The organism is Streptomyces sp. NRRL B-1347, assembly GCF_000720325.1.
Classification (GTDB): domain Bacteria; phylum Actinomycetota; class Actinomycetes; order Streptomycetales; family Streptomycetaceae; genus Streptomyces.
The window spans coordinates 57672-115056 of the sequence record NZ_JOJM01000013.1; the positions used below are offsets into that span (position 1 = coordinate 57672).

The 57385-nt window shown below is 73.4% G+C and carries 48 protein-coding genes (2 of these 48 only partly in view); 24 read left to right on the top strand and 24 right to left on the bottom strand.

Annotation, left to right across the window (positions count from 1 at the left end):
- On the bottom strand, nucleotides 1-89 hold the 5' end (the start) of the coding sequence (locus tag IG74_RS0114175) for an FGGY-family carbohydrate kinase (RefSeq protein WP_030675431.1). 1414 nt of this gene lie to the left of the window's left edge; 89 of the gene's 1503 nt are visible here — the first part of the coding sequence; it begins with the start codon at nucleotides 87-89; its stop codon lies off the left edge, out of view.
- A 5-nt stretch (nucleotides 90-94) separates the two neighbouring features.
- Complete coding sequence (locus tag IG74_RS0114180; RefSeq protein ID WP_030675433.1) at nucleotides 95-1429, bottom strand: MFS transporter; 1335 nt, start codon at nucleotides 1427-1429, stop codon at nucleotides 95-97.
- 220 nt (nucleotides 1430-1649) lie between these two features.
- Here IG74_RS0114180 and IG74_RS0114185 point away from each other — a divergent pair, with 220 nt between their 5' ends.
- From IG74_RS0114185 to IG74_RS0114205, 5 genes are all read left to right on the top strand, one after another.
- Nucleotides 1650-2423 (top strand): DeoR/GlpR family DNA-binding transcription regulator, encoded by a 774-nt coding sequence (locus IG74_RS0114185; RefSeq protein ID WP_030675435.1) that lies wholly within the window; start codon nucleotides 1650-1652, stop codon nucleotides 2421-2423.
- An 82-nt stretch (nucleotides 2424-2505) separates the two neighbouring features.
- Complete coding sequence (locus tag IG74_RS0114190) at nucleotides 2506-2916, top strand: TOBE domain-containing protein (protein ID WP_030675437.1); 411 nt, start codon at nucleotides 2506-2508, stop codon at nucleotides 2914-2916.
- Nucleotides 2917-3274: 358 nt separating this feature from the next.
- Complete coding sequence (locus IG74_RS0114195; protein ID WP_030675438.1) at nucleotides 3275-3670, top strand: TOBE domain-containing protein; 396 nt, start codon at nucleotides 3275-3277, stop codon at nucleotides 3668-3670.
- Nucleotides 3671-3768: 98 nt separating this feature from the next.
- Nucleotides 3769-4575 (top strand): molybdate ABC transporter substrate-binding protein, encoded by an 807-nt coding sequence (modA, locus tag IG74_RS0114200; RefSeq protein ID WP_030675440.1) that lies wholly within the window; start codon nucleotides 3769-3771, stop codon nucleotides 4573-4575.
- Between the two features lie 27 nt (nucleotides 4576-4602).
- On the top strand, nucleotides 4603-6573 hold the full coding sequence (locus IG74_RS0114205) for an ABC transporter permease (protein ID WP_030675442.1): 1971 nt from the start codon (nucleotides 4603-4605) through the stop codon (nucleotides 6571-6573).
- A 17-nt stretch (nucleotides 6574-6590) separates the two neighbouring features.
- Here the strand turns inward: IG74_RS0114205 and IG74_RS0114210 are convergent, their stop codons facing one another.
- The 11 genes from IG74_RS0114210 to IG74_RS0114260 all read right to left on the bottom strand — a co-directional run bounded on the left by IG74_RS0114210 (nucleotide 6591) and on the right by IG74_RS0114260 (nucleotide 17978).
- Nucleotides 6591-7262 carry an ABC transporter ATP-binding protein gene (locus IG74_RS0114210; RefSeq protein WP_030675447.1) on the bottom strand — a complete coding sequence of 224 codons (672 nt, stop codon included), beginning with the start codon at nucleotides 7260-7262 and terminating at the stop codon, nucleotides 6591-6593.
- Nucleotides 7255-8166 (bottom strand): ABC transporter ATP-binding protein, encoded by a 912-nt coding sequence (locus IG74_RS0114215; RefSeq protein WP_051854905.1) that lies wholly within the window; start codon nucleotides 8164-8166, stop codon nucleotides 7255-7257. The genes IG74_RS0114210 and IG74_RS0114215 overlap by 8 nt, the downstream gene beginning before the upstream one ends.
- 56 nt (nucleotides 8167-8222) lie before the next feature.
- Nucleotides 8223-9104 (bottom strand): ABC transporter permease, encoded by an 882-nt coding sequence (locus IG74_RS0114220; protein ID WP_030675452.1) that lies wholly within the window; start codon nucleotides 9102-9104, stop codon nucleotides 8223-8225.
- A complete protein-coding gene (locus tag IG74_RS0114225) occupies nucleotides 9097-10062 on the bottom strand; it encodes an ABC transporter permease (RefSeq protein ID WP_030675455.1) in 966 nt (321 codons plus the stop codon). The genes IG74_RS0114220 and IG74_RS0114225 overlap by 8 nt, the downstream gene beginning before the upstream one ends.
- Nucleotides 10063-10118: 56 nt before the next feature.
- Nucleotides 10119-11714 carry an ABC transporter substrate-binding protein gene (locus IG74_RS0114230; protein WP_030675458.1) on the bottom strand — a complete coding sequence of 532 codons (1596 nt, stop codon included), beginning with the start codon at nucleotides 11712-11714 and terminating at the stop codon, nucleotides 10119-10121.
- A 113-nt stretch (nucleotides 11715-11827) separates the two neighbouring features.
- Nucleotides 11828-12931 carry an acyl-CoA dehydrogenase family protein gene (locus IG74_RS0114235; protein ID WP_030675461.1) on the bottom strand — a complete coding sequence of 368 codons (1104 nt, stop codon included), beginning with the start codon at nucleotides 12929-12931 and terminating at the stop codon, nucleotides 11828-11830.
- Nucleotides 12928-14109, bottom strand: coding sequence for an acyl-CoA dehydrogenase family protein (locus tag IG74_RS0114240; RefSeq protein WP_030675464.1), 1182 nt, complete (start codon nucleotides 14107-14109; stop codon nucleotides 12928-12930). Before IG74_RS0114240 ends, IG74_RS0114235 begins: the two co-directional genes overlap by 4 nt.
- Entirely contained in the window at nucleotides 14106-15083 is a 978-nt protein-coding gene (locus IG74_RS0114245; protein ID WP_030675467.1) for an NADPH:quinone oxidoreductase family protein, read from the bottom strand. Before IG74_RS0114245 ends, IG74_RS0114240 begins: the two co-directional genes overlap by 4 nt.
- Before the next feature lie 75 nt (nucleotides 15084-15158).
- Nucleotides 15159-15785, bottom strand: coding sequence for a helix-turn-helix domain-containing protein (locus IG74_RS0114250; protein WP_030675469.1), 627 nt, complete (start codon nucleotides 15783-15785; stop codon nucleotides 15159-15161).
- Nucleotides 15786-15851: 66 nt separating this feature from the next.
- On the bottom strand, nucleotides 15852-16613 hold the full coding sequence (locus tag IG74_RS0114255; RefSeq protein ID WP_030675471.1) for a PIG-L deacetylase family protein: 762 nt from the start codon (nucleotides 16611-16613) through the stop codon (nucleotides 15852-15854).
- 63 nt (nucleotides 16614-16676) lie between these two features.
- A complete protein-coding gene (locus IG74_RS0114260) occupies nucleotides 16677-17978 on the bottom strand; it encodes an alpha/beta fold hydrolase (RefSeq protein ID WP_030675473.1) in 1302 nt (433 codons plus the stop codon).
- 162 nt (nucleotides 17979-18140) lie between these two features.
- Here IG74_RS0114260 and IG74_RS0114265 point away from each other — a divergent pair, with 162 nt between their 5' ends.
- From IG74_RS0114265 to IG74_RS0114280, 4 genes are read left to right on the top strand one after another with little or no spacing between them, the layout of a single operon-like run.
- Nucleotides 18141-18896, top strand: a complete 756-nt coding sequence (locus IG74_RS0114265; RefSeq protein ID WP_030675475.1) for a (Fe-S)-binding protein — start codon at nucleotides 18141-18143, stop codon at nucleotides 18894-18896.
- Nucleotides 18893-20368: a lactate utilization protein B gene (locus IG74_RS0114270; RefSeq protein WP_030675478.1), complete on the top strand. Its 1476-nt coding sequence runs from the start codon at nucleotides 18893-18895 to the stop codon at nucleotides 20366-20368. Before IG74_RS0114265 ends, IG74_RS0114270 begins: the two co-directional genes overlap by 4 nt.
- Nucleotides 20365-21024 (top strand): LutC/YkgG family protein, encoded by a 660-nt coding sequence (locus IG74_RS0114275; protein ID WP_030675481.1) that lies wholly within the window; start codon nucleotides 20365-20367, stop codon nucleotides 21022-21024. The genes IG74_RS0114270 and IG74_RS0114275 overlap by 4 nt, the downstream gene beginning before the upstream one ends.
- Before the next feature lie 22 nt (nucleotides 21025-21046).
- Entirely contained in the window at nucleotides 21047-22210 is a 1164-nt protein-coding gene (locus IG74_RS0114280) for an ABC transporter ATP-binding protein (protein WP_030675484.1), read from the top strand.
- Between the two features lie 129 nt (nucleotides 22211-22339).
- Here IG74_RS0114280 and IG74_RS0114285 read toward each other — a convergent pair whose 3' ends face one another.
- The 3 genes from IG74_RS0114285 to IG74_RS0114295 form a co-directional block, all read right to left on the bottom strand.
- On the bottom strand, nucleotides 22340-23260 hold the full coding sequence (locus IG74_RS0114285; RefSeq protein WP_037825372.1) for an ABC transporter substrate-binding protein: 921 nt from the start codon (nucleotides 23258-23260) through the stop codon (nucleotides 22340-22342).
- Between the two features lie 107 nt (nucleotides 23261-23367).
- A complete protein-coding gene (locus tag IG74_RS0114290) occupies nucleotides 23368-24054 on the bottom strand; it encodes an ABC transporter permease (RefSeq protein WP_030675491.1) in 687 nt (228 codons plus the stop codon).
- A complete protein-coding gene (locus IG74_RS0114295) occupies nucleotides 24051-24728 on the bottom strand; it encodes an ABC transporter permease (protein ID WP_030675494.1) in 678 nt (225 codons plus the stop codon). The genes IG74_RS0114290 and IG74_RS0114295 overlap by 4 nt, the downstream gene beginning before the upstream one ends.
- A gap of 124 nt (nucleotides 24729-24852) precedes the next feature.
- On the opposite strand from IG74_RS0114295, the gene IG74_RS0114300 reads away from it, so the two are divergent.
- The 8 genes from IG74_RS0114300 (at nucleotide 24853) to IG74_RS0114335 (ending at nucleotide 36554) form a co-directional block, all read left to right on the top strand.
- A complete protein-coding gene (locus IG74_RS0114300) occupies nucleotides 24853-25869 on the top strand; it encodes a peptidyl-alpha-hydroxyglycine alpha-amidating lyase family protein (protein WP_030675497.1) in 1017 nt (338 codons plus the stop codon).
- 283 nt (nucleotides 25870-26152) lie between these two features.
- Nucleotides 26153-27661 carry a glycoside hydrolase family 3 protein gene (locus tag IG74_RS0114305; protein ID WP_030675499.1) on the top strand — a complete coding sequence of 503 codons (1509 nt, stop codon included), beginning with the start codon at nucleotides 26153-26155 and terminating at the stop codon, nucleotides 27659-27661.
- A gap of 501 nt (nucleotides 27662-28162) precedes the next feature.
- Nucleotides 28163-29194: a phytanoyl-CoA dioxygenase family protein gene (locus IG74_RS0114310; RefSeq protein ID WP_030675501.1), complete on the top strand. Its 1032-nt coding sequence runs from the start codon at nucleotides 28163-28165 to the stop codon at nucleotides 29192-29194.
- Nucleotides 29195-29208: 14 nt separating this feature from the next.
- A complete protein-coding gene (locus IG74_RS0114315; protein WP_030675506.1) occupies nucleotides 29209-30540 on the top strand; it encodes a DUF6271 family protein in 1332 nt (443 codons plus the stop codon).
- 19 nt (nucleotides 30541-30559) lie between these two features.
- Nucleotides 30560-31780, top strand: coding sequence for a type III PLP-dependent enzyme (locus IG74_RS0114320; RefSeq protein ID WP_037825333.1), 1221 nt, complete (start codon nucleotides 30560-30562; stop codon nucleotides 31778-31780).
- The gene (locus IG74_RS0114325; protein ID WP_051854887.1) at nucleotides 31777-32322 is read left to right on the top strand and encodes a GNAT family N-acetyltransferase; all 546 of its coding nucleotides are present in this window, start codon (nucleotides 31777-31779) and stop codon (nucleotides 32320-32322) included. The genes IG74_RS0114320 and IG74_RS0114325 overlap by 4 nt, the downstream gene beginning before the upstream one ends.
- Nucleotides 32323-32327: 5 nt before the next feature.
- The gene (locus tag IG74_RS0114330) at nucleotides 32328-33596 is read left to right on the top strand and encodes an MFS transporter (RefSeq protein WP_078868782.1); all 1269 of its coding nucleotides are present in this window, start codon (nucleotides 32328-32330) and stop codon (nucleotides 33594-33596) included.
- Nucleotides 33597-33761: 165 nt separating this feature from the next.
- Nucleotides 33762-36554, top strand: coding sequence for a hypothetical protein (locus IG74_RS0114335; RefSeq protein ID WP_030675518.1), 2793 nt, complete (start codon nucleotides 33762-33764; stop codon nucleotides 36552-36554).
- Nucleotides 36555-36622: 68 nt separating this feature from the next.
- On the opposite strand, the gene IG74_RS0114340 is transcribed toward IG74_RS0114335, so the two are convergent.
- A complete protein-coding gene (locus IG74_RS0114340; RefSeq protein ID WP_051854888.1) occupies nucleotides 36623-37165 on the bottom strand; it encodes a hypothetical protein in 543 nt (180 codons plus the stop codon).
- Nucleotides 37166-37355: 190 nt separating this feature from the next.
- Here IG74_RS0114340 and IG74_RS49360 point away from each other — a divergent pair, with 190 nt between their 5' ends.
- Nucleotides 37356-37946, top strand: coding sequence for a nucleotide triphosphate diphosphatase NUDT15 (locus tag IG74_RS49360; RefSeq protein WP_234334334.1), 591 nt, complete (start codon nucleotides 37356-37358; stop codon nucleotides 37944-37946).
- Between the two features lie 190 nt (nucleotides 37947-38136).
- Here IG74_RS49360 and IG74_RS0114350 read toward each other — a convergent pair whose 3' ends face one another.
- Entirely contained in the window at nucleotides 38137-39582 is a 1446-nt protein-coding gene (locus IG74_RS0114350) for a glyceraldehyde-3-phosphate dehydrogenase (protein WP_030675527.1), read from the bottom strand.
- Between the two features lie 333 nt (nucleotides 39583-39915).
- Here IG74_RS0114350 and IG74_RS0114355 point away from each other — a divergent pair, with 333 nt between their 5' ends.
- Nucleotides 39916-41793 carry a reprolysin-like metallopeptidase gene (locus IG74_RS0114355; protein WP_030675530.1) on the top strand — a complete coding sequence of 626 codons (1878 nt, stop codon included), beginning with the start codon at nucleotides 39916-39918 and terminating at the stop codon, nucleotides 41791-41793.
- Nucleotides 41794-41878: 85 nt separating this feature from the next.
- Here the strand turns inward: IG74_RS0114355 and IG74_RS0114360 are convergent, their stop codons facing one another.
- Together IG74_RS0114360 and IG74_RS0114365 are read right to left on the bottom strand one after the other, a co-directional pair.
- A complete protein-coding gene (locus tag IG74_RS0114360) occupies nucleotides 41879-42274 on the bottom strand; it encodes a VOC family protein (RefSeq protein WP_051854906.1) in 396 nt (131 codons plus the stop codon).
- Nucleotides 42275-42335: 61 nt separating this feature from the next.
- The gene (locus tag IG74_RS0114365) at nucleotides 42336-43346 is read right to left on the bottom strand and encodes an EamA family transporter (RefSeq protein ID WP_030675535.1); all 1011 of its coding nucleotides are present in this window, start codon (nucleotides 43344-43346) and stop codon (nucleotides 42336-42338) included.
- A 69-nt stretch (nucleotides 43347-43415) separates the two neighbouring features.
- Here IG74_RS0114365 and IG74_RS0114370 point away from each other — a divergent pair, with 69 nt between their 5' ends.
- A complete protein-coding gene (locus tag IG74_RS0114370; protein WP_078868773.1) occupies nucleotides 43416-44333 on the top strand; it encodes a LysR family transcriptional regulator in 918 nt (305 codons plus the stop codon).
- A gap of 138 nt (nucleotides 44334-44471) precedes the next feature.
- Complete coding sequence (locus tag IG74_RS0114375; protein ID WP_030675543.1) at nucleotides 44472-45443, top strand: NADP-dependent oxidoreductase; 972 nt, start codon at nucleotides 44472-44474, stop codon at nucleotides 45441-45443.
- A gap of 23 nt (nucleotides 45444-45466) precedes the next feature.
- Here IG74_RS0114375 and IG74_RS0114380 read toward each other — a convergent pair whose 3' ends face one another.
- Complete coding sequence (locus IG74_RS0114380) at nucleotides 45467-45880, bottom strand: Fur family transcriptional regulator (protein ID WP_030675546.1); 414 nt, start codon at nucleotides 45878-45880, stop codon at nucleotides 45467-45469.
- 294 nt (nucleotides 45881-46174) lie between these two features.
- On the opposite strand from IG74_RS0114380, the gene katG reads away from it, so the two are divergent.
- Entirely contained in the window at nucleotides 46175-48397 is a 2223-nt protein-coding gene (gene katG / locus IG74_RS0114385) for a catalase/peroxidase HPI (protein ID WP_030675548.1), read from the top strand.
- On the opposite strand, the gene IG74_RS0114390 is transcribed toward katG, so the two are convergent.
- A complete protein-coding gene (locus tag IG74_RS0114390) occupies nucleotides 48394-50232 on the bottom strand; it encodes a carbamoyltransferase (protein ID WP_051854890.1) in 1839 nt (612 codons plus the stop codon). The genes katG and IG74_RS0114390 overlap by 4 nt on opposite strands.
- 204 nt (nucleotides 50233-50436) lie before the next feature.
- Between IG74_RS0114390 and IG74_RS0114395 the strand changes: the two genes are divergently transcribed.
- A complete protein-coding gene (locus IG74_RS0114395) occupies nucleotides 50437-51597 on the top strand; it encodes an ATP-grasp domain-containing protein (protein ID WP_030675555.1) in 1161 nt (386 codons plus the stop codon).
- A gap of 66 nt (nucleotides 51598-51663) precedes the next feature.
- On the opposite strand, the gene IG74_RS0114400 is transcribed toward IG74_RS0114395, so the two are convergent.
- The gene (locus tag IG74_RS0114400; protein WP_030675559.1) at nucleotides 51664-52707 is read right to left on the bottom strand and encodes a glycoside hydrolase family 5 protein; all 1044 of its coding nucleotides are present in this window, start codon (nucleotides 52705-52707) and stop codon (nucleotides 51664-51666) included.
- Nucleotides 52708-52982: 275 nt separating this feature from the next.
- On the opposite strand from IG74_RS0114400, the gene IG74_RS47930 reads away from it, so the two are divergent.
- Complete coding sequence (locus IG74_RS47930; RefSeq protein ID WP_051854891.1) at nucleotides 52983-54566, top strand: serine/threonine-protein kinase; 1584 nt, start codon at nucleotides 52983-52985, stop codon at nucleotides 54564-54566.
- Between the two features lie 33 nt (nucleotides 54567-54599).
- Here the strand turns inward: IG74_RS47930 and IG74_RS0114415 are convergent, their stop codons facing one another.
- Nucleotides 54600-57385: the 3' portion of a CHAT domain-containing protein gene (locus IG74_RS0114415; RefSeq protein WP_078868775.1), read on the bottom strand. The gene runs 535 nt beyond the window's last position; the window shows 2786 of its 3321 coding nt (coding positions 536-3321); its start codon lies off the right edge, out of view; its stop codon occupies nucleotides 54600-54602.

Sequence of the window (57385 nt, forward strand, 5' to 3'; positions counted from 1 at the left end):
AGCCGCGACACGGCGAGTTCGCCGCCCTGGCCGTCGAAGACCACCGACTTGATCATGGTGGTGCCGACGTCGATCGCGAGGACGGACATGGTCTTCACAGTCCCTTCGTGGCGGGTGCGGCGGCGGTGCGGGGCGGTTCGGGGTGCGCCGCCGCCGGGTCCCCGTCGGCGGCGGTCTTCAGGGTGAGCGTGAGGAGCGCGCTCACGGCGTGCAGTCCCGCGAAGATCCAGACGACGCCGACGACGCCGACGGGCCCCCGGAACAGGCTGACGACCAGCGGCCCGACGAACGTGGACGCCCCGGCGCCAAGGTTCAGGGCGGCCATGGCCTGCCCCTTGTGGGCGGGCGCGATCGCGGTCATCAGGGCGGACAGCGGGACGTAGCCGGAGAGCGTGGCGCCGTACAGGACGGCGGCGAGGACGCACAGGCCGTAGCGGTCGCCCGCGCCCGCCGGGACGTAGTACAGGAGCAGCGTCGACGCGGTGCAGCCGAGGCCGCCGCACCACGCGACCGTCGCGCGCCAGCCGGCCTTGTCCCCGACGACGCCGAACAGCAGGTTCGTGACGATGTTCGTGGCGAACATGATGGCGAGCAGTCTGAGCCACTGGGCGTCGGAAAGCCCGACCTCGTCCGTGAACCACGCCGGAAGCATCACCAGAAAGCCGAACTGCGAAGCCGTGTTGAGCATCCGCACGACGGCGCCCGCGCCCACCCTCGGCTCGCGCACCAGGATCGTCAGGCTGCCGGCGAGGCCCGCGAGCGGGCTCTCCCCCGTGGGCGCGAGCCGGGCCGAGCCGGTGCGCTCGCGGACCAGCAGGAGCGGGAGCAGTCCGCCGGCGACGACGACGCCGAGCGCCGCCCACAGCGTGCCCCGCTCGCCGATGTGCGGGACGAGCAGACTGGCGGTGAGCGAGCCGAGCGTCGGCAGGCCCGCGGAGAACGCCGACCAGAACCAGCCCATGGCGCTGCCCATCTGCCGCGGCGGCGCGACGGCGGCGATCCACACCAGGAAGGCGTACGCGAACAGCGGATAGGCGAGCCCGCGCAGGCCGTAGCCGACGAGCAGCAGCACGAAGGACTCGCTGGGCACGGCGACGGCGAGGAAGAACACGTGCGTGACCACGAACGCGAGCAGGCCGAGCCACATCACGCGGCGCGGCCCCCACAGGTCGGACAGCGCCCCGGACAGCCAGGCCGCGACGGCGCCGGTGACGCCGTACACGGTGAAGACCATCGCGACCTGCGCCTCGGGGATGCCGAGGTCTTCCAGGTACGGGGACAGGAACCCGGCCTCGACGCCGACTCCGGTCATGAAGACCAGCAGGCCGAGATAGCCCCAGGAGAGGGGCCGCGGGATGCCGAGGCGTGTGAAGAGCGAACGCGGCTCGGCGGTGCCGCCCGGGGCGGGCGGCACGGGGGTGTTCGTCATCGAAGCTCCCCGGGGACGGCGGAAGGGAACGGAAGGGGGTGCGGGGGGGGGGCGGGCTGCGCGCTGGAGTGAGCAAACAACTGGCCGAAAAGGCACGTCAAACGTCTGGGAAATCCTCACGCGGGCCGGGTCGCGCACCATGTGACGAGGACGGCCCGCGGGCCGGGCCGAGCTGGGCCGCCGGGGCGGACGACGTGTGAAGTGCATGAGAACATCACTCATGGACATCACACGTGAAGAGCGGCAGGGCCAGGTGCGGGAGCGGGTGGTCGCGGGCGGCTTCGTGCGGGCCGCGGACCTGGCCGACGCCTTCGGCGTGAGCCTGATGACGATCCACCGCGACCTGGACTTCCTCCAGGCGCAGGGCTGGCTGCGCAAGGTGCGCGGCGGGGCGACCGCGCTGCCGTCGGCGCAGTTCCACGGCAGCGTCGCCGAGCGCATGTCGACGATGGCCGCGACGAAGCAGCGCCTGGCCCGCGCGGCCGCGGGCCTGCTGGTGCCGGGGCAGACCGTGCTGCTCGACGACAGCACGACGTGTCTGCACCTGACGCGCGAGTTCGCCGGGCGCACGCCCCTGACGGTCCTCACGAACTCCCTGCCCGCGATCACCGCGCTCGCCAAGGAGCCGGGCGTCTCCCTGATCGCGCTCGGCGGCAGCTACTTCCCGGCGTACGACGCCTTCATGGGGCTGCACACCGCCGACAGCGTGGCGGCGTTCCGGGCGGACCTGCTCTTCATGTCGACGACCGCCGTGACGCGCGGCCGCTGCTACCACACCTCGCCCGAGACGGTGCAGGTAAAGCGGGCGATGATGACGGCGGCGACGCGGCGCGTACTGCTCGCGGACCACACGAAGTTCACCCGCGACGGCCTGTACGCGCTCGCGCCGCTCACGGACTTCGACGTGGTGGTCGTCGACGAGGGGGTGGCGCGCGAGGAGGTGCGGGCGATGCGGGGCAAGGGGGTCGAGGTGCTGGTGGTGGAGAAGGCCTGACCGCCACGCGGCCTGACCTCCGCCCGGCTCGACCGCCACCCGGCCCGGCCGGAGCCCGGCGCGGTCCGGCTAGGGTGCGGGGATGCCCACGTTCACCATCGGCCAGGCGGCGCGGCTGCTCGGCGTGAGTCCGGAGACCGTCCGGCGGTGGGCCGACGGCGACCAGCTCCTGCTGGAGCGGGACGGCTCCGGCAACCGGCGGATCGACGGGGTGAGCCTGGCCGCCTTCGCGAAGGAGCGGGCGCGAGGCCTCCACCCGGCCCCCGACGAGCCGCTGACCTCGGTGCGGAACTCCTTCGCGGGCATCGTCACGGCGGTGCGGACCGATGACGTGATCGCCCAGGTGGAGATCCAGTCGGGCCCGCACCGGGTGGTGTCGGTGGTCAGCCGCGAGGCCGTCGAGGAACTGGGGATCGAGATCGGGGTCACGGTCACAGCCCGGGTGAAGGCGACCGAGGTGTACGTCGACCGGCCGCGCCGGCACGGGGCGTAGCAGCCCTCGGCGGCAGCACCGCGCGGCGCCCGCGCTCTCGGCCTCGTACGGAACGGCATCCGCCGCCGCGCGCGGGCCGATCCCGGTGGGCCGTGTCAGCTGCCGGACGGCCCGGGCCGGGGAGCGCGTCAGCGCGGACGTGGTGCGGGGGTCGCCACCGCCTGCCGCGGTCCGCCGGCGCGCCGCGCGCGGAAGCCCACGTCTCCGCGCCGCTCCCGACGCGGCCCCAGGGGGCCGGATCCGGCCCTGCGGCCTGCCGGTCGGCGGTCTTGGATCTTTCTCCAGTCACCTGGCATCTGCCATGTGGAATGGCCTCAAAGTCTGTAAATGCCAGATGAAGGCGGCTATCTTTTCGCACATGCAGTCCTACACAATCGGCCAGGCGGCACGCCTGCTCGGCGTCAGCCCCGACACCGCGCGCCGCTGGGCGGACGCGGGCCGGGTCGCGACCCACCGCGACCAGAGCGGGCGCCGCCTCATCGACGGCCGGGACCTGGCCGCCTTCTCCATCGAGGTCGCCCAGGGCGGCGTCGGCGAAGAGGAGGGCTCGTACACCTCGGCCCGCAACGCCTTCCCCGGCATCGTCACCGCCGTCACCCTCGGCGACGTCGCCGCCCAGGTCGAGATCCAGGCCGGGCCCCACCGGCTCGTCTCCCTGCTCACCCGCGAAGCCGTCGAGGAGCTCGGTCTTGAGGTCGGCATGCAGGCCACCGCCCGCGTGAAGTCGACCAGCGTGCACATCGACCGCGCCTGAGCACCTGCCCCCAGCGGCACCGCCCGTCCTCGGTCACCGCGTCCTTCCGCTCTCCCGGGCGGCCCCCGGGCCACCCGCAGCCAGAGGAGTCCCACCGCATGTCCACCGTGATCACCAAGCGGCGTGCCGCCGCCGCGCTCGTCACCGCCGCCCTGCTCCTGCCGCTGGCGGCGTGCGGCAACGACGACGGCGACGGCGGCAAGGCCGACAAGAGCAACAAGAAGGACGGCGGCTCACAGCAGGCCGACCTCACCGTGCTCGCCGCCGCCTCGCTCACCGACGTGTTCAAGACGGCGGGCGCCGCGTACGAGAAGGCGCACCCGGGCACGAAGGTCACCTTCTCCTTCGAGGGCTCGCAGGAGCTGGCCGCCAAGGTCCGCCAGGGCGCCCCGGCCGACGCGCTCGTCACGGCCGACACCAAGACGATGGACGGGCTGCGGGCCGACACCGGCACGCCGACCGTGATCGCCAAGAACCGCCTGGTCATCGCCACCGGCAAGGGCAACCCTAAGGACGTCAAGCAGCTCAAGGACCTCGCCAAGGGCGATCTGAAGGTGGTCCTGGCCGCGCCCGAGGTGCCGGTCGGCCGCTACAGCGAGCAGATCCTGGACGCGCAGAAGGTCTCCGTGAAGCCGGTCTCCCAGGAGCCCAACGTGCGGGCCGTCCTGTCCAAGGTCGAGCTGGGCGAGGCCGACGCGGGACTCGTCTACAAGACGGATGTCCGGGCCGCGGACGGCAAGGCCGAGGGCGTCGACATCCCCGACGGCCAGAACGCCATCGCCGCGTACCCGGCCGCCACCCTCAAGACGTCGAAGCACGCCGACGCCGCGGCCGCGTTCGTGAAGTGGCTGAGCTCCGCCGAGGCACAGAAGATCCTGCGGGACGCGGGCTTCCAGAAGCCGTAACCCCCGCACCGACCTGGGAACTTCCCCATGAGATCACTCCGTGGCCGCGGCGGCCCGGCCGCCCGCGGCACCGGCGCGCGCCCCCCGCTCACCCTGGCCGTGCCCGCCGTCCTCGCCGTCGCGTTCCTGCTCCTGCCGCTCGTCGGCATCCTCAGCAGGACCTCCTGGGGCGACCTCGGCACGCATCTGAGCAGCCCCGGAGTGACCGAGGCGCTCAAGCTCTCGCTGTACGTGTCCTTCTGGGCGCTCGGCCTGTCCCTGGTCCTCGGGGTGCCGCTGGCCTGGCTGCTCGCCCGCGTCCCGTTCCCCGGCAAGGCGCTGGTCCGCTCGCTCGTGCTGCTGCCCATGGTGCTTCCGCCCACCGTCGGCGGGGTCGCGCTGCTGCTCGGCTTCGGGCGGCGCGGGGTGCTCGGGCCGTGGCTTGAGGACACCTTCGGGATCGTCCTGCCGTTCCACACGTCGGGGGCGGTGGTGGCCGCCACGTTCGTGGCCATGCCGTTCCTGGTCATCAGCCTCGAAGGCGCCCTCGCGGGCATGCGCCTGTCGTACGAGGAGACCGCGGCCTCCCTCGGCGCCTCGCCGGTGCGGGTGTTCTTCACCGTCACCCTGCCGATGGTCGCGCCCGGGCTCGCCGCCGGGGCCGCGCTCACCTGGGCGCGGGCGCTCGGCGAGTTCGGCGCGACCATCACCTTCGCCGGGAACCTGCCGGGCACCACGCAGACCCTGCCGCTCCAGGTCTATCTGCTGCTCCAGGACCAGCCCGAGGCCGCGACCTCGGTGTCCCTGCTGCTGCTCGTCATCGCCATGGCCGTACTCATCGCGCTGCGCGGACGCTGGACCGGCGGTACGACCGACCGCGCGGCGCGCCCCCGCGGCGGTGCCGGAGAGCGGGCCGCGCCGCAGGGCGACGGGCCCGCGCACCCGCCGGAGGCCGCGGCCCCGGCCGGGGCCGCGCGGGAGCGCTGGCCCCTGCACGCGGACGTCACCGGCTTCAACCGGCTGACCCTGGACGCCGACCCCGGCACCACCATCGCCGTCGTCGGGCCGAACGGCGCGGGCAAGACCACGCTGCTGCGCGCCCTGCTCGGGCTCACCCCGCGCGCCCACGCCCGGCTGCGCCTCGGCGACACGGACGTCACCGCGCTGCCGCCGCACCGGCGCGGCGTCGCCTGGGTGCCCCAGGACGGCGCGCTCTTCCCGCACTTGAGCGCCCTGTCCAACACCGCGTACGGCCTGCGCGCGCAGGGGGTGCCGCGCGCCGAGGCCCGCCGCGGGGCCCGGCTCTGGCTGGACCGGCTCGGCGTCGGGCACCTCGCGCACCGCAGGCCCGCGCAGCTCTCCGGGGGCCAGGCCCAGCGCGTCGCCCTCGCCCGGGCCCTGGCGCCGCACCCGCGGCTGCTGCTCCTCGACGAGCCGCTGGCCGCCCTGGACCAGACGACCCGGGCGCAGGTGCGCCACACCCTGCGCACCCATCTGGCGGGCTTCGGCGGGGTCTGTCTGATCGTCACCCACGATCCGGTCGAGGCCGTCTCGCTGGCCGACCGGGTCCTCGTCCTGGAGGACGGCAGGGCCCTGCAGGACGCCCCGCCCGCCGAGGTCACCCGGCGCCCCCGCTCCCCCTGGGTGGCGCGCATGCTGGGGCGCAACGCCCTCGCGGGAACGGGCGCGGGGGACGGCACGCTGCTGCTCGCCGACGGCGGGCGCCTGGTGGCCGCCGATCCGCCGGACGAGGGCGCGCGGGCGCTCGCGATCATCGCGCCCGAGGCGGTGTCGCTGCACCTGGAGCACCCCGAGGGCAGCCCGCGCAACGTCTGGCACGGCACGGTCCGGGAGATCACCGCGGTCGGCAGCAGGCTGCGGGTCCTGGTCACCGGGGAGAAGGCGCCGGACCTCGTCGCCGAGATCACCCCGCAGGCGGCGGCCGAACTGGGCCTCGCCGACGGCACGTCCGTCTACACGAGCGTGAAGGCCACCGAGGTCACCCTGGTCACGGTCTGACGCCCGGGATGGTCCGGCTACGCGGGCGCGGGGCCGCCGGTCAGCTCGTCCCAGTGCACCGTCCGGTCGCACCACCGCTCCATGAGCACCTTGTCGTGCCCCACGGCCAGGAGCCCGGCCCCGGACCCGTCCCGGTACTCCTCCACGGCGGCGACCAGGGCGGCCGTGGTGGACGCGTCGAGCATCGCCGTCATCTCGTCGCAGATCAGCCAGCGCGGCCGCAGGACCAGGGCGCGGGCCAGACAGGCGCGCTGGAGCTGGCCGTCGCTGACCTCGTGCGGGCGGCGGCCGAGCAGATCGGCGCCCAGGCCGACGGTGCGGGCGAGCTCCGTGACGCGCTCCGCGGCCTCGGCGGCGCGCCCGGTGGCCCGCAGGGGCTCGGCGATCAGCTGGGTGAGGGTCAGGCGCGGGTCGGCGGAGAGCCGGGGCTGCTGGAAGACCACGCCGAACGCGGTGCGCTGGGCGCGCGGTGCCCGGTGCCGCCAGCCGCGCGCCGCCTCGCCGTCGATGACGACGTGGCCCGCGTCCGGCCGGTGCAGCAGGGCCGCGACCCGGGCGAGCGTCGACTTGCCGCAGCCGCTGGGGCCGAGCAGACCCACGGACTCGCCGGGCGCGATGGTGAGGCTGACGTCCCGTACGACGGGCTCGCGGCGGTCGTATCCGGCGGTCAGGGAGCGCAGTTCAAGCACGGGGCGCCTCCAGCGCGGCGGTGACCGGGTGGTGGCAGGCGACGCCGGACGTCAGCGCGGGCTGCGTCCCGCAGGTCTCGTCCGCCCCGGCGCAGCGGGCCGCGAAGGCGCAGCCCTCCGGGAGCGCGGACAGCTCGGGCGGCATGCCGGGGATCGGGGTGAACTCCCGCTCGGGCAGGGCGTCCAGGAGGCCGCGCGCGTACGGGTGGCGCGGCCCGGGCGCGCCGAAGAAGTCCTCGGCGGCGGCGATCTCGACGACGCGGCTGGCGTACATGACGGCGACGCGGTCGGCGATGCGCCGGGCGGCGGCCAGGTCGTGGGTGATCAGGAGCAGCGCGCGGTCGTCGCCGACGTGGCGGCGCAGCTCGTCGACGGTGCGGTCGACGAGCTCGCGGTCCAGGCCCGTGGTGGGTTCGTCGGCCAGGAGCAGCGGCGCGTCGCCGATCAGGGCGAGCGCGGTGGCGGCGCGCTGGGCGAGGCCGCCGGACAGCTGGTGCGGGTAGCGGTCGAGGTGGCCGACGGGGAAGGAGGCGCGCTCGGCCGCCGCCTCCGCGGCCGCGCGCAGCGCGGGGCGGCGCACGCCGGTCAGCTCCCGCAGGGTCTCCTCCAGCTGGGAGCGCACGGTGCGTACGGGCGTCAGGTGCGCGGCGGGGCTCTGCGGCACGAGGCCGACGCGGCGGCCGCGCACGGTGCGGGCGAGGGTGCGTTCGTCGGCGGTGAGCAGGTCGAGCCCGCCGAGCAGCGCGGACCCGGCGGTCTCGGCGTTGCCCGGCAGGAGGCCGAGCAGCGCGGAGGCGAGCACGGACTTGCCGCAGCCGCTCTCGCCGACGAGGGCGAGGCACTCGCCCGGCGCGAGGTCGAAGCGGGCGTCGGTGACGGCGGCCACGTGGGCGCCGCCGCGCATGCGGAAGCGCACGGACAGGCCGCGGACGGACAGGACGGGGCTCGCGGCGGGCGCGGTCACAGCATCAGCTCCGATCGGCGGCGCGGATTGATCCGCTCGCGCCAGGCGCCCGCGAGGCCCGCGATCGCCAGGGTGGGCACGATGATGAACAGGCCGGGGAAGAGCGTGGGCCACCAGTCGCCCGCGAGCAGCGAGCTGCGGGCGCCCTGCACGAGGGTGCCGAGGCTCGCCTGGTGCGTGGGCAGGCCGAGGCCGAGGAAGGAGAGCGCGGACTCGTGCCAGATGGCGTGCGGCACCATCAGGACGGCGGCGAGCCCGGCCTGCGGCAGGACGCCGGGCAGCAGGTGGCGCACGGTGACGCGCCAGCGCGACGCGCCGCCGGAGATGGCCGCGTCGACGTAGGGCCGGGAGCGGAGCGACAGGACCTCGGCGCGCACGATGCGGGCGGTGGACAGCCAGTGGGTGAGCCCCACGGAGATCACCACAGGCCAGACGCCGGGCCGGAACATCGCCACGATGAAGATGCCGAGCAGCAGGTGCGGGACCGAGGCGAAGACGTCGACGAGGCGCATCACGATCCGGTCCACCCAGCCGCCGCAGGCGGCGGCGAGCGCGCCCACCGCGGTGCCGACGACGGTGGCCGCCACGGCGGCGACGACGCCGACGAGCAGCGAGACGCGCAGCCCGTACACGCACCGCACCAGCAGGTCGCGGCCCACGTCGTCGGTGCCGAAGGGGTGGGCGATGGAGGGCGGCAGGAGCTTGTCGGCGAGGTGCACGGCCTGTTCGTCGAGGTCGACGAGCGGCGGCACGACGAGGACGGCGAGCACGACGGCCGCGACGATCGCGGCGGAGCTCCACACCCGCCACGCGCGCGTGGCGGCCGACGAGGTGCGTGCGGCGCGCGCGGAGGCGGGGCGCCAGGTGGTGTCAGCCATCGAATCCCACCCTCGGGTCGGCGAGCCCGTACAGCAGGTCCGCGAGGAGGTTGCCGAGCAGCACGGCGGCCGTCGCGAGCGCGGTGAGCGCGGCGAGCAGCGGGAAGTCCACGGAGGTGGCGGCGCCCACGGTGGCCGCGGCGATGCCGGGCCAGCTGAAGACGGTCTCCACGAGCAGCGCGCCGGTGATGAGTTCGGGCACGCGGGAGCCGACGAGGGTGAGCACCGGCAGCATGCCGGAGCGGAAGGCGTGCTTCAGGAGCACGGTGCGCTCGGCCAGGCCGCGGGCGCGGGCGCCGCGCACCGGGTCGTCGCCGAGCGCGTCCCCGACGCCCTGGCGCACGTACAGGACGAACCACGGCAGCTGCGAGATCGCGAGGACGGTGGCGGGCAGGATCAGATGGCTGGTGACCTGGTCGAACGTCACCGTCGTGCTGGCGGTGTCGGTGAGGCCGCCCGCGGGCAGCGCGTCGAGCTTCAGGGCGAAGAGCCACATCGCGAGGAGGCCGAGCCAGAACGGCGGTGCGGCCTCCAGGGTGTAGGCGAGCGAGGTGATGCCCCGGTCGAGCCAGCCGCCGGGGCGGCGCGCGGCGAGCACGCCGAGGGCCGAGCCGAGCAGGATCGCGAGGACGAAGGCGGTGGCGGCGAGGAGCACCGACCAGCCGATGCGCTCGCCGATGGCGTCGGCGACGGGCTGGCGCAGGGTGCTGGAGTCGCCGAGGTCGCCCGTCAGGGCCGAGGTGAGCCAGTCCCACCAGCGGCCGACGAGCGGCTCGTCGACGCCGAGGTTGGCGCGCAGCTGGTCGAGGTTCTCCTGGGACGCGGTGAGTCCGGCCGTGCCCGCGTACGCCTTGACGGGGTCGAAGGGCGAGGCCTCGGCGACGGCGAAGACGCCGAAGGTCACGACGAGCAGGACCGGGACGGCGAACACGGCCCGTCGGGCGACGAGCCGTGCCATGGGCCCCCAGGGGACCCGGCGGGTCCCCCGGGCGCGCCGCTTGTCGGGCGCGGAGGTCACTTCTCGGGCTGCCAGTCCTCGACGTTCCACCACGGGCCCGAGGCCAGGCCGTGGTCGTGCGGCTCGACCTGCGTGGACAGGTCGCCGAAGGACTTGTCCACCACGTACAGGTGGTCGATGTGCGTGAGGAAGGTGTAGCCGGGGTCCTTCACCAGTTCGCGCTGGATCGTGTCGTACGCGGCCGCGCGCTCGGCGCGGTCGCCGCTCTTGCGGGCGTCCTCCAGAGCCTTGTCGACCTTGGGGTTGTCGTAGTGCGCCATGTTGTTGAAGCCGTCACCGGCGAGCGAGGACTTCAGGAGCGTGTACTGGTCGAAGTCCGGGTCGGCCGGGGAGCCGCCGCCCGCGAGGACGGCGTCCTTGGCCATGCGCGGCTCGATGACCTCCCAGGTGCCGGACTGCACCTCGACCTTGATGCCGAGCTTCTTGGCGTCGGAGGCGTAGGCGAGCGCGTGGTCCTGGCGGAGCTTGTCGCCGGTGAGGTACCAGAGCGGGAAGGAGGCCTGGACGCCGTCCTTCTCGCGGATGCCGCCCTTGCCGGGCTTCCAGCCCGCCTCGTCGAGGATCTTCTTGGCCTTGGCGGCGTCGAACTTCCGCTCGGTGCCCTTGGTGAACCAGGGGCTGTCCGTCGGGACGGGGCCGTAGGCCTCCTTGCCCGCGCCTTCGAGGATGGAGTCGACCATGGCCTTGCGGTCGACGCCGATGTCGAGGGCGCGCCGCACGGCGGTGTCGCCCGCGACCTCGTTGCCGGTCGGCAGGGTCACGACGCGGTAGTCGAAGGTCTTGGCGGCGTACGTCTTCTTGGCGCCGTCGGACTCGAAGGTCTCGGCGAGGTTCGGCGGCAGGATGGCGCCGTCGAGGTCGCCGGTGCGCAGCCGGGTGGCGCGCACGTCGTCGTCCTTGATGATCGCCATGGTGAAGTTCTTGATCTTCGGTGCGCCGCCCCAGTAGCCGGGGTTGGCCTTGAAGACGATCTTCTCGCCCTTGGACCACTTCACCAGCTCGTAGGGGCCGGTACCGATCGGCTTGGTGGAGAAGTCGCCCTTGTTGACGTCCTGCTTGCCCGCGATGTGCTCGGGCGCGATGGGCAGGACGGTGCGCTCGGCGAACGGCGCGTAGGGGTACTTGAGGTGGAAGACGACGGCGTCGTCCCCCTTGGCCTCGACGCTCTTGAGGGCGTCGAGCTCGGTCTTGGAGGCGTTGTTCGTCTTCTTGTCGAGGATCGTCTCGTACGTGAAGACGACGTCCTTGGCCGAGAAGGGCTTGCCGTCGCTGAACTTGACGCCCTTGCGCAGCTCGTAGGTGTAGGTCTTGCCGTCGGCGCTGACCTTCGGGAGCTTCGCCGCGAGCGCGGGCTTCAGCTTCATCCCGGCGTCGTGCGTGAGCAGGCCGTCGAAGATCTTGGAGTTGCCGTCCTTGCCGTAGCCGAGGAGCGGGCTGAGGGTCTCGGGCTCGTAGGCGATGCCGACGACCGCGGAGTCCTTGGCGCCGTCCGCACCCTTGCCGTCGTCCGGCGACGAACAGGCCGACGCGGCGACCGCCAGTGCGGCGGTCGCCGCGACCGCGCCCGTGGTCCGTATGGATCGGGCCCTCATGCTCTCCACACCCCTACTGAAGATCAATCCTTCTTGCGAACAGCTCGCAATTATGCCTCAAGTAATGGGTGTGTAAGGCACGGGTCCCCTACGGCTTTTGGACTACGCGCAGGTCAGGGCGCCGGCAGGGCGAGCAGGTCGGCCAGGGCCTCCTTGTGCCGCCCCGCCGTGCCGAGGGCGATGGAGTCGGCCTTGGCGCGTTTGAGGGCGAGGTGGACGGGGTGTTCCCAGGTCATGCCGATGCCGCCGTGCAGTTGCAGGGCCTCCTCGGCGGCGCGCACGGCGACGGGGGACGCGTAGGCCTGGGCGACGGCCGTCGCGAGGTCCGGCTCGTCGCTGCCGGTGGCGAGGGCGTCGGCGGCGTGCCGGGCCGCGGCGCGGGTGTTCACGACGTCGAGCCAGACCTGGGCGAGACGGTGCTTGAGCGCCTGGAAGGAGCCGACGGGGCGGTTGAACTGGTGGCGCTCCTTGGTGTGGCGCACGGTCTCCGTCAGGCACCACTCGGCGAGGCCGAGCTGCTCCGATGCGAGCAGCCCCGCCCCGGCGCGCAGGCCGCGGCGCACCGCCGCTTCCGCGTCGGCGGTGAGCAGGCGCGCGGGGGCCGCGTCGAGGGTGACGGTGGCCAGCGGGCGGGTGCGGTCGAGGCAGGTCAGGGCGGTGACGGTGACGCCGCCGCGGCCGGTGTCGACGGCGAAGAGGCCGCTGTCGGACGGAACGAGCAGGACGTCGGCCACGGCCGCGTCCGCGACGCCGGGCACCTTGCCGTGCAGGACGCCGTCGGCGTACCGGGCCAGCGGATGCGCGGCCGCGGGGGCGGTGGCGAACGGCACGGCGAGCGCGCCGACCGTGCGGCCCGACGCCAGGGCGGCGAGCAGGTCCGCGGACTCGTCCCCGCAGCCGAGCAGGGTGTCGGTGGCGATGACGGCGCTGGTCAGATACGGCACGGGCGCCACCGCGCGGCCGAGCTCCTCCAGGACGACGGCGGCCTCTCGGTGCGTGCCGCCCTGGCCGCCCCGCTCCTCGGGCACCAGGAGACCGGCGAGGCCCATGCCGTCGGTGAGGGCCTTCCACAGCGCGCGGTCGTGCGGCTGGTCCGACTCCGTGCGGGCGAGGACGGCGGCCGGGCCGCAGTGGTCGGCGAGGAGGGCGCGCACCGCGGAGCGGACCGCCTCCTCTTCCTCCGTGTAGAGCAGGTCGGAGGAGTTCGGTGCGGTCATCGGGCCAGGTCCTTCCAGGCGACGTCCTTGTCGGTGCGCGGTTCCGGCGGCAGGCCGAGGACGCGCTCGGCGACGATGTTCAGCAGGACCTCGCTCGTGCCGCCCTCGATGCTGTTGCCCTTGGCGCGCAGATAGCGGTAGCCCGCATCGCGCCCGAAGAAGTCGACCGCCTCGGGGCGCCGCATCGTCCAGTCGTCGTACAGCAGCCCTTCCTGGCCGAGGAGTTCGACCTCCAGGGCGCTGATGGCCTGGTTGAGGCGGGCGAAGCCGAGCTTCGTGCCGGAGCCCTCGGGGCCCGGCTGGCCCGCCACGAGCTGCTGGCGCAGGCGCTCGCCGGTGAGCCGGGCCACCTCGGCCTCCACCCAGAGGGTGAGCAGGCGCTGGTGCAGGTCGTGGGTGCGCAGCTCGGGGCGCTCGCGCCAGGTGCGCGCGAGGGGCTCGATCATGCCGCCCTCGCGCGGCAGGCGTGAGCCGCCGATGGACACGCGCTCGTTCATGAGCGTGGTCTGCGCGACCCGCCAGCCGTCGCCGACCTCGCCGATCCGGTGGCCGTCGGGGATGCGGACGCCGGTGAGGAAGACCTCGTTGAACTCGGCCTCGCCGGTGATCTGCCGCAGCGGCCGCACCTCGACGCCCGGGTCGGTCAGGTCGCAGACGAAGTACGTGATGCCGCGGTGCTTGGGCACGTCCGGGTCGGTGCGGGCGATGAGGATGGCCCAGCGAGCCAGGTGCGCGCTGGACGTCCACACCTTCTGCCCGGTCACCACCCAGGTGTCGCCCTCGCGCACCGCGCGGGTGCCGAGCGCCGCGAGGTCGGAGCCCGCGCCGGGCTCGCTGAACAGCTGGCACCACACCTCGTCGCCGACCCACAGGGGCCTGAGGAAGCGGCGCTTCTGCTCCTCGGTGCCGAAGCCGAGGATCGTCGGCGCGGCCATGCCGAGGCCGATGCCGATGCGGCGCGGGTCGTTGTCGGGGGCGCCCGCGGCCTCCAGTTCGGCGTCCACGACGGCCTGGAGGGTGCGGGGCGCGCCAAGCCCGCCGAGGCCCTCGGGGTAGTGCACCCAGGCGAGTCCGGCGTCGTAGCGGGCCTTCAGGAAGGCGCCTCGCTCCGTCGTTCCCGGCGGGTGCGCGGCAAGGAACTCCCTTGTGCGGCTGCGCAGTTCGGCGGCGTCGGTCATGCGGCCGCTCCGTCCCCGAGCCCGGGCAGCACGACGACGCGCCCGGTGGTGGCCCCGTCGGCGACGCGCTGCACGGCCGCCGCCGCGCCGGCCAGTGGCACCCGTTCGCTCACCAGCGGCTTGACCGCGCCCGTGGCGGCGAGGGCGGTCAGCTGCTCGTGGCAGTCGAGGACGGCCCGCGGGTCCTTCGTGGCGTACAGGCCCCAGTGCAGGCCGACGATCGAGTAGTTCTTCACCAGGGCGTGGTTGAGGGCGGGCGCCGGGATGGTGCCGCTCGCGAAGCCGACGACGAGGAGGCGGCCCTCGAAGGCCACGCACTTGGCGGACTGGGTGTACGCGGCGCCGCCCACGGGGTCGTAGACCACGTCGGCGCCGCGCCCGCCGGTGGCGTCCTTCACGGCCGCGACGACGTCGTCCGCGCGCCGGTCCACGACCGCGTCGCAGCCGAGTTCGCGGGCGACCGCGGCCTTCTCGGCGCCGCCGACGACACCGATGACGCGGGCGCCCGCGGCCTTGCCGAGCTGCACGGCCGCGCTGCCGACGCCGCCCGCGGCCGCGTGCACCAGGAGCGTCTCGCCGGCCTGGAGGCGGGCGCGCCGGTGCAGGCCGAACCAGCCCGTCTGGTAGCCGATGTGCAGCGCGGCGGCCTCGGCGTCGTCGAGCGCGTCCGGGGCGGGCAGCAGGGCGGCGGCGTCCGCGACGGCGTACTCGGCGAAGCCGCCGTACGGCAGCACGGGGTTGGCGATGACGCGCCGCCCGTCCGCCGTCTCGCCGCAGACCTCCACGCCGGGCGTGAACGGCAGCGGCGGGGTGATCTGGTACTGGCCGCGGCACAGCAGCGCGTCCGGGAAGTTGACGTTCGCCGCGCGGACCCTGATCAGGACCTGGCCGTCGCCGGGCACCGGCGTCTCCACCTCTTCGAGCCGCATCACCTCGCCCGGCTCGCCGTTGCGGGGTACGTGCCATGCGTGCATGCGGGGCCTCCACGAGGGCGTCGGTGGACCGTGCCCCCGCATACTAAGCGGTCGCTTGCCCCGAAGGGAACAGGGTCAGTCCTCCCCCTCCGACCGCTTCCTGGGCTTGGCCCGTACGTGCATGCGCTCGCCCTGCGGCCCGAACAGGCTCAGGAACTCGGCGGGGCCCTCGCCGGTGGAGCCGAACCAGTGCGGCACCCGGGTGTCGAACTCGGCCGCCTCCCCCGCGGTGAGCACCACGTCGTGCTCGCCGAGCACCAGGCGGAGGCGGCCGGACAGGACGTACAGCCACTCGTAGCCCTCGTGCGTCCGCGGGTCGGGTTCGGCCGTGCGCTGCGGCTCGATGACCTTGTACGCCTGGAGTCCGCCGGGCTGCCGGGTCAGCGGCACCATCGTGCGGCCGTGCCGCACGATCGGCTTGGCGCGGACGCGGGGGTCGCCGACGGGCGGGGCGCCGACCAGCTCGTCGAGGGGCACCTGGTGGGCGCGGGCGATGGGCAGCAGCAGTTCCAGGCTCGGCTTGCGGCCGCCCGACTCCAGGCGGGAGAGGGTGCTGACGGAGATGCCGGTCGCGGCGGAGAGCCCGGCGAGCGTGGCGCCGCGCTCCTTGCGGATCTTGCGGAGACGGGGGCCGACGGCGGTGAGGACCTGGTCCGTCGCGCCGTCGTCCCCCTCATGGGTGTGACTCTCTTCGCGTGCCATGCGCCCATTGCAGAATCGGCAACGCGCGGTGTCAAACCCGCAACCACAGGACCCCGCGCGCGGACGTCAGCGGGCGAAGACCTGGAACGCCACCGCGGGGACGCCGCCGAAGCGCGGCGCGAGCTGCTCGGCGATGCCGCCGAGGAACGAGCGGCAGTACTTCTCCGGGTCCTCGGCGGTCAACGCCTCCAGGTAGGCGCGGTGTTCGAGCAGCGAGCGGACGGAGCGCTCCAGGCCGGGGCGCGCGTCCACGGCGTGCGTGGGCCGGTCGGTGCCGGCCACGGCGACCCAGCGCACCCCGTTCCACGGCTCCAGGCCCTGCTCGATCAGCTCGGGGAAGATCCAGCGGTTGCCCGCGTCGGCGGCCGCGTCCAGGGTGGCGCGGCCGACGGCGACGTGGTCCGGGGTGTTCCAGGCGACGCCGCCCCACGTGTCCTGGTGGTTGAGCGTGATGACAAGGTCGGGCCGGTGCTTGCGGATCGCGGCGGCGATGTCGCGGCGCAGCGCCGTGCCGTACTCGATCACGCCGTCCTTGTGGTCGAGGAACTCGACGGTGTCCACCCCGACGACGGCGGCGCTCGCGCGCTGCTCCCGCTCCCGCAGCGGCGCGGCTTCGGCGGGCGCGAGGGTGTCGATGCCCGCCTCGCCCCGGGTCGCGAGGAGGTAGGCCACCTCGCGCCCGGCGTCCGTCCAGGAGGCGATGGCGCCCGCGCAGCCGTACTCCAGGTCGTCGGGGTGGGCGACGACGGCGAGGGCCCGCTGCCAGTCGTCGGGCATCGGGGCCAGCTGGTCGGGCGCGGTCGTCCCGGTGTTCTGCGGCTCGGTCATGCGCGCAGCTTATCCAGCGTCAAATCCGGGCGCCCACCAGGCCGGACGTTGTCCCGCGCCCGGTCAGATCTCGCCCCGCACCAGGTCGAGCAGCCGGTCGAGGACCCGGTCACCGCCGGCGCGCAGCCCGTCGTGCTCGTACTCGTCGGTGACCCAGGTGCGCAGGCCGCCGATCGTGCGGGCGGTGCGCAAGGAGTCGGCCGTGTCGACGTAGAGGTCGTCGTGGTAGACGGCCGCGGCCACCGGCACCTCGTTCGCGGCGAGGCGCTCGGCGTCGTACAGCGGGGCCCAGTCGGCGCGTTCGGCGAGCAGCTCTGCGGTCTCGCGCAGCGGGCGGAGCGCCGGGTCGCAGTCGAACATCCAGCGCTGCACGGCCTCCCCGGTGAACAGGACCGGCTCGCCCCCGGCGAGGCTCTTGCCCGCGTCGAACGCGGGGAACTCGCCGCGCACCCGCTCGGCCGCCCACGCGGTGGGCCGCCCGCCCTGGGCGTAACAGGCCTCGTGCAGCAGGGCGTACAGCGGGTGTCCCGCGTACGACAGGAGGGCCTGGGCCTGCTCCTGGAAGGCGTCCGACAGCTCGTGCCCGGTGGCGGTGCGCACGAAGGCGTCCTCGAGGAGGTAGTGCAGGCGGTGGCTGCCGTCGCCGGTGCCGAGCAGGATGCCCAGGGACTGGAAGGCCTCGGCGGTGAAGCGGTAGCCGCCGTTCAGGACCGGCTCGTGCTCGGCGGCGTACTCGGCGACGCGCCGGGCCCGCTCGGCGTCCTGCGGGTAACGCGCGTAGTGGGCGAGCGACTTGCGCTCCATGCGCGGGTAGGCGGCGCGGTAGACGTCGTCGGCGTGCCCGTCGAGCGTCGGGAGCCCGCCGGTGATCAGGGCGGCCTGAAGGCCCTCGGGCGCGGTGGACAGGTAGTGGGTGGCGCAGAAGCCGCCGAAGCTCTGGCCGAGGACGGTCCAGGGGGCGCCGCCGGTGACCTCGCGCCGGACCGCCTCGCAGTCGCGCACGATCGCGTCGGCGCGGAAGTGGCCCAGGTAGTCGGCCTGTTCGCGGGGGCCGCCGCGCAGCGGCAGGGTCTGGCGGTTGGCGGGCGTGGACGCGCCGGTGCCGCGCTGGTCGAGCAGCAGCACGCGGTAGTCGCGCAGGGCGCGGCCGAGCCAGGCCTGCTTGCCGCTGAAGCGGTGGGCCCCGAAGCCGGGGCCGCCCTGCAGGTACACCAGCCAGGGCAGCTCTGCGTCCTGCCGCGCCGCCGCCACGCACTCCCGCGCGAACAGCTCTATCCGCTCCCCCGCGGGGTCGTCGTGGTCGAGCGGGACACTGAACCGGCGGTCGGTAAGCACGACTCCAGGCTGACGGTACGTGGGGCTCAAGGCGTCTCCTCAACAGTGCGCGGAAGCGGAACCGTCCTAGTTGAGCACACCGCCCGCCGGGCCGACGCGGCCTTCCCGACCGTCCCCGGCACCGGGGCTCGTGCGTCGCCGTCCGCGCAAGTACGCTCGGGCCATCCGATGATCGACGAGGAGGAACGCACCATGCGTGTCGCACTCTTCCTGACGTGTGTCAACGACACGCTCTACCCCGACACCGGCCGGGCCACCGTGAAACTCCTGACCAGGCTGGGCGTCGAGGTGGACTTCCCGCAGGCCCAGACCTGCTGCGGGCAGGCGCACTACAACACCGGCTACCGCCATCAGGCGGAGCCCCTCGCCCGGCACTTCTCCGATGTCTTCAAGGGGTACGAGGCGATCGTGACGCCGTCGGGATCGTGCGGGGCCATGGTGCGCGAGCTGTATCCGCGGCTCGGCGAGCGGGCCCGGGCCGAGGGCCGCGGCGGCGGCCTCGCGGCGGCCCTGGCGCCGGTGGTGCCCCGCACCTTCGAGCTGACCGAGTTCCTGGTGGACGTCCTCGGCGTCACGGACGTCGGCGCCTGGTACCCGCACAGGGTGACGTACCACCCGACGTGCCACGGCCTGCGCTCGCTCGGGCTCGGCCACCGGCCGGCGCGGCTGCTCGGCGCGGTCAAGGGGCTCGACCTCGTGGAGCTGCCGGGCGCCGAGGAGTGCTGCGGCTTCGGCGGCACCTTCGCCGTGAAGAACCCCGACGTGTCGGCGGCGATGGGCGCCGACAAGGTGCGCAGCGCGGAGTCGACCGGCGCCGACGTGCTGTGCGCGGCGGACAACTCCTGCCTGATGCACATCGGCGGCACGATGTCCCGGCTGCGGGTCGGCATGCGGCCCGTCCACCTCGCCGAGATCCTGGCGAGCACGGAAGAGGAGCCCCTGCCATGAGCGGCACCTTCGTGGGCATGCCCGCGTTCCCCGCGGCGGCGCGCGCCGCCGTCGGCGACGCGACGCTGCGCGCCAACCTGCGGCACGCCACCCGCACCATCCGCGACAAGCGGGCCGGGGCCGTCGCCGAACTCGACGACTGGGCGCGCCTGCGCGAGGCGGGCAAGCACATCAAGGACCACACCCTTCGCCACCTGGACCGCTATCTGCTGCGCCTGGAGCGGGAGGTGACGGCGGCGGGCGGCACCGTGCACTGGGCCGCCGACGCGGCCGAGGCCAACCGGATCGTGACCCGGCTCGTCGAGGAGACCGGCGAGTCGGAGGTCGTCAAGGTCAAGTCGATGGCCACCCAGGAGATCGGCCTCAACGAGGCCCTGGAGGCGGCGGGCGTCCGCGCCTACGAGACCGACCTCGCCGAGCTGATCGTGCAGCTCGGCCGCGACCGGCCGTCGCACATCCTGGTGCCCGCCATCCACCGCAACCGCGGCGAGATCCGGGACATCTTCCGTACGGAGATGGGGCGTTGGGGCCGCCCCGCCCCGGACGGGCTCACCGACGAGCCCGCCGAGCTGGCCGAGGCGGCGCGCCTCCACCTGCGGGAGAAGTTCCTGCGCGCCAAGGTCGGGATCTCCGGCGCCAACTTCATGGTCGCCGAGACCGGCACGCTGGTCGTCGTCGAGTCCGAGGGCAACGGCCGCATGTGTCTGACGCTGCCGGAGACCCTGATCTCCGTCGTCGGCATCGAGAAGGTCGTGCCGACGTGGCGGGACCTGGAGGTGTTCCTGCAGACCCTGCCGCGCTCGTCGACGGCCGAGCGCATGAACCCGTACACGTCGACGTGGACCGGGACCTCGGACTCCGACGGGCCCCGCGCCTTCCATCTGGTGCTGCTCGACAACGGCCGCACCGACGCGCTCGCCGACGAGGTCGGCCGCCAGGCGCTGCGCTGCATCCGCTGTTCGGCCTGCCTCAACGTGTGCCCGGTGTACGAGCGGGCGGGCGGGCACGCCTACGGCTCGGTGTACCCGGGCCCCATCGGCGCGATCCTCAGCCCGCAGCTGCGGGGCACGGGGAGCGCGGTCGACGCGTCGCTGCCGTACGCGTCGTCGCTGTGCGGCGCCTGCTACGAGGTGTGCCCGGTGGCCATCGACATCCCGGAGGTCCTGGTGCACCTGCGGGAGCGGGTCGTCGAGGGCGGCGACGTGACCCGCCGCGGCGTGCGGGTGCGGCTGCGGCCCGCCAAGGGGCACGCGGCGGAGCGGGCGGCGATGCGAGCCGCGCGCTGGGTCCTCGGGCACCCCGGCGCCCTGCGCGCGGGCCAGCGCCTGGCCTCCCGCACCCGGGCCGCGCACCCCCGGGCGCTGCCGGGGCCCGGCCGGGCGTGGAGCGCCACGCGGGACCTGCCGCCGGTGCCCGCCGAGCCGTTCCGCGACTGGTGGCGGCGTACGCACGGCGAAGGGAGCGGGGCGTGAGCTCCAGGGACGTGGTCCTCGGCCGGATCAGGCGCGCGCTCGGTCCCGGGCCGGACGACGCGCGCGACCCGTACGCGGCGTACGGCGACGCCGTGCCCCGCGACTATCTGCGCGAGCACGGCGCGCGCACCGAGGCCGGGACCGTCGGCCTGCTGGCCGAGAACCTCGCCGACTACCGGGCCCTCGTGCACCGCACGGACGCGGCCGGCCTCGCGGAGCTGCTCGCCCGGCTGCTCGCCGCGCGGGGCGCGGGGTCGGTCCTGGTGCCGCCCGGCCTGCCGCCGTGGTGGCTGGAGGCCGCCGACGCGGTCCTCGTCGACGACCGCGCGGCGGACACCCCGCAGGATCTCGACCGCGTCGACAGCGTCGTCACGGGCTGCGCGGTCGCGATCGCCGAGACCGGCACGCTCGTCCTCGACGGCTCCCCCGACCAGGGGCGCCGCCGGATCACGCTGGTCCCCGACCACCACGTCTGTGTCGTGCGCGTGCCCGGCCAGGTCGTCGCGTCGGTGCCGCTCGCCCTCGAACGGCTCGATCCGCGCCGCCCGCTCACCTGGATCTCCGGCCCCTCCGCGACCAGCGACATCGAGCTGGACCGGGTCGAGGGCGTGCACGGGCCGCGCACCCTTGAGGTGGTCCTTGTGAGCGGGATGTGAGCGGCGCGGTTAGCGTGAGGGGATGATCCGGTTCGAGCAGGTGACCAAGCGCTACCCGGACGGCACGACGGCCGTGGACGACCTCTCCTTCGAGGTCGCCGAGGGCGAGCTGGTCACGCTCGTCGGCCCCTCGGGGTGCGGCAAGACGACCACCATGATGATGGTGAACCGGCTGATCGAGCCGACGTCGGGGCGCATCTTCGTGGACGGCGCGGACATCTCCGACGTCGACCCGGTGCGCCTGCGCCGCCGCATCGGCTACGTCATCCAGCAGGTCGGGCTCTTCCCGCACCGCACCGTCCTCGACAACACGGCGACCGTGCCCGCGCTCGTCGGCTGGAAGCGGGCCAGGGCGCGGGCCCGCGCCGCCGAACTCCTCGACCTGGTGGGCCTCGACCCGAAGACGTACGGCGCGCGCTACCCCGAGCAGCTCTCGGGCGGGCAGCGCCAGCGCGTGGGCGTCGCCCGCGCGCTCGCCGCCGATCCGCCGGTGCTCCTGATGGACGAGCCGTTCGGCGCCGTGGACCCGGTGGTGCGCGAACGCCTGCAGAACGAGTTCCTGAACCTCCAGCGCACCGTGCGCAAGACCGTCCTGATGGTCACGCACGACATCGAGGAGGCGGTGCGGCTCGGCGACCGGGTCGCCGTGTACGGGCAGGGCCGCATCGAGCAGTTCGACACGCCGGGCGCGGTGCTCGGCACGCCCGCCACCCCGTACGTCGCCGAGTTCGTGGGCGCCGACCGGGGCCTGAAGCGGCTCTCGGTGACGGTGATCGAGGCCGACGACCTGGAGCAGCCGCCGGTCGCCCGCCTGGAGGAGCCGGCCGCGCAGGCAGCGGCCCGGCTGCGGGCCGACGGCGCGCGCTGGGCGATGGTCCTGAACGCCGGTGACGACCTGCACGGCTGGGTCGGCGTGGACGAGGTCGCGCTCGCCGGGGACGGCGCCACCGTCGGCGACCTGGCCCACCGCATGAACGCCTGGCTGCCCGTGGGGGCCTCCCTGAAGCAGGCCTTCGGCGTGATGCTCCAGCACGACGCGGGCTGGGTCGCCGTGGTCGACGGCGCCCGCTTCGTGGGCGTCCTCACCCCGGCGAAGCTCCACGAGGCACTGCGCCGCTCCGTGGACGCGGATGCCCAAGGGGTGGGCAGGGACGAGGTGGAGTTCGACTCGGTCGCCGACGCGTGACGCTGCGCTGTGCCGGACCGTGGCTTCCGTCGGTGCCCCGACCGCTTGTGCCTCGTCTGCGGGCCGCCTTGGGTTGCTCGCGCAGTTCCCCGCGCCCCTTCGGGGCGCTGCCTGGATTCGGGGCGGCGCCTACAGCAGGCCCTTGTCCTGGAGGTACTTCTTCGCGACGTCCTCCGGGAGGCGGCGCCAGCTGTCGACCTGGCGGTTCATGGTGGCCAGGTCGGCTGTGGTCAGGACCGTGTTGAGGCGGGCGAGGGCGCGGGCCACGCCTTCGCTGCCCGCGCGGGAGCGGTTGACGACGGGGACGACGTAGTCGGCGTTCTGGAGGTGCTTGTCGTCGGCGAGCAGGACGAGCTGGAACTCGTCGAGGGTGGCGTCGGTGGAGGTGGTGAGGACCATCTGGTCCCGGCCGCTCTGCACCGCCTTCTTGGCCTGGGTGGTGCCGACGCCCTTGGGGTCGACGGCGGTGATGTCGATGCCGTAGACCTTCTTCAGGCCGGGCTCGCAGTAGGGGCGCCGGACGCACTCGTCGCCCGCGGCGAGGCGTACCTTCAGGCCCGACTCGCCCAGGTCGGTGAGGGTCTTGAGGCGGTGCTCGCGCGCGTACGACGCGGCGACCGCGAAGGCGTTCTGGTCGACGGCCCTGCCGGGGTCGAGGACGGTCAGGCCGCGCGGGGCGGCGAGGTCGCGCAGGGCCTTCATGGTGGTGGCGAGGTCGGGTGAGCCGACGGGCTCGGCGTCCGCGCCGTTGACCTTGGCGTTCAGCCAGTCCGCGAAGGTCGCCGCGTACTCGGGCACGACGTCGATCTGCCCGGACTCCAGGGCGGGTTCGTACAGCTCGCGGTTGGCGACGGACAGGAACTCCGTGCCGTATCCGGCCTTCTCCAGGAGCTGTGCGTACATGTGCGCGAGCAGATCGCTCTCGGTGAAGCCCGCGGAGCCGACGACCAGGTGCTTGCTGTCGCCCGGCGGCAGACTGGCCTCGCCCCGGTTCTCCAGGGCGGGCCCCGAGTCGCAGCCGGAGGCGAGCACGGCGGCCGCGATGAGCACGCCGGACAGCAGGCGGGTGCGCCACGCCCTGCCGGTGGACCGGGCGCGCCACGTCCTGCCGATGGACCGGGTGCGCCACGTCCTGCCGGCGGACCGGGTGCGCCACGTCATTCCGCTCTCCTTCCGCGCGCCGTGCGCGCCCACCCGGGCGCGAGCCGCTCCGCCGCCTCGAAGAACGCCTCGACGACCAGGGCGAAGGCGGCCACCAGGACCGCGCCCGCCACGACCTGCGGGGTGCTGGCGAGGTTGAAGCCCGCGGTGATGATCCGGCCGAGCCCGCCGCCGCCCGCGAGCGCCGCGATCGTGGCGGTGGCGACGAGCTGCACGGCGGCGATGCGCACCCCGCTCATGATCAGCGGCAGGGCGAGCGGCGCCTCGACCCGCCACAGCATCTGCCACCCCGTCATGCCCATGCCGCGCGCGGCCCCGACGACGCCGCGGTCGACCTCGCGCATCCCGACGTACGCGTTGGTGAGCAGCGGCGGCACGGCGAACAGGACCAGGGCGACGACGGTCGGCCCCTCGCCCCAGTCGCCGATCGGGGTGAGCAGGAGCAGGACCAGGACCGCGAAGGTCGGCACCGCCCTGCCGACGTTGGAGATGTTCACCGCGAGCGCCCCGCCCCTGCCCAGGTGGCCGAGCACCAGGGCGACGGGCAGCGCGACGAGACAGCTGATCAGCAGGCACACCACCGTCAGGACCAGGTGCTGGGCGAGGCGGTGCCAGATGCCGCCGTCGCCCGCCCAGTGCGCGGAGGTGGTGAGCCAGTCCCAGGCGTCGCCGAGGGTCTTCACGCGCGCCCCGCCCTCGTCCAGGGGGTGAGCAGGCGCTGGACGCCGAGCAGCAGCACGTCGGCGGCGACGGCGATGACCACGCACAGGACGGAGGCCGTGAGGACCTGGGCCTTGAAGTAGGTGTTCATGCCCGCGTAGATCAGGTTGCCGAGGCCCCCGAAGCCGACGATCGCGCCGACGGTGACGAGCGAGACGGCGGAGACGGTGGCGATGCGCAGGCCCGCCATGGCGGCGGGCAGCGCGAGCGGCAGCTCCACGGTGAGCAGCAGCCGGATCGGCCCGTAGCCCATGCCGCGGGCGGCCTGCCGGGTCTCGTCGGGCACGGCGCGCAGCCCGGTGAGGATGTTCCGGACGAGCAGCGTCAGGGAGTACAGGACGAGCCCGGCCACGACGAGCGTCGCGGACAGGCCGTACACGGGAAGCAGCAGCGAGAACATCGCGAGCGACGGGATCGTGTACAGCACGGTGGTCACGGCGAGGACGGGTCCCGCCGCGACGCCCCAGCGGCGGGCGGCCACGGCCAGGGGCAGCGCGATCGCGAGCCCGATCAGGACGGAGACGGCGGTCAGCTCCAGGTGCTGGAGCACCGCGTCGAGGAGGATCCGGCGGCGGGTGCTCAGATACTCGCCGCAGATCCACTCGTTGCGGGCCAGGCAGTCGTCCGGGGGCGTCACCCGTCCATTCCACCGGCGGCGGAGCGCCGCGGCGCGTCTTGCTGGACCGTACGGGGGCCGCGCCCCCTGTCGCCGGGGCGGCCGGGGCCCTATGCTTCCGGGCCGGTGCGTCCAGGGAGGACTGTTGGCTGTCGGACCCGCGACCAGCGAGACCGTCTACGAACCGGTGCCCTATTGGGCAAGGATCCCGCACGGGATCTGGCTCCAGGAGGCCACGTCCGTCGCCGTCGACTCGGCCGACCGGGTCTACGTCTTCAACCGCGGCAACATGCCGGTCCTGGTCTTCGACCGGGAGGGCCACGTCGTCGACATGTGGGGCAACGACACGCCCTTCACCGGCACGGAGCTGATCGAGAACCCCTACGGCACCCTGACCCCGCGCTGGAAGGGCTGCCGCTTCCTGCACCCGCACGCCGTCACCGTCGACCACGAGGACCACCTGTGGCTCGTCGACGACATCGGCAACAAGATCACCAAGACGGACCGCAAGGGCACCACGCTGCTGGTCCTCGGCACCGGAAGCCCCAGCGGCTTCCAGAGCGGCGAGCCCTTCAACCGCCCCACGGACGTGGCGGTGTCACCGCTGACGGGCGACGTCTTCGTGACCGACGGCTACGGCAACTCCCGCGTGCACCGCTTCGACGCGCGCGGCCGCCATCTGCTGTCCTGGGGCGCGCCCGGCTCCGACGACGGACAGTTCAGCCTCCCGCACAACATCGCCCTGTTCGGCGACGACGCGGTGATCGTGTGCGATCGCGAGAACCACCGGGTACAGGTCTTCTCCGTCGACGGCGAGTTCCGCACCTCGTGGCACGCCCACAAGGCCGTCGCCGTCTGCGCGGGCAAAGGCGCGGACACCCATGTGTACGTCGCCGAGCAGGGGCCGCCGCCGGTCCAGCACGGCGTGCCGGGGCTCGGCCACAAGGTGCAGGTCTACGACCGGGACGGCCGCCGCGTCACCAGGTTCGGCGCTCAGCTGCCCGGGGAGGCCCCGGACCAGTTCAACTGGCCGCACAGCGTGGCCGTGGACTCCGAGGGCAGCGTGTACGCGGCGGAGGTGTCGTACGTCGAGGTCGGCAGCAAGCTCACGCCGCCGCGCGAGCTGGTGAGCCTGCGCAAGTGGCGACGCGTCCGGGGGTGAGGAAGGACCCGGCCCGCGGGGGCGCCTGCGGCCCGCGCGGCGGCACGGTCGGCGGTCGCCCTGTTCCCTGTGTACGCCTTTGCGAATCACCGCCGGGCGGGAAGAGCCCTGCCAGGTGGCATGAACTCGCCCTCCAGCCAGGGCATTTAAGGCCATACCGCCGCAACGGGGCTCCTTGACACCCCGGATTGGTATAGGCCAACATCCGGCACGGTCGCCCGCTTCGCCGCGGTCAACCGATCCCGACCGCACTGCCCGCCGCGCGCCCCTGTGGAGGTCTCCCATGGCAAGCACCAGCCACCCGCACCTCACCCGCCTTGCCAACTCCGTCCTCCAGCCGGGGTTCGTGGGCACGACCGCGCCGGACTGGGTGCGGCGCAGGATCGCCGACGGGCTCGCGTCCGTGGTGCTGTTCGGGCGCAACATCGAGAGCCCGGAGCAGGTCGCCGCGCTCACCGCCGAGCTGCGCGCCGAGAACCCCGACCTGATCGTGGCCATCGACGAGGAGGCGGGCGACGTGACCCGCATCGCCGCGCGCACCGGCGCCTCCTGGCCCGGCAACCTCGCCCTCGGCGCCATCGACGACCCCGATCTGACCGAGCGCGTCGCGCGCGACATCGGCCGCCAGCTCCGCGAGATCGGCGTGTCCCTGGACTTCGCGCCGAGCGCCGACGTCAACTCCAATCCGATGAACCCCGTCATCGGCGTGCGCTCCTTCGGCGCCCGCACCGACGTCGTCTCGCGGCACACCGCCGCCTGGATCCGGGGGCTCCAGTCCGCGGGAGTGGCCGCCTGCGCCAAGCACTTCCCCGGCCACGGCGACACCGCCGTCGACTCGCACCACGGCCTGCCGCGGTTCACCGCCGACGCGGAGGAGATCGCGCGCACCGCGCTGCCGCCGTTCACCGCCGCGATGGAGTCGGGCGTGCGCGCCGTCATGACCGCGCACATGCTCGTGCCCGCGTACGACAGCGAGCTGCCCGCGACGCTCAGCCCCACCATCCTCGGCGACGTGCTCCGCGGCCGGCTCGGCTTCACCGGTCTGGTCGTCACCGACGGCATCGAGATGAGCGCCGTGTCCGGGCCCTACGGCATCGCGGGCGCCACCGTCCGCGCGGTCACCGCGGGCGTGGACGCGGTGTGCGTCGGCGGCGAGAGCGCCGCACAGTCCACGGCGGACGACCTGCGCGACGCCCTGGTGCGGGCCGTGCTCGACGGCACGCTGCCCGAGGAGCGCCTGACCGAAGCCGCCGCCCGGGTCGGCGAGTTCGCCGCGTGGTCGGCCGGTCTCGCCCGGGACGCCGCCCCGGCGACGGACGCCTCCGACATCGGCCTGGTCGCCGCGCGGCGCGCGGTCCGCGTGCACGGCGGGTCCGGCGCGAGCCTCCCCCTCACCGCCGATCCGCACGTGGTCGAGCTGTCCCCGACGATGAGCCTCGCCGTCGACGGCGCGACCCCCTGGGGCGTGGCCGAGCCGCTGCGGGCGCTGCGCCCCGGCACCACGTCCGTGCGCGTCGGCGAGCCCGAACTGACCCGTGAAGCCGATCTGTTGGACCGTGTCGCCCTCGCCCCCGCGAGCGGCCGCGAACTGGTCGTGGTGGTCCGGGACGCGGCCCGGCACCCCTGGATGTCGAAGGCTCTCACGGACCTCCTGAACAGCCGCCCCGACGCCGTCGTCGTCGAGATGGGCGTGCCCGCGGGCGACCGGGTCGGCGCCGTCCACCTGACCACCTACGGCGCCACCCGCGTGTCCGGGATCGCCGTGGCGGAGGTGCTCGCCGGGGCCGCGTGAGCGTAGTTCCGCCGCCCTTCCGGCGTACTCACCCCTGCCGATACGAAGCACTCAACGGCGTCCGCACCGCGACGCCGGGCAGACGCGTCAGCGGCGTGCGGGAAAATCCCCCGCACGCCGCTGACCAGTACAGACGCCGCCATTGCGGGCGTCGGGTGCGCACCGGGACACACCAACACAGCCCCTCTGGACAGGGCTTGACTCCATCGAAGGCCTAGTCCATCTTTGGAGCACCCACAGCTGGTCTAGTCCTTTGCGGCCCCGGTCGGGCCGCCGTCCCACCCACGCCACCACCGTCGCTCGAACCGACCCGCCGGGGCGCGCCGCGCCCGGCCCCTTCACTCACCGGCCAGGGGAACATCGCTGTTCCCCGGCCGCGTCGGCGACAGCGCTTCCACCGTTTCCGACCCGCCTCCGCCCGAGGCTCCCCCACGCCCGGAACCACGAAGCCGCGGTCGCTCCTGCCCGTCTGCCACCACTCACCACGCCAGGAGTACGTGCATGTCCGCACCCGCCGCCCACCTGCACCGCGCCGCCTCCCCTACCCCGTACTTCAGCGCCGACGGCGAGACGTACCTCGCGCAGACGCCCCTCAAGGACATCCGCAAGTCCCGCCCGCTGCGCGTCCTCACCGAGGAGCAGCACACCTTCTGGCAGACGTACGGCTACGTCGTCGTCGAGGAGGCGATACCCGCCGCGGCGGCGCGCCGGCTCCTCGACTTCACCTGGGAGTTCCAGGGCCTGGACCGGGACCGGCCCGAGACCTGGTACGAGGAGCGGGAGTTCCGCACGGACCTCGACCGGGACCTGTACGTCTACGGCTTCGTCGAGGCCTACCACCACCAGCTGATCTGGGACAGCCGCCAGACCCAGCGCGTCTACGACGCGTTCGTCGACGTGTGGGACTGCGAGGAGCTCTGGGTGACCCTCGACCGGCTGAACCTCAACCCGCCGAACGTCAGGAACCGCTCCCGCTCGCTGATCGCGCCCACGGACACGGGCTTCGACATCGAGCTGCACTGGGACGTCGACTCCACGCTCGGCGTGCTGCCGCAGCGCGTCCAGGGAATCATCGCGCTGCACGACACCGCGAGCGAACTCGGCGGCTTCCAGTGCTCGCCCGAGCTGTTCCGCCGCTTCGACCGCTGGAAGCTCGACCAGCCCGCCGACCGGGACCCGGTGCGCCCGAACACCGACCGCGCGGAGTTCCCCGTGGTCCGGCCCGAGCTGAAGGCGGGCGACCTGCTGATCTGGAACGGCATGCTGGCCCACGGCGTGGCGCCCAACACCTCGGCCGACGGCGTCCGGGCGGTGCAGTACCTGTCGATGATGCCCGCCCTGGAGGAGCACCACGCGCTGCGGAAGTCCCGGGTCGAGTCCTGGCGCCACCTGAGCACCCCGGACTGGAACGCGACGCTGCTCGGCGACGCCCGCCGGCACGAGTCCGAGCGCTACGGCACGGCCACCCTCAACAGCCTCGGCGAGAAGCTCCTGGGGCTCACGCCCTGGCACTCCGCCGACGCCCACCGGTGAGACGGGGAGCCGACATGCGCAAGATCTGCCTCACCCTGCCCACCAACCGGGCCTGCGCCCCCGTGATCGCGGACCTGGGCCGGGAAGCCGCCCACGCCGCCGCTCACTTCGACGTCGAGGTGCACCTGCTGATCCTCGACTCCGCGGAGCCCGCCGCCTTCGCCGAGCACGCCCGCGCCGCGCGCACCGCCGTCGGCACGCCGAACGTCGTCGTCCACCACCTCGGCGAGGCCGCGCAGCGCGTGTTCCTGCGGCAGGTGATCCAGCGCTCACGCCTGCCGAAGCCCGAGCTGCTGCTCGATCTGATGCTGCCCGCCGCGCCGTCCTACGGCGCCTGCACCAACCGGGCCTTCCTGATCGCGAGCGCCCTCGGCTGCGTCTCCGTGCACCGCAGGGACTCCGACAGCGGCTACCAAGTCGTCGGCGACACCACCGTGTTCCCCATCCACCACGAGCTGACCTCGCTCGGCAAACGCGCGGGCGACGCCGGGTCCGGCGTCACCGAGACCGCGCTCGACCCGGCGCACGCGGACAAGCCGGTGGTCCTCGTGGGCAGCTCCTTCATCGGTGAACTGTCCGTCGACATCAGCGAGATCCACGACCTCGACCCCGGCGTCTACCACGACGTCGTCAGTCTCTGGGCCCCCGCCGACCGGTCCCAGGACGACAAGCGCGCGCTCGTGGAGGAGTCCTTCAAGGGCGCGGGCACCGAGCCGTTCACCGAGGACCACGCGGTCCTGACCCTCGTCGACCCCATGCGGGTCGACATGTGCAACATCAGCTTCCACCAGGTGCACGAGCGCGTCCCGCTGCCCCCGGCCACCGACACCATCGGCAGCGACTACTTCCTCCTGCACGTCGTGTACAACGGCACGCTGCCGGGCGTCCTGCACAACCGCAACATCGTGAACTTCTACACCGGCGAGCGGCGCACCGACCCCGGCTTCCTCGCGTACCAGACGCGGTTCACGAAGTTCTTCCTTTCGATGCTCTACCTCAACCACGTCTACGCGGAACTGGCGCGGGAAGGAGCGGGGCTCCTCGACGCCCGCAACGGGGTGCGGGCCGCCCGCGTCGCCGAGCTCGTGCGGTCCAGCACGCGCCTCGACACGGCCGAGAACGAGGCCCGCCTCGACGTCATCGAGCGCTCGTACCGCGGGCTCGGGGGCCGGTACGCCGAGTTCGCCGCCACGCTGCCCGCGCGCCGTGCCCGTCTGATCGACGAGGCGCGCCAGGACATGGAGGACTTCGCGCTGCTCATCGAGTCGTGGGCGGCGCTGGTGCGGGCGAGCGCGGCCACCAGCGTCCCCCGCGTCGACGGGCACGCCCCCGAGCTGGACCACTAGCGAGGGACAGAGCATCCACATGAACACCACGTACGTCACCCCACAGCTGCGCGCCGCCCTGGAGGCCGCGACCGACGACCGGCTCGTCTTCGACCTGCCGGGCATCGAGGAGCGGTACGAGGCGCTGCGCCGCGAACTTCCCGGCGTCGCGGTCCGGTTCGCGATGAAGGCCTGCCCGCTGGACGAGGTCCTCACCTGTCTGGCCCGGCGGGGCGCGGGATTCGACGCGGCGAGCCCGCACGAGATCGCCCAGGCCCTCGCGACCGGCGTACCGGCCGACCGGGTCCACTACGGCAACACCATCAAGTCCGACCGGAACATCGCCGAGGCCCACCGCCTGGGCATCAGGGACTTCGCCACGGACAGCGTGGAGGACGTCCTGGCGGTCGCGGCGTTCGCCCCCGGCGCCCGCGTCTTCTGCCGTCTCGCCACCGACGGCGGCGGCGCGCTGTGGGGCCTGAGTCACAAGTTCGGCTGCTCCCCCGCCGACGCGGTGCGCGTCCTTCAGACGGCGCGGGACGCGGGCCTGACCCCGGCGGGCCTGTCCGTGCACGTCGGCTCCCAGCAGATGACGGCCGAGGCCTGGCACGGCGCCCTGGAGCGCATGGCCGACGTGATCGCGGCCCTGCGGCCGCGGGGCATCCACCTGGACCACGTGAACCTGGGCGGCGGACTGCCCGCCCTCGGCTACCGCGACCGGCACGGCCGTCCCCTCGAACCGCCCCTCGACAAGATCTTCGCCGTGATCCGGGACGGCATGCGGCGGCTCAGGACCGTCTCCCCGACACCCCTGGACTTCGTCATCGAGCCGGGCCGCCACCTGGTCGCCGACCACGGCGCGCTGCGGGCCCACGTGTCCCGGCTCTCCACCCGGCAGCGGGCCACGGGGGAACGAGCGCACTGGCTGTACCTCAGCTGCGGCAAGTTCAACGGCCTCTACGAGATGGACGCGCTCCAGTACGCCCTCGTCTTCCCCACCCACCGCGGCGCGGACCGCGTCCCCGCCGTGATCGCGGGACCCACCTGCGACAGCGACGACGCGTACGGCCACGAGGGCAGCCTGATCCAGGTGCCGCGGCAGGCCGCGTCCGGCGACCCCGTCTGGGTGCTCTCCACCGGCGCGTACGCCACGAGTTACACGACGCAGGGCTTCAACGGCTTCCGTCCGCTGCCGCACACCTGGATCCGCGGCGGCCGCGAGGCCCTCGCGGGATCGGGCGCGGGCAGGGGCGACACATGAGCACGGGCCTGCGGATACGCACCATCGCCGACGCCGACTGGGACGGCATCGCCGCCCTGGAGGCCGCGGTGTACACGCCCCTCGGCCTCTCCGAGGGGCGGGCCGCCCTCCAGTCCCGGGCCGCGTCCTCACCCGGTACGTGCTTCGTCCTGGACGGCGGCCGGGGCGCCGCGGGCTATGTGCTCGCGCTGCCCTACCCCCTCTTCCAGTGCCCCGACCTGAGCCTGGGTGAGGCGTCCGCCTTCCCCTCCCGCAATCTGCACCTGCACGACCTGGTCATCGCCGAGCACCTGCGCGGCGGCGGGCTCGCCCGGCGCCTGCTGCGCCACCTCTCGGCGACCGCGCGCTCCCTGACGTACGAGCGGATCTCCCTGGTCGCCGTCGGCGGCAGCGGCACCTTCTGGTCGGCGCACGGCTTCGCCGCCCACCCGGACGTGCCGCTCCCGGACAGCTACGGCGCGGACGCGCTCTACATGTCGAAGGCGCTGCCGGCCACCGCCCCACCAGCTCAACAGGCTCAACAGGAAAGACAAAGAGGCTGATGCACATGTTGCGTGTTCGCGAGGACTTCCGCCGGACACAGATAGCCATCGCGGCGCTGTTCTGCGCCCTCGGCTTCCAGTACGCCACGTGGGCCGCGCGGCTGCCCGCGCTCAAGTCCCGGCTCGACCTGAGCGAGGCCGAGCTCGGTCTGCTCCTCATGGCCTGCGGGGTCGGCGCCGCGGTGTCCTTCCCGCTGGTCGCCGTGCTCACCCGGCGGTGGGGGTCGCGGCGCCTGGCGTTCGTCTCCGCCGTCTTCCTCGGCCTGCTCCTGCTCGCCCTCGCCGCGGCGCCGAACTATCCGGTGGCCCTGCTCATCATGTGCGCCGACGGCGTGGGCGTCGGCTGTCTCAACGTCGCCATGAACGCGCAGGGCGCCGCGCTCGAATCCCGCTACGGGCGCACCGCCATGGCCAAGCTGCACGCCACGTTCAGCGGCGGCTCCCTCGGCGCGGCCCTGCTCGCGTCCGGCATGAGCGCGCTGACGCCGTCGGTGGCCGCGCACTTCGGCGTGGCCGCGGTCCTCGTCGTACTGCTCGCGATGTACGCCCACCCGGCGCTCCTGACGGAGGATCAGCAAGGCGACGCCGTGCGGGAGAAGAAGCGCCGCGGCTTCGCCCTGCCCGCCGCCGTCACGCTCTGGATGGGCCTCGCCATGGTCTTCGGCACCGTGGCGGAAGGCTCGATGAACGACTGGTCGGCGCTGTACATGAAGGACGTCGCCGACGCCTCGTCCCGCGTCGCCCCGCTCGGCATCGCCGTGGTGTCCGTGATGATGGTGCTCGCGCGCCTCTTCGCCGACGGCTGGCGCACCCGCTGGGGCGACGGCCTCGTCGTCCGCGCGGGCAGCGTCCTGGCCGCCGCCGGGCTCGCCTTCGCCCTGCTCCTGGGGGGCGTCGTACCGGCCCTGATCGGCTTCGCCTGCATGGGACTCGGCCTCGCGGCCGTCACGCCGTGCGTGTACGTGGCCGCCGCCCGGCAGGGCTCGCAGGCCCTCGCCCTGGTCGCCGCGATGGGCACGACGGGGCTGCTCGCCGGTCCTCCCGTCATCGGCTTCATCGCCAGCGGCAGCAGCCTGGTCTGGGGCATGGCGGCGGTCGCGGTCTCGGCCCTGCTCGTGTCCGGTTGCGCGCTGCGGATCGACTGGACTCCCGCCGCGCGGGCCGCCGATGCCCCCCAGGAAGCGACGGCCGACGCCTCGGTGCCCCAGGAGGGCGCGGCCCGGACTGTGGACCGGCCGATGCCCGTGGACGAGCAAGCCACGCCCACGACTTGATCGCATTTGCCCGATCTCTGACCGATATCAGCCCACAATCCGCCGCATCTTGTACGAATCACCGCTCCCACGAGGCAACCCCGCGGGCCGCGTCGCCCTCTCCAGGTCCGGAGGAGCCCTGTGACGTGAGGGGCTCTCGGGGGAGTAGTGACGAGGAGGACTGTCTTGATCCGTGTCCCGCGCTTGGCGACCGCCGCTGTGACGGCGCTCGCGCTTGCGGTGGGCTTGCCGGAGCTCGCGCACGCGTCGCCGGACCAGCCGCGCGCGCAGCGCTCCGACGACCTCATAGCGCCCGGCAAGGCCGGAAGATCCGGGGACCAGCTGCCGCCCGGCTGGGAGCTCACCGGCGACGGCGCCGACCAGCACCTGGTGTGGCGCGCGCCGGAGCCGGTGCCGATGGGTGACGCCCGCGTCGAGTTCTACGCGGGCGACCGGCTGCTCGGCCGGCCCACGGCCACCGACGACCAGCGGACGTTCCGGCTGAAGCTCGACGACAACGGCGTCGCCGCGAAGGACGCCCTGGGCGACCTCCAGGCGCTCGCGGGCGGCCGCCGCCTCGACAAGCCCGAGTCGGCCGCGCCGCCCCGCGCCACGGCGCCCGCCCCCGCCCAGCTGCCCGCGGGCGAGGTGGACCCCGGCAAGCCGGGCGAGTACCGCACCGTCAAGGGCGAGTACGACCTTCCGGCGGTCAAGCTGCCCGGCTTCCCCGCGAAGGTCGAGATGCGGGCCACGGTGGTCGGCCCCGTCGGCGCGCCCGGGAAGCGGCCGCTCGCCCTGTTCCTGCACGGCCGCCACGGCACCTGCTACAAGGGCGATCAGACGGGCGGCAGCTGGCCCTGCAAGTCCGGCTGGAAGCCGATCCCGAGCTACCAGGGCTATCTGCACGACCAGAAGCTCCTTGCCTCGCAGGGCTATGTGACGGTGTCGATCTCCGCCAACGGCATCAACGGCCAGGACGACAGCGCCCCCGACGGCGGCGCGCAGGCCCGCTCCTCGCTCGTGCGCCAGCACCTCGGCCGCTTCGCCGACTGGGCCGCCGACCCGACGAAGGCACCCGGCGCCGTCCGCGGGACCGCGCCGGTCGACCTGGACCGCGTCATGCTCGTGGGGCACTCCCGCGGCGGCGAGGGCGTCAACCGCGCGGCCTTCGACAGCCGTTACCAGCCGCCCGCCGACGAGGACGGCTACCCGCACAAGGCGCGCTGGCAGATCCGCGGCACGGTCCTCATCGGCCCCACGATCTTCGGCCAGAACCCGGACCCGGACGTGCCGTCGATGACGCTCCTGCCGGGCTGCGACGGCGACGTCTCCGACCTCCAGGGCCAGCTCTACCTGGACAACACCCGGGGCGTGGGCAACGGCTCCGCGCTGCACAGCTCGGTGTACATGGTCGGCGCCAACCACAACTTCTTCAACACCGAGTGGACGCCGGGGCAGGCGCAGGCGCCCGCCGACGACGACTTCTCCTCCGGCTCGCGGCCCGACCCGGTGTGCTCGCCGGGCCACGGCCCGCGCCTGAAGGCCAAGCAGCAGCAGAAGGCGGGCTCCACCTACATCGCGGCCGCCGCCCGGCTCTTCGTCGAGGGCGACGACGAGGTGCGTCCGCTCCTCGACGGCTCCGGCAAGGGCGCGCCCTCGGCGAACCCGGCCCGGGTGCTCACTCATGCCGTCGGCGGGCAGCGCACGCCCGCCGTCGTCCCCGGCCGCTCGCTCGACGTGACCGGTGGCACGCTCTGCGACCAGACGACCTCCGGGTCGAAGGGCTGCCTCACGCGTGGCGCCAAGGGCCAGTCCCCGCACTTCGCGGGCTTCGAGGTGTCCCCCGACCCCGGTCGGTACGCCCTCGCGATGAACTGGTCGCGGACCGGCTCCACGATGTCCGTCAAGAACGCGCGCCCGGTCTCCGTCGAGGGCTCCGACGCGCTCGCGCTGCGGCTGATCGTGCCGCCCAACACCAAGGGCACCAAGCTGGACGTGACGGCCGTCGACGCCTCGGGCCACCGGGCGAAGCTCGGCCAGGTCCGCGCCGACGGGCTGCCGGGCACCGAGGTCACGGCGTCGTACTGGGGCCAGGAGCTGCGCGTCCCGCTCAAGGCCGCCGCGCGCGCCGGGCTCGACCTGAAGCAGCTCAAGGCCCTGGAGCTGACCTCGCGCACCGGTTCCGGCAAGGCGTGGCTGATGGACGCCTGGGGCTGGCGCCCTGGCACGGCCGAGGTGCGCCCGTCGCGGCTGGCGCGTGTCGACGTCGGCCAACTGCGGGTCGACGAGGGCGACTCCGGAGTCCGCACCTACCGCGCTCCGGTGCGGGTGACCGGTGACGGCAACGGCAAGGTGCGGCTCTTCGTGCCGGGCCCGAACCCGGACAAGTTCGTCGCCAAGACGGTCACGGTGCGCCCCGGCGACACGTCCATCGGCGTGCCGTTCAAGGTCAAGGGCAACAAGCGCTACGGCGGTTCGACCGCGCAGGCCGTGTTCGCCAAGACCATCAGCGGCGCGGTCGTCGGCTCGCACCACGGCGGGGTCTTCGTCCGTGAGGACGACCCGATGCCCAAGGTCAGCGTGAAGCCGGTCGCGGCCAAGGTCACCGAGGGCAAGCCGCTCAAGTGGCGCGTCTCGCTGTCCGAGGCCGCCGACGTCGAGACGTACGTCGCGTTCCGCGTCGAGCGCGTCAGCGGTGGCAAGGAACTGTCCACCAAGGACGTCGACAAGGCCTGGCTCAAGCGGCAGTTCGGCGCCAAGCCGACGCCGGTCCGCCCGCTGTCCAAGGTGGCGTCCTACCCCTACGTCGGAGTGGTGGTCAAGGCGGGCAAGCGCAGCGTGGAGCTGAGCGTGCCCACCGTGAAGGACCGGGTGCGCGAGGGCCAGGAGTCGGTGCGGCTGCGGCTGTACACGTACGACGAGAACTGGAACGAGCACCGGGGTCCGGTGTTCACCGGCCGGGTGCGCGACGCCGGCTAGGCGCGGCGCGACGGACAGGGCGGGCGGCTCCCCTCGGGGGGCCGCCCGCTCCGGCGTTGCGGCGCGGCTCAGCTCCAGGGGTTGGCGGGCTGGTCGTTGATGTACGTCCAGAAGCGGGTCCCGACGGGCACGTCCCCGTACGCCCAGAAGCTCCAGCCGCCCGAACTCGACAGGTTCGGGCCGTACTTGCCGTCGTGGAACTCGGCCATGCGCCAGCCCGTGCCGAAGGTGTTCGCGCACAGTCCGTCGGCGGCCGCGAGGCTGGTCAGCCGGGTGCCGCGGATGGGGTTGGTGGCGGCGACGGTGCCCTTGGCCCAGCCCGCGTAGAAGTCGGGGGTGATGCCCGCGGGCGCGGGACTGCCGTCGACCTTCAGACAGAGCACGGGCAGCGCCGTGCCGGTGGCGGTGTCGCCCTGGTACGGGTTGCTCAGCGGGCCGCCGCCCACGCGCACGGTGCCGTCGGGCCCGTCGCCGAGGAAGGTCCACGTCATGGCCTTGGTGTTCCGGGTGTCGGACGGGGCCGCGGCCGCCGGGGTCACGGTGCCCGCCGCGACCGCGAGGGCGGCCGCGGCGAGGCAGACGGAGCGCACGGACATCTTGATCGAACGCAAGGCTTCTCCTCATGGCTGATGCGGATCATGGCTGATGCGGAACAAGACCCTTGAGGTGCCGGTCGATCAGGGATTCTTCACTTCCTTCACAGCTTCTCCAAGAGCCATAACCGGACATCCACGGCCCCTTGGTCACGGCGGCCCCGGCCGGGATGATCGACCCGGCAGCAAGAAGACCGAGAGGAACACGGTGGGACACACACAGCGGCACGCGCCGGACGGCGACCAGGCCCCCGGGCACCCGCCGCTCACCTTCGCCGACAACCGCCGCCCCGCTCCGCACGCCCTCGTCGGCGCGGGCGTCGTCGTCACCGACGGGCGGGGCCGGGTGCTGCTCGGCCTCTCGCGCCGGGGCGCCTGGGAGCTGCCCGGCGGCAAGCCCGACCCGGGCGAGTCGTTCGAGCAGGCCGCCGTCCGTGAACTCCGGGAGGAGACGGGCCTGACGGCCGCACCCGCCGACGCCCATGTGCTCGCGGTCCTCATGGACGCCGTCCACGGCATGCCGCGCCTGACGGCCGCCGTCCACGTCACCCGCGCCACGGGCGCGCCCACCGTGACCGAGCCGGAGCTCATGCACCGCTGGGAGTGGCACGAGGCGGCCGCGCTGCCGCGGCTCGGCGCGGCCCTGTTCACCCCGAGCGCACACGTCCTGGACACGGTGTGGCCGGGCTTGCTGCCCGGCCTGCCACCGGTGCACCGGAACGCCGTCGCGCCGCGCCCGGGCCGCCCCGGGACGGCCGGGATCCCCGCCCCGACGAACGGATCAGGCTACTCCGTATAAGGAGGAGTGGAACCTGTTACAAGGAGAGCGGAATCCCTCCGCATGGCCTCGACGCCACCGGGTACCAGATTCATGAGCCCCGCCGCGCTCCCCCGTCGCGGCGGGGCTTTCCCGTGTCCGGACACGGCTCAGGGCGTCCCCGCACCGCGGGGACGCCCTGACTGCCTCGGCTACCGCTCGCGTCCGCCGGTCAGACCGCCGGGGCCGGGTAGGTCGGGTACTCCACCCCGGAGACGTGCTGGACGACGCGGATGACCTGGCAGGAGTAGCCGAACTCGTTGTCGTACCAGAGGTAGAGGATCGCGTTGTCGCCGTCGACCTTGGTGGCGCCGGCGTCGACGATCGAGGCGTGCCGCGAGCCGATGAAGTCGTTGGAGACCGCGTCGGGGGCGCTGGTGAAGTCGATCTGGCGGCGCAGCGGCGAGGTCAGCGACACCTCGCGGAGGTGGTCGAGCACCTCCTCGCGGGTGGTCTCGCGGCCGAGCCGCAGACTGAGGATCGCGATCGAGACGTCCGGCACCGGGACGCGGATCGAGCTGCCGGTGATGGGCGCCTTGAGGTCGGGCAGCGCCTTGGCGACGGCCGACGCGGCACCGGTCTCGGTGATCACCATGTTGAGCGGCGCGGAGCGGCCGCGGCGGTCGGCCTTGTGGTAGTTGTCCAGGAGGTTCTGGTCGTTGGTGAACGAGTGGACGGTCTCCACGTGGCCGCGCAGCACGCCGTACTCGTCGGCCATCGCCTTCAGCGGCGGCACGATCGCGTTGGTGGTGCAGGAGGCGCAGGACAGGATCTGCTCGTCCGGCTTGATCGTGTCGTGGTTGACGCCGTGCACGATGTTCGGCACGTCGCCCTTGCCGGGCGCCGTCAGGACGACCTTGTCGATGCCCGGACGCAGGTGCTGCGACAGGCCCTCGCGGTCGCGCCACTTGCCGGTGTTGTCGATGAGGATGGCGTCCTTGATGCCGTACGCCGTGTAGTCGACCTCCGACGGGTCACCGGCGTAGATCACCTTGATCTCGTTGCCGTTGGCGATGATCGTGCTGTTCGCCTCGTCGACGGTGATCGTGCCCTGGAACTGGCCGTGGATGGAGTCGCGCCGCAGCAGCGAGGCGCGCTTCACGATGTCCTGCTCGCCGCCCCTGCGCACGACGATGGCGCGCAGCCGGAGGCCGTTGCCGGAGCCGGCCTTCTCGATCAGGAGGCGGGCCACGAGGCGGCCGATGCGGCCGAAGCCGTACAGGACGACGTCGCGCCCCTGGCGGCACTCGATCTTGTTGGCGCCCGTGGCACCGGCGACGGCCTCGGCGGTGAACTCCGCCACCGAGAGGCCGCGGTCGTCGGCCTTGTGCGTCGCGGCGAGCATGCCGATGTCGATCTGCGAGGGGCCGAGGTCGAGCGTGGTGAGGGCGCGCAGGAACGGCAGCGTCTCGGTGACCGAGAGCTCCTCACCGGCTATCTGGCGGGCGAATCGGTGGGTCTTGAGGATGCTGACCACCGACTTGTTCACCAGGGAGCGGCTGTGCAGCAGGACCGTGACGTCCCGCTCGCGGTGCAGCTTCCCGATGAGCGGGATCATCGACTCCGCGGTTTCCTCGCGGTGCTTCCAGTTGGTGAACGAGTCGTCATTGACAGTCACAGGCGTATCTTTCGAGCTAGGCGGCGCTCATATGCTAACCCCACGCCTGTTCGACCCTCCATGGGGTGCCGCCACCACCGCGTCCCGGGCTGCATCACATAGCCTCTGACCTGGCCGTACGTCGCCGCCGGACTTCTCACAGAGGCGGCGCGGGCGCCGGGAGCGAGCAGCCGGGGTCGCGTCAGGGGCGGTCGGCATCGCGACCCCGGGCCTTCCGCGCGCGGCGGTCACCCCCTCGGACGGCCATTCGGCCCCGCTCCCGCCGCGCCCGCCGCCGCGCCGAGTGATCGTGCTCGTGTCCGAACCGTTCGGGCACGTGCACGAAGGAGCCCCATGACCCCCGTCAGGTTCGCCGTCGTCGGAGCCGTCGCCGCGCTCGCCACCGCCCTGCCCGCGGCCCCGAGCCCCGCCGCACCGCCCGCCCCCGACCTGCCCGGCCTGCTGCGCACGGGCGAGGTCGGCTGGCCCGACGGCGCCTTCCGCGCCCTGTGCCGCCGCGGGCCCGTCGCGGCGCCCGACCGGCGCGTCCTGCGCCTCCCCGGCGGCACCTCCGTCACCGCCCAGGCCACGAAGGTCTCCCGCGACCGCGAGGGCACCCTGCTGTGGAGCGGGCACCTCGCCGGGCGCCCCGACCGGCCCGTGACCCTCGCGGTCGACGGCGCGTGCGGCAAGGGCGGGCCCCGGGTCGCCGGGGAGATCCACGAGGGCCGGGTGCGCCACGCCCTGGACGCCGTGCGGCCCGGCGCCTCGCGCGTCCGGTCGTTCGACACCGTGCGCCAGACGCCGCTCGTCCGCGACGCGCTGCGCCTGGCCAGACCCGCACGCCCTGCGGCGCCACCCAGCAGACGCGCCGAGCCCAAGGACCCGGTCATCGACGTCCTGATCGGCTACACCCCGGAGACCGCCGCGGACACCGAAGGCGGCGTGGAGGCCATCGAACTCCAGGCCAAGGCCGCCGTCGAGGGCACCAACAAGGCGTACGCCGACAGTGAGGTGAAGGCCCGCCTCACCCTGCTCGGGACCTTCGAGACGCCGAGCTGGAGCGGCGAGGCCAGCGACATGGACGGCATGACGAACGCCCTCGCCAATCCGGAGGACCCGCGCTACGCCGACGACTGGGCCACCGGCGTCCGCGCCACCCGGGACGCCAAGGGCGCCGACCTCGTCCACGTCCTGTCGAAGTTCACCCCTCCCGAGGGCGAGTACACGGCCGGGACCGGCATGACGCCCTCCCTGCCCCGCCTCATCCCCGGCGCCAACGCCCAGTACAGCACCGACGACACCGGGTTCGGCGCGCAGCAGGCCGACACCTTCGGCACCCACCACCTCGCCCACGAGATCGGCCACAACTTCGGCCTCAACCACGACTACCTCACCGACCCGATCGACCCGGACGAGGACAACTACCGGGCGGGCAACTACAACCCGTACTACCCCGACAACCACGGCTTCCTGCCCAAGGACCGCACCTGGGTCGACATCATGGGCTACAACATGAGCTGCGCCGACGAGGACAAGTGCGAGAACAAGATGTGGTTCTCCAACCCCCGTCAGGAGTTCGACGGCGCGCCGCGCGGCGTGGCCCTCGGGGCGAAGGAACCGGCCGACAGCACCCGCGTCATGAACCTCACGGGCCCGGTGCTCGCCAACTACCGCACGCCCGCCGACAGTACGGACCCCAAGCGCCACGCCCTGACCGCGGTGCCCCAGGACGGCACGGGCGGCACCGTCAGCACCCCCTCCACCGGCCTGTTCGCCACCGGTGACCAGATCACGGTCACCGCCGCCCCGGAGACCGGGTACAAGATCGACCGCTGGACCGTCGACGGGAAGGTCCAGCCCACCCGGGCGGCATCCCTGAGCGTCACGATGGACAGCGACCACTACGTCACCGTGAAGTTCGTCAAGAGCGGTGCCCCGCTCAGCCCGATCCCGGCCGCGCTCACCGCCGTCAGCCCCGCCACGGGCTCCGTCAAGGGCGGCTTCACCGTCGCCCTGACCGGCGGCGGGCTCACCGGCACCACCCAGGTCCTCGCGGGCACGCCGACGGCGGGCGGCTTCCGCGGGGTCGCGGCCACGAACGTGCGCGTCGTCGACGACACCACGGTCACCTTCACCGCGCCCGCCTACCCGGAGAAGGGCGCCGTCCAGTTCGCCACGGCCCGCGGCGGCTCCCTGACCGCGTCCATCGGCTTCACGTACACCGACTGACCAGGCACCCGTACGGCTGCGAAGGCCCGGCCGCCACCCGTCGTGGGTGGCGGCCGGGCCTTCGCTTCGCTGCCGGGTGGCGCGGTCAGGCCTCGGTGGCGACCTTCCACAGATGGCCGTCGGGGTCGCTGAAGTAGCCCGAGTACCCGCCCCACTCGGCGGCGGCCGCCTCGCTGACGGTGGTGCCGCCCGCGGCCACCGCGGCGCGCATGGCCTCGTCCACCGCCGCCCGGGAGTCGGTGATGAAGTGGAACGAGCAGCCGCGGAACCCGGACCCCTCCGCCGGGACGCCTGCGTCCTGCGCCACCGCCTCCCGCGCGTAGAGCACGAGCGACGAGGAGCCCTCGCCCAGGCCGCACCTGACGAACCCGGGGTAGTCCTGCTCGACCTCGCAGCCGAGCCCTTCGACGTAGAACTTCTTGGCGCGCGCGACGTCGTCGACGCCCAGCATGATGGCGTTCACCTGCAACTTGATGTCCATGACGACCACGGTAGGCACCCGTCGGCCGGAGGTGCTTCTCGAAAACTGACCGTCTTCGGGCTCAGCGCCCGCCCGTGCGGACCGCGCCCGCGCTCGCCGCCACCACCAGCGCGATCGCCGCGCACTGGAGCGGCGTGAGGCCCTGGTCGAGGACCAGATAGCCGGCAAGCGCGGCCAGCGCGGGCGACAGGCTCGTCAGCACCGCGAAGGTCGCCGCGGGCAGCCGGCGCAGGGCCAGGAGCTCCAGCGCGTAGGGGATCCCCGAGGACATCACCGCGATCGCCAGGCCCAGCGCGAGCACGCCCGGTTCGAGCAGCGTCGCGCCCGCGGACCCGATCCCGAGCGGCAGGCTGACCAGCACGGCCACGGTCATCGCGATCGCCAGCGCGTCCAGGCGCGGGAAGCGGGCCCCCGCGCGGGCGCTGCCCACGATGTACGCCGCCCACATCGCTCCGGCGCCCAGCGCGAAGGCCACGCCCGCGGCGTCGAGCCGGCCGAACCCGCCCCGGCCCAGCAGATACACGCCCATCAGCGCGAGCCCCGCCCACAGCAGGCTGGCGGCGCGGCGCGAGGCGACGACCGAGAGCAGCAGCGGACCGAGCACTTCGAGGGTGACCGCGGCGCCCAGCGGGATCCGGTCGATCGCCTGGTAGAAGAGGACGTTCATGCCGCCGAGCGCGAGGCCGTAGCCGACCACCACCGCCCAGTCGGCGCGCGTGTGGCCGCGCAGCCGGGGCCGGGTGACGACCAGCAGCAGCACCGCGGCGAACGTCACCCGCAGCGCGACCGTGCCGAGCGCTCCGGCGCGGGGGAACAGCAGCGCCGCGACGGCGGACCCGAACTGCACGGTCACCGCTCCGGCGAGCACCAGGCCGACACCGCCGAGGGTGGCGCGCCCGGCGGCGGTGCGCAGGACGGCGGGCGTGGCCGGGGGCGTGTCCGGCGTGGCTGCCGTCGTAGCCGCCGTCGTGGGGGACGGCGAGGTGGCCGCCGTCGGGGCCGAAGCGTGCGCCGTCGCGGGGGATGGAGCGTGCGCCGTGGCGAGGGATGAAGGGTGCGCCGTGGAAGTCATGCGCCTCACGCTAGGGAGCCGCACGCGCCGTGTGAAATGCCTGTTCCACTGCGGTTATGCTCTGGAAGCATGACCATTGAGCTGCGGCATCTGCGCGCCTTCCTCGTCATCGCCGAGGAGGGCAACGTCACCCGCGCCGCCGCCCGGCTCCACGTGGGCCAGCCCGCGCTCTCCCGCACCCTGCGCCAGCTGGAGGACCACCTCGGCGCCCGCCTCGCCGACCGCTCCACCCACCACCTGGAGCTGACCGCCGAGGGCCGTACGTTCCGCGACAAGGCCACCGCCGCGCTCGCCGCCGTCGAGACCGCCCTCGACCCGGCCGGGCTCACGAGCTGGCCGCTGCGCCTCGGCCACACCTGGGCGGCGCTCGGCGACCACACCGTCGCGCTGCTGCGCCGCTGGGACGAGACGCGCCCCGGCGTCCCGCTGGAGCTGCTGCGCGTCGACGACCGCACGGCGGGCCTCACCCGGGGCACGGTGGACGCGGCCCTGCTGCGCGGGGCGGTCGTCGCGCCCGGGCTGCGCACCGAGCTGCTCCGGATGGAGGAGCGCGTGGTGGTCATGCCGAAGGACAGCCCCCTGGCGGCCCTCCCCCGGCTCACCCTCGCGGACCTCACGGACCGCCCGATCGCCCTCAACACCGTCTCCGGGACCACCACACCGGACCTGTGGCCGTCGGCCGCCGGGCCCGCCGCGACCATCGAAGTCACGAACACCGACGAGTGGCTCATCGCCATCGCAGCGGGCCGCGCCGTGGGCGTCACCACCTCGGCCACGCCGAGCAACTACGCCCACCCCGCGCTGGTCTACCGCCCGCTCGCGGATGCCCCGCCCGTCCCCCTCGTACTCGCCTGGCGCGAGGGCCTCGGCCACCCGGCGATCCCGGACCTGGTGACCCTGGTCCACGAGATCCTCGCGACCGGAACGACCGGAACGACCGGAACGGCCGGGGCATCCGGGGCATCCGGGGCGACCTCCACGGCCTGACCCGATCCTGGCGCTCCCTGGCCATCAGGCCACTACTGGAGCCCTCTTCGCCCCGGCACGCTGAGGACGCGCCCCGGAAGCACCGGAGCGCGGCACCGCACCGTCCGCAGGACCAACCGCCGAAGAGGGCACGTCACCATGCACCAGGCCACCACCCCCACCACCATGCGCGCCGTCTCCCAGGACGCCGCCGGAGGACCGGACGTCCTCAAGCTCGTCACGGTGCGGCGACCGGATCCGGGCCGGGGCGAGATCCTGGTCCGGGTGCACGCGGCGGGCGTGAACCCCGCCGACTGGAAGACCCGCGCGCGGGGCGTGTTCGCCACCGGTGCGACGCCGCCCTTCACCCTCGGCTTCGACGTCTCCGGGGTGGTGGTGGCGGTCGGCCAGGGCGTGACGCTGTTCCGGCCGGGCGACGCGGTGTTCGGCATGCCGCGCTTCCCGTACCCGGCGGGCGCCTACGCCGAGTACGTCACCGCTCCGGCCCGGCACTTCGCGCCGCGCCCCGAGGGCCTGACCCACGTCCAGGCGGGCGCCCTGCCGCTGGCCGCCCTGACCGCGTGGCAGGCGCTCGTGGACACCGCCGGCGTACGGCCGGGGCAGCGCGTCCTGATCCACGCCGCGGCGGGCGGCGTCGGTCATCTGGCCGTACAGATCGCCAAGGCCCGCGGCACGCACGTCATCGGCACGGCCAGCGCCGCCAAGCACGAACTGCTGCGCGCACTGGGCGCCGACGAGCTGATCGACCACCGCGCCCAGGACTTCGCCGCGGTGCTCAGGGACGTCGACGTCGTCGTGGACGGCATCGGCGGCCCCCACTGGGCCCGGTCCCTGCGCACACTGCGGCCCGGCGGCACGCTGGTCTCACTGCTGCCGCCGGACGGCGACTTCCCCGTCCAGGAAGCCGAGGCGGCCGGAGTCCGGGCGGTGTTCATGCTCGTCGAACCCGACCACGGCGGCCTGCGCGCGATCGCCTCGCTCGTCGAGGAGGGCCGGCTGCGCGTGCTCGTCGACGCGGTCCTGCCGCTCGAAGAGGCAGCCCGGGCCCACGCGTTGGGCGAGACGGGCCGCACGACCGGCAAGATCGTGCTCTCGGTCACCGACGCGTGATCACGAGCGCCGCCCGGACCTGATCAGACGGCGCAGGTGGGGCACAGCCCCCGGTAGGTGACCTCGGCCCCCGAGACCGCGAACCCGAACCGCTCCTCCGGCGGCAGGGCCGCCAGCGGGTCGCCGGTCGGGTGGACGTCGCGGATGGTGCCGCAGCGGGAGCAGACCAAGTGCTGGTGCGGGTGGTGGGCGTTGGGGTCGTAGCGCTTGGCGCGGCCGTCGGTGGAGACCTCCATGACCTCACCGAGGGAGACCATCTCGCCCAGCGTGTTGTAGACGGTCGCGCGGGAGATCTCCGGCAGTCTCTCGGCCGCGCGCGCGTGCACCTCGTCGGCCGTGAGGTGCACGTGGTCGCCGTCGAGGACCTCGGCGACGACGCGTCGCTGGGAGGTCACCCGCCAGCCACGCCCTCGCAGTCGCTCCAGCAGGTCGCTCATATGTCGGTTCACCTACTCGGTTCGGTGGAGTACCCGGAGTTTACGGCAGCGCTACTTGCTCCGAATGAATATGGATCAGGTGAGCTTCTTGACCTGGATCCCGTCCATCGTAGGATCGGTTCCCGACGATGGCCAAGGGCAGCCTCGCCCCTGTTCCAAGGACGCGTCAGGGACAACCACCACAAGTCGTACGGAGAAGTCGCTGACGTCGATCACGCGGTCGGTGCGGCCCCTTCCACCGCCTGCAGTTCTTCGCGCTCCACGATTCGCCTAGACCGATCCGAGAGGATTCCCATGGCTGAGAACCCCGACGCAATCGTCACCGACCCGAAGACGGAGGAGACAGGCGGCTGCCCGGTCGCGCACGGACGCGCCCCGCACCCGACGCAGGGCGGCGGGAACCGCCAGTGGTGGCCGGACCGGCTGAACCTGAAGATCCTCGCCAAGAACCCCGCGGTGGCGAACCCGATGGGCGAGGACTTCGACTACGCCGCGGCGTTCGGCTCGCTCGACCTGGCGGCCGTGAAACGGGACATCGCCGAGGTCCTGACCACCTCGCAGGACTGGTGGCCCGCCGACTTCGGCAACTACGGCCCGCTGATGATCCGCATGGCCTGGCACAGCGCGGGCACGTACCGCATCAGCGACGGCCGCGGCGGCGCCGGTGCGGGCCAGCAGCGGTTCGCGCCCCTCAACAGCTGGCCGGACAACGCCAGCCTGGACAAGGCCCGCCGACTGCTGTGGCCGGTGAAGAAGAAGTACGGCAAGAACATCTCCTGGGCCGACCTGATGGTCCTCACCGGCAACGTGGCCCTGGAGACGATGGGCTTCGAGACCTTCGGCTTCGCCGGCGGCCGCGAGGACGTCTGGGAGCCGGAGGAGGACGTCTACTGGGGCCCCGAGACCAACTGGCTCGACGACGCGCGCTACACCGGCGACCGCGAGCTGGAGAACCCGCTCGGCGCGGTCCAGATGGGCCTCATCTACGTCAACCCCGAGGGCCCCAACGGCAACCCGGACCCCATCGCCGCGGCCCGCGACATCCGCGAGACGTTCCGCCGCATGGCGATGAACGACGAGGAGACCGTCGCCCTCATCGCCGGCGGCCACACCTTCGGCAAGACCCACGGCGCGGGCCCCGCGGACAACGTCGGCGACGACCCCGAGGCCGCGCCGATGGAGCAGCTCGGCCTCGGCTGGAAGAGCACGTACAACACGGGCGTGGGCAAGGACGCCATCACCTCGGGCCTTGAGGTCACCTGGACCGAGACGCCCACGCGGTGGAGCAACCTGTTCTTCAAGAACCTCTTCGAGTACGAGTACGAGCTCTCGCAGAGCCCGGCCGGTGCCCACCAGTGGGTGGCGAAGGACGCCCCGGAGATCATCCCGGACGCCTTCGACTCCTCGAAGAAGCACCGCCCGACGATGCTCACCACCGACCTGTCGCTGCGCTTCGACCCGGTCTACGAGCCGATCTCGCGCCGCTTCTACGAGCACCCGGAGCAGTTCGCGGACGCCTTCGCCCGCGCCTGGTACAAGCTGACGCACCGTGACATGGGCCCGGTCGTCCGCTACCTCGGCCCGGAGGTCCCCTCCGAGGTGCTGCTGTGGCAGGACCCGCTGCCGGAGCGCACCGGCGAGACCATCGACGCCGCGGACGCCGCCTCCCTCAAGGAGCGGATCCTGGCCTCCGACCTCACCGTCGCGCAGCTCGTCTCCGCCGCGTGGGCGTCGGCGTCCTCCTTCCGCGGCAGCGACAAGCGCGGCGGTGCCAACGGCGCCCGCGTCCGCCTGGAGCCGCAGCGCAACTGGGAGGTCAACGACCCGGACAGCCTCGCGCAGGTGCTGCGCACGCTGGAAGGTGTCCAGGAGTCCTTCAACTCCGCCCAGTCGGGCGGCAAGCGGGTCTCGCTGGCCGACCTGATCGTCCTCGCGGGCAACGCGGCCGTCGAGCAGGCCGCCAAGGACGCCGGCGTCGAGGTCGAGGTGCCCTTCTCGCCGGGCCGGGTGGACGCGGCGCAGGAGCAGACGGACGTCGAGTCGTTCGCCGCCCTCGAGCCGGCCGCCGACGGCTTCCGCAACTACGTCGGCAAGGGCAACCGCCTTCCGGCCGAGTACCTGCTGATCGACAAGGCGAACCTGCTGACCCTCAGCGCGCCCGAGCTGACGGTCCTCGTCGGCGGTCTGCGCGTGCTCGGCGCGAACCACGCGCAGTCGAAGCACGGCGTCCTCACCGACCGGCCCGGCACGCTCACCAACGACTTCTTCGTCAACCTGCTCGACCTGGGCACGACGTGGAAGTCGACGTCCGAGGCCCAGGACACCTTCGAGGCCCGGGACGCGAGCGGCGCGGTCAAGTGGACCGGCACCCGCGCCGACCTGGTCTTCGGCTCGAACTCCGAGCTGCGCGCGATCGCGGAGGTCTACGCGAGCGACGACGCCAAGGAGAAGTTCGTGAAGGACTTCGTCGCGGCCTGGGCCAAGGTCACGGACCTCGACCGGTTCGACCTCGTCTAGTCCCTCGCTTCCTCAGTCCCTCGGCTCAAGTCCAGGCCGGGCCCGTGCGGGCCCGGCCTGGACTTCTTCGTGACCACGTACCGGTCGATGACCAAGTAGTCGATCTCGGTGGCGAGGAAGCACTCCAGGGCGTCCCGGGGCGCGCAGACGATGGGCTCACCGGCCACGTTGAAGGAGGTGTTGAGCAGACAGGGCACGTCCGTGCGCGCCGTGAAGGCGCGCAGGAGCCGGGCGAGGGCGGGGTTCTGCCGGTCGTCGACGGTCTGCACCCGCGCCGTGCCGTCCACGTGACAGGCGCCGGGGATCCGCTCCTGGTACTCCGGGCGCACCGGGAAGACGAACGTCATGTAGGGGGACGAGGTCTTCTTGCCCATCTCGAAGACCCGGGGCGCATCGGACTCCAGGACGACGGGCGCGAACGGCCGGAAGGGCTCCCGGTGTTTCACGCGGACGTTGATGATGTCCTTGATGTCGGGGAAGGCGGGGTTGGCGAGGATGCTGCGGCCGCCCAGGGCCCGCGGCCCGAACTCGGCGCGGCCCTGGAACCAGCCCACGACGTTCTTGTCGGCGAGCAGGTCCGCCGTCCGCTCCGCGAGCGCGGCCACGTCGGGCTCCTGCTGCCAGTCCACGACGTCCGCGTACCGCTCCAGGGTCTCCAGGACGTGCCGCTCGTCGTACGACGGGCCGAGGTAGGGCGTGGTGACGGCGTCGGCGGGGCGGTTCCTGAGCCCGGCGGCGTAGACGGCGGCACCGATGGCGACGCCGGGGTCACTGGCCCCGAAGCTGACCTCCATGCCGGTGAACGGCGAGCGCTCCACCATCTTGGTGTTGGCCACGCAGTTGAGCGCGAGGCCGCCTTCGAAGAGCAGCGTGTCCAGGCTCGAAGCCGCGCTCAGCGTCCGCAGCTGGTGCGCGGTGACGGCCTCCACCATGTGCTGGGCGCAGCCCGCGACCCTGACCCGGAAGTCGAACTCCTCGCGCTTCTCGCCGTCCCCGCCGAAGAGGTCGTCGAACAGGGCGTAGTAGGCGTTCCTGTCCTGCGGGACGGAGATCGTGTACGTGCCGTTCTCGTGCAGCCGGACGACGTGTTCGAGCAGCGGGTTGCGGAGCGGCGGCGGGCCGTAGGCGGCCAGTCCCATCACCTTGTACTCGTCGTTGTTGGGGACGAAGCCCAGGTAGCGGGTGATCCTGCCGTAGGCCACGCCCAGTGAGCTGCTCATGGGCACGGTGTTCTCGTCGAAGAGGTGGACCACGCCGTCGCGCAGCTCGCCCATGACCGAGGACAGGGTCTCCGCGCGGCCGTCGCTCACCAGGAAGGCGGCGTCGCCCCCGCCCGCCAGGTAGGCGCCGCACATGAGGTGGGCCAGATGGTGCGGCACCAACGCGAGCTTGTTGGGGTCCAGTTCGTGGCCGGTGCGCCCGACGAAGTCGGCGTACACCGCGTCGGGGCTGAGCATGCCGGTGTACAGCTCGCCCGTGCGCCGCAGGGCGTCGAACTTCGCCGCGACGGGCAGGTCGGTGTCGCAGATCCGCGCGATCATCTCCTCGCCGACCGCCGGTGAGAAGCGCCAGGGGAAGGCGACGACGTCCACCTGGCCGAGCCCGACACCGGCGAAATCCAGACACCACTGGATGGCGTTCGCCGGGAAGTCCGAGGTCTTCTTGACCCGGCTCAGGCGTTCCTCCTCGACCGCCGCGACGACCTCGCCGTCGACGACGAGGGCCGCCGCCGCGTCGTGCCCCACCAAGAGGTTGCGGTCGACACCCGTCGCGCCGTACAGCCGCCCGAAGAGCTCCGAACCCCTGGTGAACCCGTTGTACCCGAGCACGATCACTGGCTCTCCGCCTCCCCAGCACGACAGCAACGGCAGGAGGAGGCTACGCACGCGAGTTGCGTGAGGGATAGGCGTGCAACACGGGCAAGTTGATGTTTGGACTGCATCGGACGCGGGCACCGCCCGAGCCGTGATCCACATCACAAGGTCATCCCGCCGGGCCTTCCCTTAGGGTTTCGGCCAGTCGCGAACGGGGAGGCGATCATGTCGAGCATCATTGTCATCGGTTACCGGGACGACCTCGACCGGGCACTGCGGCACCGGGGCCTGGATCCTCACTACCTCGTGCAGGCGCCCGCACGACCGCCCGAGAACCGGCGCTTCCTGCGGGTCGCCGACATGGAGAACGCCCAGGAACTGCTCCGAGCCGTGCTCTCCGCGAACCTCGGGGACGCGGTGGGAGTCCTCACCGTCCACGAGATGGGCGTGTTCGGGGCGGCCTTCCTGCGGGGGCAGTTGGGCCTTCCCGGCAACGCCGACTCCGCCTCCGTGCTCTTCTTCCGGGACAAGTACCTCCAGAAGAGCAGGCTGCCGCCCGAGGTGAAGCGGGCGCGCTGCCGGTACACGACCGAGGACACGCCCTACGGGGAGCTGGTCGGCGAGCTCGGCGCCACCTTCGTGCTCAAACCGGCGACCGGAGCGGGCTCTCAGCGGACGAGCGTCGTCCGCTCGCCCGAGGAGTACGCGCGAGCGGTCGCCGCCTTCTCGGGCCGGTCCGACGTCGGGATGGTCGCCGAGTCCTTCGTCGACGCGTCCGAGGTCTACGTCGACGGGATCTGGCGGGACGGCACGCTCCACTGGTCGTCGTTGAGCCGCAACCACATCGCGCCGCTCCGCGCGGTCCAGGGCGGCGTCCTGGCCGCGCACGTCCTGGACCGGAACCGGCACGCGGAGCTGTTCCGGCAGGCCGATGCCCTCGCCACCCAGGCGCTCACCGCGCTCGACGCGCCCGACTGCGTCTTCCACCTGGAGGCCTTCACGACGGCGGGGGGCCTGACGTTCGGCGAATGCGCCATCCGCCTTCCGGGGGCACTGTCCCCGCAGGTCAACAAGTTGACGTACGGGGTCGACCTGTTCGACGTCGAGATCTCCCTCGCCCTCGGCGAGGACGTGGCCCGGCCGCGCGTCGGGGGCGCCCCTGAGCGCTTCTACGGCTACGTCCTGCTGCGCCGCCCCGAGAACGGCAGCCTGACCCGGGCGGACTTCGAGCGGAACTTCACGTTCGACGAGATCGCCTACACCCCGGACGCGCCGGCCGGGCCGTACGGCATGGTCGGGTACGCCGTCGTGTCCGACCCCGACGAACTGAAGCTGGAGAAGACGCTGGAGGACATCGCGCGGTTCAACGAGAGGGGCGGCGCGTAGCACCCGAAGGCCCCTGGCAGCGGGGCCGGAGCGGCGGCCGTCGTCCGCTTCCGGCCCCGGCCGGGCTCAGAAGTCGTCCGCGGTGCGCACCCGCTCCCGGATCCACACGCCCGCGGGCTTGAGCCGGCTCGCGCCGGTCCAGGGGCCGCTCGCGTCGCAGGTGCCCGCCTTGTAGACGGCTCCGGTGCGGTCGTCGTCGGAGAAGTTCCAGTTCACCCAGCTGATCTTCTTCGAGGCCATCAGGTCGAGGTACTTCTGCGACATGGCGAAGTCGTTCGAGCCCTCGCCCGCGTAGTTCTGGGTGCCGAACTCCGTGACGAACACCGGGAGTCTGTCGGCCGCCCGCGAGAGCGTGTTCAGATACTCCTCGCGGTGCGAGTCGGCGTAGAAGTGGAACGTGTACATGATGTTCCCGGCCTTCACCGGGTTGTTGACGACCTCCTTCTCGTCCGAGCCCTCCGACACGCCGAACGACGACCAGGCGCGGGTGCCGACCAGGACGGGCGCGTCGGCGTCGATGTTCCTGATGACCGGGATGATCTGCTCGGCGTAGGACTTGATGCGCGACCAGTCCACGCCGCTGGGCTCGTTGGCTATCTCGTAGATGATGTTGTTCTTGCCCTTGTGGCGCTGGGCTATCTCGGTGAAGAACGTCTTGGCGCGGGCGAGGTTGGCGTGCGGGTCGCCGGGGTCGAGCATGTGCCAGTCGACGATCACGTACATGCCGCGCGCGCTGGCCATGTCGATGAACTTGTGGGCCAGGTCGGTGAACTTGCGCGGGTTGGAGGCGTACCCGCCTTCTTGTACGTACGTGGAGACGCGCAGGACGTCGGCCTTCCAGTCACCGGCGAGGGCGTCGAGCGAGCCGTCGGTGAGACATTGCGCGTACCACTGGGTGCCGTGGCTGCTCAGTCCGCGCAGTTGGACGGCCTTGCCCTGCTGGTTGCAGAGCTTGGTGCCGCAGACGGTGAGCTGGCCGTTGGCGGCGACCGGGGTCGCGGCGGCGGCGCGCGGCGCGGCGGGGCCCGTGGCGGTGGCGGGCGCGGCGGCGGACACGAGGCCTGCCACGAGCGCGGCGGCGAGGGCGGCTGCTGAGCGAGTGGGTCTCATGGGGGGGACTCCAAGCCGTTGAAGGTTAGGAACCTTTCCTAACCATGAGATACCAGCGACGGCAGCGGCTCACAAGGTTCATGACAAAAGAGGGACGGGTGGGGGCACGCGCCGGGGTTCTCCACGCCCCAGGGGGCGTGCGGCCGGGCGGCTTCTTGTCCCGGGGCACGCGGGGCGCTCAGACTCTGTCTTCCACGGGCCGTCGGGGCAGAGGGGCCCAAGTCGCTTGATTCGACGGCCAGTTCATCCGATGCAGGGGGGGCACGGTGGAACGATTGGCAGCGACTGATCCGGAGGAAGTCGGGCGCTACCGGACGATCGCGGAGCTGGGCAGCGGCGGCATGGGGCGGGTCTTCCTGAGCAGCGCCCCGGACGGACGGCTCGTCGCGCTGAAGCAGGTGCGCACGCAGTTCGTCGAGGACGACGGCTTCCGGGCCCGGTTCCGCCGTGAGGTGGACGCCTCCCGGAAGGTCTCGGGCGTGTTCACATCGGCGGTGATCGACGCCGACGCCGACGCGCCCGAACCGTGGCTGACGTCGGAGTTCGTGCCCGGGCCCTCGCTCCAGGAGGCGCTGACGGCCGTCGGCACGCTGCCGGAGGAGGCGGTCCTGCGCATGGCCGCGGGCCTCGCGTCCGCGCTGCTCGACATCCACCGGGCCGGCCTCGTGCACCGCGATCTGAAGCCGTCCAACGTACTGCTGGCCGCCGACGGGCCCCGAGTGATCGACTTCGGCATCGCCCGCGCCACCGACAGCGACGACAGCACCGAACTGACCCACTCGGCCCTGCTCGTCGGCTCCCCCGGCTTCATGTCGCCCGAGCAGGCGCAGGGCCTTCCGCTCGGCGCGGCGAGCGACGTGTTCTCCCTGGGGACCGTGCTGGTCATGGCCTGCACGGGCAGGTGCCCGTTCGCCGGGACCTCCACCCCGCAGACCTTGTACAACGTGGTGCACACCGAGCCCGATCTCAGCATGCTGCCGCGGCGGGTCCGGCCCCTCGTCGCCCGCTGTCTGGCCAAGGAGCCGAGTGAGCGGCCGAGCCCGGCCCAGCTCCTGGAGGACATCGGCGGGCTCACGCCCGCACCGCGCCCCTGGCCGACGGAGGTGCACGAGCTGATCGCCGCGCAGCAGGCCGAGATCGAGCGGCTGCGGCGGGAGTTGGCCCTGCGCGGACGCGTCCGCGACACCGGCGGCGGCGCCCCCGCCGCCGAGGGCCCGTCGGGGGGCACCGGCCCGGCCCCCGGGCCCGCACGGGTCCGCTACGGGTGGGCCCTCCCGCTCAGCGCGCTCGTCGCCGTCGCGGTGGGAGCCGCCGCGGCCTATCTGGCCCTGGCGCCCGGCCGCGACGGCACCACCACCGCCGAGCCGCCGCGGGCCACCCTGACGATCAAGGAGACGACCGTGGAGCGCACCACCGAGGTGCCGCGGCGGCCCGCCGGGAAGCCGACGGCCCCTCCCGTGCGCGAGCCGTCGGCGGCGGCCGAGCCCTCCCCGGGTCTCCCCACGCCGAGCGACGCGCGGCCGAGCACGCGACCGGCGGCGATCGCCGACTGCGGCGGCGAGCCCGTCACCCGGCCCGCCCTGTTCCTGCTGGCCTGCGGCGACGGAGGGGCCGGACTCAAGGGCCTGACGTGGACCGACTGGGGCATGCCCACCGCCCGCGCCACCGGCCGCGGCTGGCAGCGCGTCTGCGAACCCAGCTGCGCGAACGGCAGGGAGGCGGAGTATCCGGCGACGGTGATCCTCACCGGTCTGACCGCGGGACGCTATACGTCCATGCAGGTCAGGGCCCCGCAGTCACCCGGCGACCGAGTCGTGGACTACACGCTCGACGAGTACGGGCCGACCGCGCGGAACTGACGGTTCCGCCGCGGGGCGACCGCCGGGCCCTCCTCACACCCCCCAGGCCGTGAACGCGCCCCAGTGGACGGGAGAGTCGAAGGGCCGCTCCCTCCTGCCCCGGGCACGGGCGGCGTACCCCTCGCTCAAGGCGGCCAAGTGGCGGTGCGACTCCGCGTACCGCGCGAGCTCGTCCCAGGTGAGCCGGCGCAGCCATCTGCGGGCGCGGCGCAGGGCCGGTACGGGGTCGTGGCCCTGGGCGAGCAGTTCGTACAGGCGCGTCATCAGCACGGCCGTGGCCATGTCGTCCACCAGCCACAGGCTGCTCACCGCGCAGGCCGCCCCCGCCTGGAGGAAGGCGGCCGGGAGGCCGAGGAACTCGTCGGGGGTCTCGATGATGCCGTAGTGCCCCGACTGGCAGGCGCTGGCCACCGTGAGGCGGCACACGGGCAGTCGGTGCCGCACGAGGGTGTCCATGTCCAGGTGGCCGTCGGCGAGCGCGAGGGATCCGCCCCTGCTGTCGAATCCGGCGCTGCCGTGGCAGCTGAGGTGCAGGTACGAAGCCGTGGCGAGGTGGTCGAGCACCCAGGCCACGGTGGCGTCGGCCCCCACCGCGTGGGCGGTCTCGCCCCGGTTCCCGAACAGGTCGACGATCTCGGCGAGTTCGCTGCGGCTGCCGGGCAGCGAGCCGTCGGGGTCGGCGACGGCCGCGAGGCGCGGCGGCGCCTGCGGCGGCCGCGCGGCCCGCGAGCGCGCGGCCTCGTGGACCGCCGCGGACGGCGCGAGGATCAGGGTGCCGACGTCGTCGAGCACGTCGTCCGTCCCCGCCCCCACCGGCAGGGCGTGCAGCGGCACCAGGCCGAGGAGGCCGGTCGGCACCACGACCGCCTCGTGCCGCGCGTCCTCCGTGAGGAGCGCCGCGAGCGGACGTACGAGCGGTTCGAGAGCGGTGAGGCGGTCCAGGGCGGCGGGGAGTTCGCGCCGGTACGTCGTGGTGGGGGCCTGCTGCACGAGCCAGAGGCCCACGGTGTCGGCGTCCGGGTCGTCCATGTCGATCAGCAGGAGGCGGGCGAGGGTGATGCTGGTGATCTCCGGCACAAGCACGGCCCGTACGGTGGGCCGGGTGCCGAGGACCGCGAGGACGTAGCTGCCCCAGGGGGAGTTCACCAGGTAGGCGAGGGGACGGCCGCCCGCGGCCCGGACGATGTCGGGCAGTTCGGTGGTGCGCAGGAAGTCGTCGAAGCCCGGGATCGCCTGGACGTCCGCGACGACCGCGCGCAGATCGCGTTCGGCCGCGGCCTGTTCGCGGGTCGCGGTCGCCGCGCCATCGGGGGTCGTCGCGGCGGGGCCCGCGACCGTGGAGCGGTAGCGGGACCGGGCCTGCCGGTAGCGGCGGGCCATGACGGGGTCGACGCGTTCGAGCTCGGCCAGGTCCGCTGCGCCCCGCCCGGCCACCACGGAGAGCTCGCAGGCCAGACCGCGTTCGAGCGCCTCCACCGCGCGCTCCGGGCGGCCCGCGCGCGCCAGCAGGAAGGCCGTCCAGCGGGCGAGCCGGTCCACTCGGACGAGGACGCCGCGGCGGCTCGCGACCGTGACCTGGGCGTCGTAGAGCGCGCTCACGGCGGTCAGCATGTCCGACGCGACGTCGGCCGCCTCGGTCCAGCGCTCCGCCGCCGCGTAGGTGTTGAGGAGTTCCCTGGCGATGCTGAGGTGCAGGGAGGGCGCGACCGCCGGGGGCGTGGCTGCCAGGGCCTCGCGGCGCAGCCGGGTGCTCCCGGCGCTGTCGGGCCCGTCGAGCAGGTCGCCCGCCTGGGCCAGGAGCCAGGCGATGCGACCGGCGTTGAGCAGGCCGGGGCGCGCCGCGGCGAGGTCGCGGGCCGCGGTCGCCGCCTCCCGGGCGCCCTTGGCGTCGGCGGGGTCACGGGTCAGCAGCAGATGGGCCAGGTTGCACTGGGTCTGCGACCACAGCACGGGGTCGTCGTCGGGGCGCAGGTGGCGCAGGGCGTCGCGGTAGCAGCGCTCCGCCTCGCGCAGGTCGTCGGGCTCGGCGCGGCGGGACAGCACGAGGCCGAGGTTGGTCATGGAGTAGGCCCAGTTCACCGTGGAGCGTTCGGGGGACCGCTCGGTGAGCCCGGCCCTGATGTGGTCGATGCCGAGCGTGAGGTCCGCGGCGCCGCCGCCGGGCCGTTCCGCGAGCAGCAGCCCGTAGTTGGTCTGGATCCGCGCCCAGAACTCGGGGTGCTCGGCGCGGTCGAGCGTGCTCGCGCGCTCCAGCAGGGCGCGGGCGGTCTCCCAGACCTCGTGGCGGTCGCCGTCGTCGCGCGCGTAGTGCGCGCTGGCGAGGTTGTTCGCCACCCGCACCCATTCCAGGCTGCCCTCGGGGAGCAGGTTCAGGGCGCGGTCGAGGGCCTCGTACGCCTCGGAGAGGTCGGCGTCGAGTCCGGCGTGGACGGCGCCCATCAGGCGTTCGCCGAGCATGGCGGCGAGCGCGCTCTCCGTCTCCCGCTCGCCGAGGTCGGCCGCGAGCGCCAGCGCCTCGCGGACCAGGGGGATGCTCTCGGGGCCCGGTGTGTCGCAGGCCCTGGCGTGCATGTCGCGCAGCTGGGTGCGCAGCCCGCCGCCGAACCTGCTCAGGGACTCGAAGTAGCGGTCCACCGCCACGTGCGCGGGCGTGCGGCCGTCGCACAGGCCGTCCAGCAGCTCCTGCCGCCGCTGGAGCACCGGTTCGAGCGGGGTGCCGGCCGCCTCGCGCAGCTCCTCGCGGCCGGCGTCCCGCACCCTCGTGTCCTCGGTCAGCTCGGGGTACGTGCGCAGGAGTGCGGCCAGCTCGTCCGGCGGGC

Excerpts from the sequence above, each read along its gene's own strand:
- IG74_RS0114250 (WP_030675469.1), bottom strand. The coding sequence starts at position 15,785 with ATGGCACGCGAAGAGAGTCACACCCATGAGGGGGACGACGGCGCGACG.
- IG74_RS0114245 (WP_030675467.1), bottom strand. The coding sequence starts at position 15,083 with ATGCACGCATGGCACGTACCCCGCAACGGCGAGCCGGGCGAGGTGATG.
- IG74_RS0114325 (WP_051854887.1), top strand. The coding sequence starts at position 31,777 with ATGAGCACGGGCCTGCGGATACGCACCATCGCCGACGCCGACTGGGAC.
- IG74_RS0114220 (WP_030675452.1), bottom strand. The coding sequence starts at position 9,104 with ATGGCTGACACCACCTGGCGCCCCGCCTCCGCGCGCGCCGCACGCACC.
- IG74_RS0114235 (WP_030675461.1), bottom strand. The coding sequence starts at position 12,931 with ATGACCGCACCGAACTCCTCCGACCTGCTCTACACGGAGGAAGAGGAG.
- IG74_RS0114280 (WP_030675484.1), top strand. The coding sequence starts at position 21,047 with ATGATCCGGTTCGAGCAGGTGACCAAGCGCTACCCGGACGGCACGACG.
- IG74_RS0114310 (WP_030675501.1), top strand. The coding sequence starts at position 28,163 with ATGTCCGCACCCGCCGCCCACCTGCACCGCGCCGCCTCCCCTACCCCG.
- IG74_RS0114380 (WP_030675546.1), bottom strand. The coding sequence starts at position 45,880 with ATGAGCGACCTGCTGGAGCGACTGCGAGGGCGTGGCTGGCGGGTGACC.
- IG74_RS0114195 (WP_030675438.1), top strand. The coding sequence starts at position 3,275 with ATGCAGTCCTACACAATCGGCCAGGCGGCACGCCTGCTCGGCGTCAGC.
- IG74_RS0114185 (WP_030675435.1), top strand. The coding sequence starts at position 1,650 with ATGGACATCACACGTGAAGAGCGGCAGGGCCAGGTGCGGGAGCGGGTG.
- IG74_RS0114315 (WP_030675506.1), top strand. The coding sequence starts at position 29,209 with ATGCGCAAGATCTGCCTCACCCTGCCCACCAACCGGGCCTGCGCCCCC.
- IG74_RS0114190 (WP_030675437.1), top strand. The coding sequence starts at position 2,506 with ATGCCCACGTTCACCATCGGCCAGGCGGCGCGGCTGCTCGGCGTGAGT.
- IG74_RS0114270 (WP_030675478.1), top strand. The coding sequence starts at position 18,893 with ATGAGCGGCACCTTCGTGGGCATGCCCGCGTTCCCCGCGGCGGCGCGC.
- IG74_RS0114240 (WP_030675464.1), bottom strand. The coding sequence starts at position 14,109 with ATGACCGACGCCGCCGAACTGCGCAGCCGCACAAGGGAGTTCCTTGCC.
- katG (WP_030675548.1), top strand. The coding sequence starts at position 46,175 with ATGGCTGAGAACCCCGACGCAATCGTCACCGACCCGAAGACGGAGGAG.
- IG74_RS0114355 (WP_030675530.1), top strand. The coding sequence starts at position 39,916 with ATGACCCCCGTCAGGTTCGCCGTCGTCGGAGCCGTCGCCGCGCTCGCC.
- IG74_RS0114265 (WP_030675475.1), top strand. The coding sequence starts at position 18,141 with ATGCGTGTCGCACTCTTCCTGACGTGTGTCAACGACACGCTCTACCCC.
- IG74_RS0114215 (WP_051854905.1), bottom strand. The coding sequence starts at position 8,166 with ATGCGCGGCGGCGCCCACGTGGCCGCCGTCACCGACGCCCGCTTCGAC.
- IG74_RS0114230 (WP_030675458.1), bottom strand. The coding sequence starts at position 11,714 with ATGAGGGCCCGATCCATACGGACCACGGGCGCGGTCGCGGCGACCGCC.
- IG74_RS0114400 (WP_030675559.1), bottom strand. The coding sequence starts at position 52,707 with ATGAGACCCACTCGCTCAGCAGCCGCCCTCGCCGCCGCGCTCGTGGCA.
- IG74_RS0114255 (WP_030675471.1), bottom strand. The coding sequence starts at position 16,613 with ATGACCGAGCCGCAGAACACCGGGACGACCGCGCCCGACCAGCTGGCC.
- IG74_RS0114395 (WP_030675555.1), top strand. The coding sequence starts at position 50,437 with ATGTCGAGCATCATTGTCATCGGTTACCGGGACGACCTCGACCGGGCA.
- IG74_RS0114320 (WP_037825333.1), top strand. The coding sequence starts at position 30,560 with ATGAACACCACGTACGTCACCCCACAGCTGCGCGCCGCCCTGGAGGCC.
- IG74_RS0114225 (WP_030675455.1), bottom strand. The coding sequence starts at position 10,062 with ATGGCACGGCTCGTCGCCCGACGGGCCGTGTTCGCCGTCCCGGTCCTG.
- IG74_RS0114375 (WP_030675543.1), top strand. The coding sequence starts at position 44,472 with ATGCACCAGGCCACCACCCCCACCACCATGCGCGCCGTCTCCCAGGAC.
- IG74_RS0114365 (WP_030675535.1), bottom strand. The coding sequence starts at position 43,346 with ATGACTTCCACGGCGCACCCTTCATCCCTCGCCACGGCGCACGCTCCA.
- modA (WP_030675440.1), top strand. The coding sequence starts at position 3,769 with ATGTCCACCGTGATCACCAAGCGGCGTGCCGCCGCCGCGCTCGTCACC.
- IG74_RS0114305 (WP_030675499.1), top strand. The coding sequence starts at position 26,153 with ATGGCAAGCACCAGCCACCCGCACCTCACCCGCCTTGCCAACTCCGTC.
- IG74_RS0114205 (WP_030675442.1), top strand. The coding sequence starts at position 4,603 with ATGAGATCACTCCGTGGCCGCGGCGGCCCGGCCGCCCGCGGCACCGGC.
- IG74_RS0114180 (WP_030675433.1), bottom strand. The coding sequence starts at position 1,429 with ATGACGAACACCCCCGTGCCGCCCGCCCCGGGCGGCACCGCCGAGCCG.
- IG74_RS0114330 (WP_078868782.1), top strand. The coding sequence starts at position 32,328 with ATGTTGCGTGTTCGCGAGGACTTCCGCCGGACACAGATAGCCATCGCG.
- IG74_RS0114360 (WP_051854906.1), bottom strand. The coding sequence starts at position 42,274 with ATGGACATCAAGTTGCAGGTGAACGCCATCATGCTGGGCGTCGACGAC.
- IG74_RS0114370 (WP_078868773.1), top strand. The coding sequence starts at position 43,416 with ATGACCATTGAGCTGCGGCATCTGCGCGCCTTCCTCGTCATCGCCGAG.